The sequence below is a fragment of the Brucella daejeonensis genome (genome assembly GCF_014199265.1).
GTDB lineage: Bacteria > Pseudomonadota > Alphaproteobacteria > Rhizobiales > Rhizobiaceae > Brucella > Brucella daejeonensis.
On the sequence record NZ_JACIJG010000008.1, the window covers coordinates 56903 to 111910 of the forward strand.

The window sequence follows — 55008 nt, forward strand, 5'->3', positions numbered from 1 at the left end:
CTGGTCAGCGCAATCGTGCGGCCAAGATCGGCGGCATACCACAGCACGGAAGCAAGACGGCCGGACCTATCGAGCGCGGCGAAGGCTCCCGCGTCGTCCGGCGCGGCCAGCCCGTCATTCATGAAGACGAGGCGCAGGCGCGTGCCTTGCGGCGCGGCGGCGGCAAGGCGGTCCATGGCGGTTTTGCGATCCACCGGGATCGGGCGCGGTTGCAGCGCCTGAAGGCGTTCGGCGGCGCGCCTGCCGTCATAGGGGCCGATTTCGGCATTGGCCGGTTCGGCGGTCCCCAGCACATAGATTTGCGCGCCGTTGCCTTCGGCGTCGGAGATCAGTTTTTCGGCGGCATCGACACGCTGCTGCCAGTCCTCGGCGGAAGCCCAGCCATTATCGATGACGAGCGCCAGCGGTTCGTTGCCGGTGAGCGCGGTCGGGCGCGGGTTCCATACGGGCGAAGCAAGGGCAAGAATGACGAGGCCGGCGATCAGAAGACGCAGAAGCGTCATCCACCAGGGGCTTTTCGAGGGCACTTCCTCGCGCTTGAACACCTGCGCCAGAATGCGAAGCGGCGGAAAGGTCTCCTCCTGCGGGCGCGGCGGGGTCATACGCAGAAGCCACCAGATGACCGGCAGGGCGATCAGTCCGGCAAGAATGAGCGGAGAACCGAAGGCGAGCGGCAGAAAATTCATGCGCCCGCACTCCCTGTCGCACTTCCGATTGCACTTAATGCGTCGTGAAGTCGTGCCAGCGCTTCCGCCGTCGGCCTGTCGGTCCGGTGGACCGTATAGCTCCAGCCGAGCCGCGTGCAGAAATCGATGAGGGTTTCGCGACGGGCGATGTAAAGGCGGCGATAGTCCTCCGCGTAGGTTTCGGCACGGCCCGCAACGATGGTCGTGCCTGTCTCCGGGTCGCGAAATTCGGTACGGCCGGAATAGGGAAAGGTTTCCTCGGCCGGATCGGCGATCTCGACCAGATGGGCGCGCACGCCACGCTTTGCCAGACGGTCGAGAAGTCCGGTCACGTCCTCGAAAGGATGCAGGAAATCCGAAATCAGCACGACCTCCGAAAAGCGGCGGATCTGGCCGATATCGGGAAGGGCGCTTGCAGGCGCTTCATGCATCAGCGCGCCTGCAAGGCGTTCGGCGCCGTTGCGGGCGGAAAAGGGCTGCATCAGTTCGGGAAAGGCAATGCGTTCGCCCGAACGCGAAAGCAGTTCGGCCAGCGCCAGCGTCAGCACCAGCGCGCGCGCTTCCTTCGATACCGGCGCAAGCCTGGAACGATAGAGCATGGAGGGCGAAAAATCGCTCCATAGCCAGACCGTATGGGCGGATTCCCATTCGCGGTCGCGCACATAGGTATGGTCGTCGCGGGCGGAACGCCGCCAGTCGATGCGGGCAAGCGATTCACCCTCGACATAGGGCCGGAACTGCCAGAAATTCTCGCCGGGGCCGCGCTTGCGCCGCCCGTGCCAGCCGTTCATGACGGTGTTGACGACGCGCCGGGCCTCGACCAGCAGATCGGGGATCGCCGCCGCCCGCGCGCGGGCGCGGGCAAGCGTATCCTTGCGGTCTGCGGTGGAAACTTCTGCGCCGATCACCATCAGACCGCGGCCTTCACCAGACCGGCAATCACGTCGCGCACGTGCATTCCGTCGGCGCGGGCGGCGAAATTGAGCGCCATGCGGTGCTGAAGAACGGGTTCGGCCAGCGCCTTCACGTCATCGACGGACGGGGCGAGACGGCCTTCATAGAGCGCGCGGGCGCGGGCGCACAGCATCAGGGCCTGGCTCGCGCGCGGGCCGGGACCCCAGGCGATGTGCTTTTTCGCATGGTCGTTGTCGGCATCCGGGCGGGCGGAGCGGACGAGCTTGAGGATCGCATCGACCACGCTTTCCGATACCGGCATACGGCGAACCAGCGTCTGCATCTGCCGGAGACGCTCGGCGTCGAGGATCGCATAGGGCTTCGTCTCGGCGACGCCGGTGGTTTCCAGAAGGATGCGGCGCTCGGCGTCCAGTTCGGGGTAGAGAATGTCGACCTGCATCAGGAAGCGGTCGAGCTGCGCTTCGGGCAGGGGATAGGTGCCTTCCTGCTCAAGCGGGTTCTGCGTCGCAAGCACGTGGAAGGGCACTGGCAGGTCGTAGCGCTGGCCCGCGACCGTGACGTGATATTCCTGCATGGCCTGCAAAAGCGCCGACTGGGTGCGTGGGCTGGCGCGGTTGATCTCGTCGGCCATCAGAAGCTGGGCGAAGATCGGCCCTTTCAGGTAACGGAAGGAGCGGCGTCCATCGGAATCCTGCTCCATCACTTCCGAGCCGATGATGTCGGAAGGCATCAGGTCGGGCGTGAACTGGATGCGCTGGCCGGAAAGGCCGAGCACAGTGCCGAGCGTTTCGACCAGCTTGGTCTTGGCGAGACCCGGCACGCCGACCAGCAATGCGTGGCCACCGGCGAGGATCGCGACGAGTGTGCGCTCGATCACGCTTTCCTGACCGAAAATGACGGTGCCGACACTTTCCCTGATGCGCGCGATGTCGGCGAGCGCCCGTTCGGCCTCCGCGACGATCTGCTCGGAACTGGCGGTTTCGGGCGTGATGACGACACTCATGGGAACCTCGCAAAGTAACCGCTCTTGGTAACAGCTCTGGCATAACCGCACTGGCGGAACTGCCTCATAAATCGCTATATAATACTGACAAGCCGTGAAAGGGTGACTATTTCATGGCTTTGGGCAAGGAATAACCGAGTCGGATGATAAAAAGCACCCCTGGCGGCCAACAGACGCCGCAAAGTTCGATGCGAGGCGCGGAAGGAACGGGCGGGCTGGAAGCCCTGATCGCGCGCGCCCATGCGGATGCGAGGAGCGGCCCGGCGACGAAGGAACGCGGCATTCCACCCGTCGAGCGCTGGAACCCGGATTTCTGCGGCGATCTCGACATGGAAATCAGGGCTGACGGGACGTGGTTCTACATGGGCACGCCGATCGGCCGCAAACAGCTCGTGCGGCTGTTCTCGACCGTGCTGCGCAAGGACGATGACGGGCGGACCTATCTCGTGACGCCGGTCGAAAAGGTCGGCATCCGCGTCGAGGACGCGCATTTCATCGCCGTCGAAATGCAGGTTTCCGGCGAAGCGGAAAAGCAAAGCCTGACATTCCGCACCAATGTGGGCGACGTGGTGGAGGCGGATGCGCAGCATCCCTTGCGCTTCGTCATTGAAAAGGCGAGCGGCGGATTGAAGCCCTATCTGCTGGTGCGCGGCCGCCTCGAAGCGCTGGTCGGGCGTTCGGTCATGTACGATCTGGTGGCGCTTGGCGAGGAAATCGAGGTGGATGGCGTGACCATGTTCGCCGTGCGCTCGGGCGGCGCGGTCTTTCCGGTCATGCCCGCGGAGGAACTGGAGGCCGCGCTTCAATGAGCGAACATCTTTCCGGTCTTTTTCCTGCCTTTTCAGCCGGCGATTTTGCCGAGCGGGTTCGGCAATGGCGTCCCGACCACGATGCCGTGACGGGCGATCATTCCCTTAATCCCAACTTCACGCAGTTCATGGTGACGACGAAGATGCGTGACGCGGCGGTGCTTGTGCCGGTGGTGGACCGCGGGCGGGAAGCAACGCTGCTCCTGACGACGCGCACCGATACGTTGCGCAAGCATTCGGGCCAGATCGCCTTTCCGGGCGGGGCCATAGACCCCGAGGACGGAACGGCGGAACGGGCGGCGCTGCGCGAAGCGAATGAGGAAATCGGGCTTGCCGCCGACCGCGCCGAGATCGTCGGCAATCTGCCGCGCTACCTGACGGGCAGCGGCTTTTCGATCACGCCCATTCTGGCGGTGGTCAAGACCCCGTTCGATCTTCATCCCAATCCTCACGAGGTCGCCGATATTTTCGAAGTGCCGCTTTCCTTCCTGATGAACCCGGCCAACCATCGGCGCGAAAGCCGTCTGTTCAACGGCAAGGAACGTTTCTATTACGCCATGCCCTATCACGAGCGATTCATCTGGGGGGCGACCGCCGGTATCATTCGCGGACTTTATGAAAGGCTCTATGGTTGAGCGACAGCATCAATATTTCAGACAGGGCCGACTGGCTTGAGGCAAAGCCGTTGCAGGCGCTTTTCAAGGCGCTGAACCGCGACGGCGGCGAGGCTCGCGTCGTCGGCGGCGCGGTGCGCAACACGCTTTTGGGCAGCAAGGTGAGCGATGTCGATCTCGCAACCACGCACCGGCCCGAGGAAACGGTGCGGCTGGCAAGGGAAGCCGGTTTCAAGCCGGTGCCGACCGGCATGGAGCATGGCACGATCACCGTCGTCGTGCAGGGGCATCCGTTCGAGGTGACGACGCTGCGGCAGGATGTGGAGACGAACGGCCGCCATGCCAGGGTCGCCTTCGGGACTGACTGGAAAGCCGATGCGGAGCGGCGCGATTTCACCATCAATGCGCTCTATGCGACGGCTGACGGCACCGTCATCGACGATGTGGGCGGGCTTGCCGATGTCGAATCGCGGACGCTGCGTTTCATCGGCGATGCCGAACAGCGCATTCGCGAGGATTATCTGCGCATCCTGCGGTTTTTCCGGTTTTTCGCCTGGTACGGTTCGGGCCGGCCGGAAGCCGATGGCCTGCGCGCCAGCGCCCGGCTGAAGGACGGTATTGCGCAGCTTTCGGCCGAACGGGTCTGGGCGGAACTGAAAAAACTGCTTTCCGCCCCCGATCCCTCACGCGCGCTCCTTTGGATGCGGCAGGCGGGCGTGCTGACGCTCATTCTGCCGGAAAGCGAAAAATGGGGCATCGACGCCATTCACGGTCTGGTGCGCACCGAGGGCGATCTCGGCTGGCAGGCCGATCCGCTGCTCAGGCTCGAAAGCATCGTGCCGCCGGATGCCGTGCGGATGGAGCAGATGGGCAAAAGGCTCAGAATGTCCAATGCGGAACGCGCGCGCCTCGAAGCCTGGGGCCGCGCTGACGCGGTGAAGCCGGAGCTTTCCGAACAGGCCCTGAAGAAAATGATCTATCGCGGCAGCAAGCAGGCCGTGACCGACCGTATCCGTCTGGCCTATGCATCGGCACGCGCCGAAGCGGTGGGCAGCGACGACGCGATGATCAGGGCGGGCGGGCTTGCGCGGCTTCTCGATGCCGCCGAACGCTACGACGCTCCCGTCTTTCCGGTCACCGGCGGCGACCTTCTCGCACGCGGGATCGAGAAGGGGCCGGGGCTTGGGAAAAGATTGCGGTCGCTCGAAACTTTCTGGATAGACTCCGGTTTTAGTCTTGACCGTGCCACACTTCTGGACAAGCTTGATCGCGATAATATGAACGGCTGACGGCTTGTTTGCAAATTTCTGCCGTAGTTTCATTGATTTATGGCTGAGAGCTTCTTGGCGCGCGTTTTGAAAGAGCAAGAAGATGTCTAACCCCGATACTTCGATACAAGACAAGACCGGCTCCGAACCGCAGCAGAAATTCGGTACGGCGGGGATTGCGGCGATGGACCGTCCAAGCGCCATCACCCGCTTTTTCATGGGCATAGTCTCCTGGGCCGAGAGGCTCAATCTGAAATATGCCAGGCTCGGCAATCCGTCGGTCTACGATAATGCGACTTTTCCATGGGCTGCCGAGATCGAAAAGGAATGGCCCGCCATCCGCAAGGAGCTGGACACGATCCTGCTGCGCCAGAACGAGCTGCCCTCGTTTCAGGATATTTCGACCGATGTGAAGACGATTTCGACCGACAATCGCTGGAAGACCTTCTTCCTGCTCGGTTTCGGCTTGAAGTCGGAGCAGAATATCAAAGCCTGCCCGGAAACGTGGCGCATCGTCAACAAGATCCCCGGCCTGACGACGGCCATGTTCTCGATCTTCGAGCCGGGCAAGCATCTGCCGCCGCATCGCGGGCCTTATAATGGCGTGCTGCGCCTGCATCTGGGTCTTATCGTGCCGGAGCCGAACGACAAGCTTGCCATCCGCGTGGACAGCCAAGTCTGCCACTGGCACGAAGGCAAGGTGCTGATTTTCGACGATGCTTATGAACACGAGGCATGGAACCATTCCGACCATACGCGCGTGGTGCTGTTCGTCGATTTCGTGAAACCGCTGAAATTCCCGGCGCGCTTCATCAACTGGTGCCTGATGAACCTCGCGATCTTCACGCCTTTCATCAAGGAAGGGCTGGATAACCACAATGAGTGGGAAAAGAAGTTTTATGCGGAGGCTGAAAAGCTGCGTAATCAGCCAAAGATATGACGCGGTTTGACTATCGGCAGGCATGATCTTAAATGAATGAAGGAGGGCCTGTCGCCCTCCTGTTTTTTGGCCTCTGAACGAGGAATTGTTGATGCTGGAGATTGTAGGAAGCCTTTAATCGTTCCGAACGCGGTGATGGGCGCTGAGGGTGCCTGATCCGCTGATGTTCAGGAACGGAAACGGCATTGGCCGTGGGCAGTTGGCTGTCCGCGAAGGCTGGTGCTTGTCTTGGTTTCCATCCAGGCATTAACAACGATGAATATCTCACGCATGGAACAGCGCGTGTTGCACGTGCTGGCGCAGGGCGGTCACATCCGCCATCTGCGCGAAAACGGACGCATCTGCGAAATCGAATGCTACACCCGCGAGGGCCATTTGCTTTCCGATTGCACGATGGCAGTTTTCCAACAATTGCGCCGCAAGCGGCTGATCGAATCCCGTATGGGCAGTCCGTATCGCATCTCGCTGAAAGGGCGCGAAAATGTCCGCGCTCAGGCCAACAACCGGTGAAGGAGGACGTCATGCATATTCGCAGGGAAAGGCCTGAAGACGCCGCCGAAATTCGCCATCTGACCGACGAGGCGTTTCGGAGCGCGCCTTATAGCAACGGGAAGGAAGGCGAAATCGTCGATACGCTTCGCGCCGCAAAGGCACTCACCCTGTCTCTGGTTGCCGAAGACAAGGGCAGGATTCTCGGTCATGTCGCTTTTTCGCCGGTTCTGACCGGCGGCGAGAACAAGGGCTGGTACGGGCTTGGTCCCGTCTCGGTCCGTCCCGAGCGTCAGGGCGAGGGCATTGGCGGCGCGCTGATCCGGGAAGGGCTTGGCATCCTGCGGCGAGAAGGCGCGGGAGGCTGCGTTCTTCTTGGCGAACCCGGCTATTACGGGCGGTTCGGTTTCAGGGCCGATGCGCGGCTGAGATTGCCGGGTGTGCCAGTGGAATATTTCCAGTGTCTGGCTTTCGGGCCGGACATGCCGGAAGGCGAGGTCGCCTATCACTCCGCTTTCTATATATAAATTAAGGAAAAGGGCCGGGAAACCGGCCCCTTTTACTTTATCACGGCCACTTCACCACGGGCGGCATGGACGACAGGATGGAGTTCACATTGCCGCCGGTCTTGAGGCCGAAGATCGTGCCGCGATCGTAAAGCAGGTTGAACTCGACATAACGCCCGCGGCGAATGAGCTGTTCGGTGCGGTCGGCATCGGTCCAGTCCTTGTTGAAGTTCTGGCGCACCAGATGCGGGTAGATGACGGAGAAGCCGCGGCCCACATCGCGGGTGAAGGCGAAGTCGGCATCCCATCCGCCTTTTTCTTTCGGCGAATGCAGCCAGTCATAGAATATGCCGCCGATGCCGCGCGGTTCGTCACGGTGCGGCAGGTAGAAATATTCGTCGCACCATTCCTTCAATCGCGAATAATCGACGATATCGCCATGCTTCTCGCAGATGAAGCGAAAAGCCTTGTGGAAGGCGAGCGTGTCCGGGTCTTCCTGCGTGCGGCGGCGGTCCAGAACCGGGGTGAGGTCGGCGCCGCCGCCGAACCACTGGCGCGTGGTCACGACCATGCGCGTGTTCATGTGGACGGCGGGCACGTTCGGGTTCTGCGGGTGAGCGATGAGCGAAATGCCGCTTGCCCAATAGCGCGGATCTTCCTCTGCACCGGGAATCTGCTTGCGGAATTCCGGCGAGAATTCGCCATAGACCGTCGAGACATGCACGCCGACCTTTTCGAAGACGCGGCCATGCATGATCGACATCACACCGCAGCCGCCCCGGCCTTCGTCCTTCGCCCATGGCGTGCGCTCGAAACGGCCCGGCTCGCGGTCGGAGAGCGGACCCTGCAATTCATCTTCCAGTTGTTCGTAGCTGGCGCAGATACGGTCGCGCAGTTCCTCGAACCAGCGCTGCGCCGCCTGCTTCTTTTCCTCGATATCTGCCGGAATGATTGCCGGGATCTCTTCGCGTTGCATTCTCGTGTCCTTCCGGCGCGGTCAGGCGGGCATCCGCCGGTCTCGCGCGGCCAAGGTTAAATGGATGAACTATTATTGTCTGGCTTATCAAAGTCCTGCATCGGCGCAAAGCGTCAAGCGCGTTGCAGGAGGGCAGTATAGACCCTCTCCCCAAGAAAAGACTCGTCTTTGGGTTGCTGCTCTCCTATCTTTCTCCACAGTAAGTCCTGACCTTGGGGTTTGGAGGCAATCCTATGGCAGCAGTACCGCCCGGTCCACCGCTCGAAGGCCTGCGCAAGCAGCTTGAGAAAAGCCGCGCCCAGAAAAGCACGAAGAAAAGCCGTATGCCGCGCGACGGATTTGTCCGCGAGACGTTCAGCCTGCCCAGGCAGGCTGCGCGCGAAAAGGCGCGCGAATGGTTCGAGACCTTTCCAAAGGCCGCCTATTGGACGGAGATCGAAAGCTGGTGCGAGCGGCCTGACGATGTGATCGAATTCACCATGCGCCGTCTGGCGACGGCGGATTAGTGAATTGGTTTATTCTGACTGCGTAAATCAATGAAACAAGACTCAGATTAGGGCTTGGTAAAAGTGCCCGTCGACGAAATCGACGAGCACTTTTATTTCTGAATCGTTATATCGTTACCCGTTCGAGCCTCCGTTGAGAGCCTTATTTTTCAACGCAAGCGAGGCAACCGAAACAGAGTTCTAGAATTTTATTTTCAGGCCGGCGGATACGGTTGCCGCTTCGAATGAAGCGCCGGCGCTGTTCGGATTGAAGCCGCTGGTGCCATTGGAGCGATTGAAAATCTGGGTGTCGCCTCTCATTTTCAGGTGTTTTTCAAGCCCGGCCGTCACATAAAGACTTGATTGCTCGTTGAACGAATAAGAAGCGCTGGCCTGAATTTCAAAAAAAGGCGCACTTTCAAATGATTCCATGAAACGTAGATCGCGCAGCCAGTGATCGTCGATGTCTTTGCCCGAAACAGTAACGCCGGCACGCCCGAGAGCGCTGAACGACCACCGTTCCAGATTTGTGGTCCATTCGGAGCCAATGAAAAGAGCCGGTAAACGCTGCTCGTAGCTTATTCCCTTTCCATTGGGAAGTGTTCCTTCATCGTCACGAAAATCTCTGACACTGTAGGTGTAACTTCCACCATAGGCCGTCCATTTTACATTCGTATATTTAAAGCCACCATGTATATTCAGCGTATTCCGGGAGTTGATTATGAAATTATGCCCCAGAGCGACGTCAAAACTGACATAGCGGTCCAGATTCGTTTCGCTTAGAGAGTGATGGGTCCAGTCGTCGAAATCATACCCTCTGAAGCCTCGGACGTTGGATAACCAGTCATAGTCGTGCAAATTTCCACTTCCAAGCAAACCGACTTTCAAATTTCCCAGGAAGACAAGATCGGAACCGATATCCGCCGTTAATTTTCCAGTCAGAACTGGCATCTGGGACTTCCAGAAGAGATGGCTGACCCTGTTGTCTCGTCCGTAGACTATTTCACCGGCTTTAACCCAGGAATATCCTATTCCCCCGGAAAATTGGTAGTTTATGCCTTTATAATCTTGTTTTGAAAACTCCGAAGAGTTGGCATTATTACAGCTTGCAGCATACAGAAATAATAAAAATGTTATCTTTTTCATTCTCTACCCCGTTCAATTTAATTGAAATCTGCAACGAGGTATTTTTTATTCGAAATATAATCAATCGCAGGATCGAGCAGGCAATTATAAAATATAAAATTGCCTGCTCAATATCTGAATCAAAAAGCGGCCGGCCGCAGCGAAATGGTGCGTTTCATGGACCGGAACGCGGGCCAATTTCCATTGACGGACCGGCATGGCGACTTTTGGAACAGACACTCAACGCCGTGAATGTTACTTTGCCGCAGTCTGCGGAGCCTTTTCCCAAGCCTGCCAGTTCCTGACGATGCTGTCGGCATAGGCCTTGCCGACGCGATAGGCGTTGGCCGTGGCGAGCGGAAAGCCGCCGGAATTAGCGGCAAGCGATTCGCTGGCGGTCTGGTCCTTGCCCTGCCGGTCGAAATTCGACGCGGTGCGCAAAAGGGCGATGCGGCTGAAATCGAGCTTGCCCGCATCTGCGGCGCGTTTCAACGCCGTCAAAGTGGCGTTGTCTTCCATCTGCGAGGTGCAATAATCGGCCTTGCCCTCGGTCAGAAGTTTCGACCATTCGGCCATCGCTTCGCCGAGTTTCGCGCCATGCCAGTAGGTGTCGCCCGAAGCGGTGTCGCAGATCGTGACCTTCGGCGCGCCGGTCGCGGCTTCCTCGCTATAATGCTTGCGATATTCCTTCGCCGCGTCGCTGTCGAGAAGTTCGACGCCCCTGGTTGTCGCCAGGGCATAGTCGGCGAGCTTGCCGTTCAGTTCGAAGACTTCCGTGCCCGCGGCCCATTTAGGCTTTTCGCCGGGTCTGGCGGTGCCAAGACCGAAAAAGTCCGTCGGCCAGCCTTCCGGCGCTTCGCGGATGTCGATGCGGTGGCTCAGATTGGCGTCGATGGAATATTTCGCCCAGTGGGCCGAGCCGAGCGTGCCGTGTTCGGGATCGACACCGGCGATGCCCGCGATCAGGAAATAGCTGTGCGAGAGGTCGAGCCTGTCGCTCAGCGCCATGGCGGCAACCGAGCTTGCGGCATTGGCGAAACCCATCGCCGTCGTCATGTGGCAGAGTCCCTCGGACGTGCAGTCGATCTCCGGATATTCCGCGTTGAGGCCCGGCAGCCTGATCTTCTGCGTGAATTTTTCGCCTTCAAGCCATGGCTTGGCTTCCTCGCCGAACATGGTGATGACCATCACCTTCGGCGTGATGCGCTGAGGCTCCCTGGCAAGGGCGGGGGCGCTTGCCAGAAGCGAAATGGCGGAAGCGGCGAGCGCGATAGTACGAATGGACAGGTTCATGGACGAAGCGAGCCTTTCAGACCGGACGGGGGAGATGCGGCCTTGCGAAACCGGTCATTTCGCGAGGCTTTTCCTTTGCCGCAGAGCTTCGCCCGCCGTCATGGCAACCGAAATCGCAAGATTTAGCGAGCGCGTGCCCGGCATCATCGGGATGAGGAGGCGCGCATCGGCGGCGTCATGCACATTATCGGGGACGCCGGAGGATTCGCGTCCGAACAGAAGAATGTCGTTTTCCTGAAACGCGTAGTCCGTATAAGGGATCGCCGCCCCGGTCGACAGAAGCACGAGGCGGCGTTTCGCGCCCCTGCGCCAGTCGTCGAAATGGCGCCAGTCGGCATGTCTCGTCAGTGCTGCCTGTTCCAGATAATCCATGCCGGCGCGCTTCAGGGAGCGGTCGGAAATATCGAACCCGGCAGGTTCGATCAGATCGACCGCGAAGCCGAGACAGGCGGCCATGCGCAGGATGGTTCCCGTATTGCCGGGAATATCGGGCTGGTAAAGGGCAACGCGCAGTTCCATATGATGCGGGTAGCGTGAAATGCCGATGGTCGCAAGCGTCGAAAACGACCGCGGGCAGGGCATCAACAATATGAGGGGCGGCGCCAACACGCCACCCGGCGGCATGTGTCAGTTGATTCCTGTTTTGTTCCTGTTTCGCCTTTGCAATTTCCAAAGGCTCGCCTAAAAGGGGCACCATGTTCAAATGGTTTGAAAATCGACTCGAAGCCTATCCCGAAGAACCGCCGCGCGAACCCCCGCGCGAGCTGGTGGCCTTCTGCCTTTATTACACCCGCGGCGCCTGGCCGTGGATCATCGGCATGGCCATTTTCACGACGCTGATCGCCGTCATCGAGGTGTCGCTCTTCGCCTTTCTCGGCAATATCGTGGACTGGCTTTCCAGCCAGTCGCGCGAGACTTTCCTGTCGAATGAGGGCTGGCGGCTGGCGCTGATCGCGGGCGTGGTGCTGATCGGCCTGCCGGGCGTGGTGCTGGTGCATTCGCTGCTCATCCACCAGACGCTGCTCGGCAATTATCCGATGCGCGTGCGCTGGCTGATGCACCGCTACCTGATACGCCAGTCGATGGCCTTCTTTCAGGACGAGTTCGCCGGACGCATCTCGACCAAGCTGATGCAGACCGCGCTCGCCGTGCGCGAGACGGTGATGAAGCTGCTCGACGTGCTCAACTATGTCGTCGTCTATTTCGCGGGTACGCTGTTCATCGCGGCATCCGCCGATCTGCGGCTGATGATCCCGTTTGCAGTGTGGCTCGCCGCCTATATCGTGCTGCTGCGCATTTTCATTCCGCGCCTGCGCATCATTTCGGAAGAGCAGGCCGATGCACGCTCCACCATGACCGGGCGCATCGTGGACAGCTATACCAATATCGCGACCGTGAAACTGTTCTCGCATTCCAGCCGCGAGGAATCCTATGTTCGCGAGAGCCTCGACATCTTCATGGGCACGGTGCATCGCCAGATGCGGCTCGTGACGATGTTCCATCTCGCACTCTATTTGTCGAACTGCCTGCTGCTTTTCGCTGTCGGCGCGATCGGCATCGGCCTGTGGATGAACGAAGCCGTTTCGGTCGGCGCGGTGGCGGTCGGCATCGGCCTGGTGCTGCGTCTCAACGGTATGTCGCAGTGGATCATGTGGGAAATGTCCGCCCTGTTCGAGAATATCGGCACGGTGGAAGACGGGATCACGACGATTGCCCGCTCGCACGAGGTGGTTGACGTTCCGAACGCTCCGGCGCTCCATGTGACGAAGGGCGAGATGACCTTCGACAGGATCGGCTTCCATTACGGCAAGGGCAAGGGTGTGATCGAGGACCTTTCGCTCACGATTCCCGCCGGTCAGAAAGTCGGGCTGGTTGGGCGTTCGGGCGCGGGCAAGTCGACGCTCGTCAATCTGCTTCTGCGCTTCTACGATCTGGAAAAGGGCCGCATCCTGATAGACGGGCAGGATATTTCCGAGGTCGCGCAGGATTCGCTTCGCGCCAATATCGGCATGGTGACGCAGGACACGTCGCTGCTGCACCGCTCTGTGCGTGAAAACATCATGTACGGGCGTCCCGAGGCGACCGAGGAGATGTTGCGCCAGGCGATCCGTCTGGCGCAGGCCGACCAGTTCGTTCCGCTTTTGACCGATCCGAAGGGGCGGCAGGGGCTGGATGCGCATGTCGGCGAACGCGGCGTCAAGCTTTCCGGCGGGCAGCGTCAGCGCATCGCCATCGCGCGCGTGATGCTGAAGGACGCGCCGATCCTCATTCTGGACGAGGCGACTTCGGCGCTCGATTCGGAAGTCGAAGCGGCAATCCAGGGCAGTCTCAACACGCTGATGGAAGGCAAGACGGTCATTGCCATCGCGCACCGCCTCTCCACCATCGCGGCGCTCGACCGCCTCGTGGTGGTGGACAAGGGGCGCATTGTCGAAGACGGCACGCATGAAGAACTTGTCGCGCTCGGCGGCATCTATGCAAGCCTGTGGGCGCGCCAGTCCGGCGGTTTCCTTGGCTTCGACGGGAATGCCGAGGACATGCTGGTCGGATAAGGACAGGATAATCGATGAAAGCGGCTCGGCGCGGGGCCGTGATTCGGCAGAATCGCCGCAAGTGCCCCCGGCGCCGCGCTGGCGCTCTCATCCGAAACCCCGCCGGTTTCCGACCCTGGAAGTCAAGCGGGAACCCTCGGCGTTTTCCCAAGCCTGAACTGTGCGGGGTTTTGTCCGTTCATTGAAATGAGCAGGCAAATCCGCCTGCGACATCGTGCCGTCATAAGGGCTTGGTGTCTGGACAAGGCTTTTTTACATGCATAAACCGTAGAATGAAATGGAGGGAATTTCGTCCTGTGAGCACTTGCGGGACTATTTTTGCGCAGGTGCAAAACGGACGAGGGGAGAGTTCAATTGAACATGCAGGTTGAAAAGGAATTGGCACGTGAGCGCACACGACACGGCTGAGCCGACACGGCGTGATTTTTTGTATATTGCGACGGGGATGGCCGGTGTCGTCGGAGCTGGCGGACTGGCATGGCCGTTTATCGACCAGATGCGTCCGGACGCTTCGACACTCGCGGCTGCTTCCATCGAAGTTGATGTTTCCTCGCTTGGCGAAGGCGCATCGTTAACCGTCAAATGGCGCGGCAAGCCGGTGTTCATCCGCAACCGCTCCGCCAAGGAAGTCGAAGACGCCAAGGCGACCGCTCTCGGCGATCTGAAAGACCCGAACGCGCGCAATGCCAACCTTGCTTCGGACGCCGAGGCGACCGATCTTGCCCGCTCCGCCGGCGAGGGCAAGGAAAACTGGCTGGTCATGGTCGGCGTCTGCACCCATCTGGGCTGCGTGCCGCTCGGTGAAGCCGGTTCGTTCGGTGGCTGGTTCTGCCCATGCCATGGCTCGACCTACGACACGGCCGGTCGTATCCGCAGCGGCCCGGCGCCGGAAAACATGGCGATTCCGCAATATGCGTTCACTTCCGATACGGTCATCAGGATCGGCTAAAACAGGTCTTGGGGAGAGAGAATATGAGTGCTGGACACTCCACATATACGCCGAAGACCGGCATCGAGAAATGGGTGGACGATCGGCTTCCTCTGCCGCGTCTCGTCTATGATTCCTTCGTGGCCTATCCGACGCCGCGTAACCTGAACTATATGTACACCTTTGGTGGCATTCTGAGCTTCATGCTCATTTCGCAGCTCATTACCGGCATCGTGCTGGCAATGCATTATGCCGCGGATACGGGTATCGCGTTCACTTCGGTCGAAAAGATCATGCGCGATGTCAATTCCGGCTGGCTGCTGCGCTACATGCACTCCAACGGTGCCTCCTTCTTCTTCATTGCCGTCTATATGCACATCGCCCGCGGCCTCTATTACGGCTCCTACAAGGCGCCGCGCGAGCTTCTGTGGATTCTCGGCGTGGTGATCTTCCTTCTCATGATGGCGACCGCCTTCATGGGCTATGTGCTGCCATGGGGCCAGATGTCCTTCTGGGGCGCGACCGTGATCACCGGCTTCTTCACGGCTTTCCCGATCATCGGCGAGCCGATCCAGCAGCTCCTGCTCGGCGGTTTCGCGGTCGATAATCCGACCCTCAACCGCTTCTTCTCGCTGCATTATCTGCTGCCGTTCATGATTGCGGGCGTTGTGATCCTGCACGTCTGGGCGCTGCATGTGACGGGCCAGACCAATCCGACCGGCATCGAAGTGAAGTCGAAGACCGACACGCTTCCGTTCACGCCCTATGCGACCATCAAGGACGCTTTCGGCGCGCTCGTCTTCTTCGTGATCTTCGCCTATTTCGTCTTCTACATGCCGAACTTCCTCGGCCACCCGGATAACTATATCCCGGCCGATTCCCTGAAGACGCCCGCTCACATCGTTCCTGAATGGTACTTCCTGCCGTTCTACGCGATGCTGCGCGCCATCACCTTCAACATCGGCCCGATCGACTCGAAGCTCGGCGGCGTTCTGACCATGTTCGGTTCGATTGCCATCCTCTTCCTGGTGCCGTGGCTCGACACGTCGAAGGTTCGTTCGGCTGTCTATCGTCCGTGGTTCAAGCTGTTCTTCTGGCTGTTCGTGATCAACGCCATCTTCCTCGGATGGCTGGGTTCGCGCCCGGCTGAAGGCTCCTACGTCTTCATGGCGCAGATGGGAACGCTCTACTACTTCGCGTTCTTCATCGTCATCATGCCGGTCATCGGCCTGATCGAAGCGCCGAAGCGCCTGCCGAACTCGATTACCGAGGCCGTGCTGGAAAAGAGCGAAGGCAAGGCCGAGATTGCCCCCGTGGAAATCAACGGCTGAACCGGCGAGAGATATGAAGGACGTAACGATGAAAAACATCCTCAAGAACTTCGCTGCCTTCGGTATCGCTCCGCTGGTCGCGCTGGGTATCGCCATGGGCGGCACAATGGGCGGTGCCTCAGCGCAGGAGGGCGAACATGCGGCAGCGGAGCCGACGCATTTTCCGATCCACCATCCCAAGCAGGAATCGTGGAGCTTTGCCGGTCCGTTCGGCACCTATGACAAGGGACAGCTCCAGCGCGGCCTGAAGGTCTACAAGGAAGTCTGCTCGGCTTGTCATTCGATGAACCTCGTGGCCTTCCGTACGCTGGAAGGCCTCGGTTACACGCCGGAACAGGTCAAGGCGCTCGCCGGCGAATATGAAGTGGAAGACGGCCCGAACGCCGACGGTGAGATGTTCACCCGCAAGGCCCTGCCGACGGATCACTTCCCGTCGCCATATCCGAACCCGGCTGCGGCCGCGGCGGCAAATAATGGCGCTGCTCCGCCCGACTTCTCGCTGATCGCCAAGGCGCGTGCGGTGGAGCGTGGGTTCCCGCAGTTCGTTTTCGATATATTCACCCAGTATAACGAAGGCGGACCGGATTATATCCATTCGCTGCTGACCGGCTTCGACGAACAGCCGCCTGCGGGTATGGAGATTGCCGAAGGTACGCATTACAATCCGTACTTCATTTCGGCAAAGGCTCTCGCAATGGCGCCGCCCCTGAGCGACGATCAGGTCACCTATGACGACGGTGCGCCGCAGACGGTGGATCAGTATGCGCGCGACGTTTCGGCTTTCCTGATGTGGGCAGCGGAACCGCACCTCGAAGATCGCAAGAGAACCGGTTTCCGGGTCATCATTTTCCTGATCCTCTTTGCGGGTCTGGTCTATGTCGCCAAGCGTTCGGTCTGGTCCAATGTGAAGCACTGATCGCTGGATCAAGTTTGAAAAAATGGGCGCCTCCGGCGCCCATTTTTTTGCGTGTCGCTTGCACGGGAATCGTCGCAAACGTGCAAAATGAGGTGTTTGCCGCAAAAAAGCCATGAAATTGTCCGTCTTTCGCCACGAGTTTTATGGCAGAAACGGGCAGTTTTCTTTGCAATCGGCGCTTTTCCGGGTGTAAAGGATGCAGGCCGCGCATTTGCCTTAATTGCCCGGAGGGCGTTTCGATCCTGTTCGATCGGACCGCCGCTCCCCCTCTCTATCTCAACGCGCATCCTGCCCGAAAACCGTTTGGCGCTTTTCGGGATGCGCTCAAGACCGGCCCGTCGACGGCAGGCCGCTTCGAAAGGACCGAAAATGGAATCCGGATTTAAAGCCAGTTTGAAGGATGCGATTCGCACCATTCCGGATTACCCGAAACCCGGCGTCCAGTTCCGCGACGTGACCACGCTGATGGGCGACCCGCAGGCATTCCGCCGCGCCGTGGACGAACTGGTCTATCCGTATGCGGGCAACCGGATCGACAAGGTCGCCGGTATCGAGGCGCGCGGCTTCATTCTGGGCGGCGCGATTGCGCACCAGCTTTCGGCGGGTTTCGTGCCTATTCGCAAGAAGGGCAAGCTGCCGCGCGATACGGTGCGCATCGCCTATAGTCTCGAATACGGTATCGACGAGATGGAGATGCACCGCGACGCCATCGAAAAGGGCGAGCGTATCATTCTGGTTGACGATCTGATTGCGACCGGCGGAACCGCGGAAGCCGCCGCCAAGCTCCTGCTCCAGATGGGGGCGGAGATCGTGGCCGCCTGCTTCATCATCGATTTGCCGGATCTGGGCGGCCGCAAGAGGCTGGAGGCGCTTGGCGTGCCAGTGCGCACGCTTGTCTCCTTTGAAGGCGACTGAAGTCTTGAAACTGCCAGTAAAAAGCCCGGAGCATCGGCTCCGGGCTTTTTTTATTCGGATTTCGGCGGCAGTTTCACCATCGCCGCATTGTCGAAGGACAGCACTTCCTCGCCATTCTGGTTATGGGCGGTCGACGTCATGGAGAGCATCGACCAGCCGGGCCGGGAGGCGAGGGGGCGGATCGAGCGGACGACGCGCCGGTAGGTGATGGTGTCGCCTGCAAAGACTGGCTTCGACCATTTGAGGTTTTCGAAGCCGGGCGAGGGGCCGAAAGCCGGGGGCGTCTCGCCGCGCTCCAGCATCTCCTTCGTCGCCCGGACGATGGAGGCGACGTTGAGCTTCATGAAGACTGCGGTGGTATGCCAGCCGGAGGCACAAAGCCCGCCGAAGACGCTCTTCTTTGCTGCTTCGGCATCCAGATGGAACGGCTGCGGATCGTATTTCCTTGCGAATGCGATGATGTCGTCGGCGGTGAAGAGGTGGCTGCCGATGACGAGGTCTTGCCCGAGATTGTCTTCGAGAAAACTCATGCTGCACCTCCCGCCGATACGGACGGATCGCGGCGCAGCATCATGCAGGGGTGCTGCATTTCGCAGACGCTTTCGCCACGCTGATTGAACAGTTCGTGATGGAAGGTGACCAGTCCGATTGCCGGGCGGGATTTCGAAACACGACGGTCCTTGACGGTCGTCACGCCGTTCAGCGTGTCGCCCGCCAGGACAGGCCGTTTCCAGCGCGTGAACTCGACGCCGGGGCCGCCTTGCGAGGTGGAATTGGTGAGATAGGCATCGCAGACCAGCCGCATGATGAGTGACGCCGTGTGCCAGCCGGATGCCGCCAGCCCGCCAAGAACGCTCGCCTTGCCCGCTTCCTCGTCCAGATGAAAGGGCTGCGGATCGAACTGGCTGGCAAATTCGATGATCTCGTCCTTGCTGATCGTGTGAGGACCGAAGGGAAGAGTCTTTCCCGGCTCCATGTCCTCATAGGCATATTTCGGCAGAGGCTCGCTCACCCTCAATCTCCTCCAAATCTGTTTGAAAGCAAATGGGCCACCGTTTTGCGGTGGCCTCATCGTATCAGGTGTTGAAGCGGAACAGCATCACATCGCCGTCCTGGACGACGTATTCCTTGCCTTCGTCCCTGGCCTTGCCGGCCTCTTTCGCACCCACTTCGCCATTATATTTGACGTAATCCTCATAGGCGATGGTCTGGGCGCGGATGAAGCCGCGCTCGAAATCGGTGTGGATCACGCCTGCCGCCGCAGGGGCCTTGGTGCCGCGCTTGATGGTCCAGGCGCGGGTTTCCTTCGGTCCGGCGGTGAAATAGGTGATGAGGTCGAGAAGCGTGTAGCCAGCGCGGATCAGGCGGTCGAGGCCCGGTTCCTCAAGGTCCATGCTTTCCAGATATTCCCTGGCTTCCTCATCGGGAAGCTGGGCGACTTCAGCCTCAATGGCAGCGGAAATGATGACCGTCTGCGCACCCTGTTCCTCGGCCATCTTATCGACAGCGGCACTATATTCGTTGCCCTTGGCGGCATCGCTTTCGGCGACGTTGCACACATAGAGCACGGGCTTCGAGGTCAGAAGGTTGAGGCCCTTCAGCGTCAGCAGATCCTCGGGCGAAATATCCTTCAGCATCAGGCGCACGGGCTGGCCGTTCTGGAGCAGTTCGAGCGCGGCTTCCATCACCGGCAGGACGGTGAGGGCTTCCTTGTCCTTGCCGGTTGCGCGCTTGCGCATCTGCACGATGCGGCGCTCGATGCTTTCGAGGTCGGACAGCATGAGTTCCGTTTCGACCGTCTGGGCGTCCGATACGGGATCGATGCGGCCTTCGACATGGGTGATGTCATCGTCTTCGAAGCAGCGCAGCACATGCACGATGGCATCGACTTCGCGGATATTGGCGAGAAACTGGTTGCCCAGCCCTTCGCCCTTGGATGCGCCGCGCACGAGGCCCGCAATGTCAACGAAGTTGATACGGGTCGGGATAATTTCCTTCGAGCCTGCAACGCGCGCCACGTCCGACTGGCGTGGATCGGGAACCGCCACTTCGCCGGTATTCGGCTCGATGGTGCAAAAAGGATAGTTAGCGGCCTGTGCGGCGGCCGTCTTGGTCAGCGCGTTGAAAAGCGTCGACTTGCCAACATTGGGCAGGCCGACAATGCCGCATTTGAAACCCATGATCTTACCTGTCTCAATAAAATTCTGTTGTTGTGGCTATGCGTCATAGGACCATGAAGCGTCAAGAGGCGCGGGGAGGCCCCTTGCGCCTAATCCTTTTTGCCCAGGAGCTTTTTGAGCATTTCGGCCATTGGACCGCTTTCGGGAACCTTGACCTGCGGCTTGGCCGGACGCGCCTGCCTTATATGGCTTTGTGCCTTGGGCGGCGTCTTCTCTGGCGATGCCGGGCTGTTTTTGCTGCCATTCGGGCGCTGATTGCCATCGCCCATGGCCAGCGCAACGCGGTTCATGAAGCCATTGTCGTCGCCCCTGGCGAGCATTCCGGCATTATCGGCGATTGCGCCCACAAGCATGTCCAGCCATTCGCCATCGACCTTGGCAAAATCGCCGAGCACATGGTTGTGCACGAGTTCCTTCGCGCCCGGATGGCCGATGCCGAGCCGCATGCGGCGATAATTCAGGCCGCCGGGGAAGGACTGCATATGGGCGTCGATGGATTTGATGCCGTTGTGGCCGCCGGAGCCGCCGCCGGTCTTTATGCGCAGCTTGCCGGGGTTGAGGTCCAGTTCGTCATAGATCACGACGAGATCGGCGGGCGTGAGCTTATAAAAGCGCATGGCCTCGCCTATTGCCTGGCCGGAGAGATTCATGAAGGTCTGCGGCTTGACCAGCAGGACCTTTTCGCCGTCGATCACGCCATCGGCGATTTCGGCCTGAAATTTCTTCTGCCAGTTGGAAAAGCGATGGCGGCGGAATATTTCATCCGCCGCCATGAAACCGATATTGTGTCGGTTATGCGCATATTTGGAGCCCGGATTGCCAAGACCTGCGATGAGCAGCATGGTTATTCAGCCCCCATATATGGCAAGGATTATTCGCCGTCCTTGGCTTCTTCTTCGGCGCCTTCAGCGTTCTCTTCCGACTTCAGGCCGGCAGGGGCAGCGATGGTGGCGATGGTGAAGTCGCGATCCTGGATGGCAGGCGTCACGCCCTTCGGCAGCTTGACGGCCGAAATATGGATCGAGTCGCCGACTTCATGGCCGGTCAGATCGATTTCGAGCGCTTCCGGGATTGCATTGGCCGGAACGATCAGTTCAACGTCGTGACGAACGACATTGAGAACGCCGCCGCGCTTGATGCCGGGAGCTGCTTCTTCGTTCTTGAAGTGAACCGGAACGTTGACATGAACGACCGACTTCGCGGAAACGCGTAGGAAATCCACATGCTGCGGGAAGTCGCGGACCGGATCGAGCTGGTAGTCCTTCGGGAGGACCTGAATCTTCTTGCCGTCTACTTCGATCGTGGCAACAGTGGTCTTGAAGCCGCCGCCATGGATCTTGTAGAAAATCTCCTTGTAGGAGACGGCGATTACGAGGGGTTCCTGCTTGTCGCCATAGATGACTGCAGGAATCTGGCCGTTGCGACGCAGTTCGCGGGAGGACCCCTTACCAACCCGGGTACGCAGATCGGCCTTGAGCACGTAAGACTGGCTCATGGCATTTCCTTTCAATGTTACTGGAGAGTTGCTCACACCGCGCTTGAGAGCTATGCGAACAACATGAAACGGCCCGTAATGCCTTCACCGGAGGGGAAGACCGGACTGCTTCATTCCACGTTGCCTCCAAGGGTGTCTACGCGGATGGCGGTGCTATAGAGCAAAGGAGGGGGAAACGCAAGCAACACGGGCGAGTTCTGTGGGCATCGCTCGTTACCGGGTGGCATTGGCGACGGCAAAAATGTTAAGCCGTGCCCGTTCAATCATTTTCCAAAGGGAAGCGAGATGCAGGTCGGTATCGACATGGGTTCTGTTGCCGCAAGCGGTTCCGCCTCGGCGGCAGCTCTTGGGAGCGGCAAGCAGGCCATGCTTGATCTTGAAGAGCTTCTCGCCACGCGTCTGCTCGTGCAGGGCAATTCCGGGTCCGGCAAGTCGCATCTTCTGCGCCGTCTTCTGGAACAGAGCGCGCAATGGGTGCAGCAATGCATCATTGACCCGGAAGGCGATTTCGTCACGCTTGCCGATCTTTACGGCCATGTGGTCGTCGATGCGGTGCGGTCGGAAGCGGAACTCACCCGCATTGCAGGGCGCATTCGCCAGCACCGCGTTTCGGTGGTGCTCAATCTGGAAGGGCTGGATGTCGAACAGCAGATGCGTTCGGCGGCGGCGTTTCTAGGCGGGCTTTTCGATGCGGAGCGCGATTACTGGTATCCGATGCTGGTGGTGGTGGACGAGGCGCAGCTTTTTGCGCCCGCCGCCGCAGGCGAGGTGTCGGACGAGGCGAGAAAACTCTCCTTGGGTGCGATGACCAATCTCATGTGCCGCGGGCGCAAGCGCGGTCTTGCGGGGGTTATCGCGACGCAGCGTCTGGCGAAGCTCGCCAAGAACGTGGCTGCGGAAGCTTCCAATTTCCTGATGGGGCGCACATTTCTCGACATCGACATGGCGCGCGCCGCCGATCTTCTCGGCATGGAGCGCAAGCAGGCCGAAATGTTCCGCGACTTGCAGCGCGGGCATTTCGTGGCGCTGGGACCGGCCTTGTCGCGCCGCCCGCTGCCGATAAAAATCGGCAAGGTCGAAACTTCTGCGCGCTCGTCTTCGCCAAAGCTGATGCCATTGCCCGACGCGCCGGAAGATGCGCGCGATCTGATTTTCACACCGGCACCGGAGGAAATCCGCACAGTCGTGCGCCGGACACCGCCACCACCGCCGCCGCCATCCACAGCGGAAATTCTGGCGCAGGTGGCCAAGCCCAAACCGGAGGTTGAACCGGCGGAAGCGCCGCTGTTTCCCGGCATCGTCGAAGCGGAGCGCGAGGGACTTCTGGAAAAGGTCATGCGCGAGATCGTGGACGACCCGGAAGCGTCGTTCCGCTCGGTCGCGGTGCTCTATCAGGATTTTCTGGTGCGCTGCCGCATTCATCGTGTTCCGGGCGAGCCACTGGCGTTGCCCGCGTTCCGCCGCAGATTGGCGGTGGCGCAGGCAAGCATGGAAAGCGATGCGGCGAACACTGAAATCTGGCAACAGGCGCTTGCGCTTTCGGAAAGCCTCACCGACGATGTGCAGGGCGTCTTCCTGATCGTGGCGCAGGCGGCGGTAACGGGCGCGCCCTGTCCGTCCGATGCGGCTTTGGCGCGCGCCTATGGCACGCATTCGTTCAGCCGCGCGCGGCGTCTCCTGACTTATTTCGAGGAACGCGGGCTTCTGGTGCTGCGCAACGATTTCAAAGGTATGCGCATCGTCAATTTTCCCGATCTGGGTTGCGAAACCGCGCCGGGCGATCCCAATGCACCGGACGATATGGCCGAAGAGGGCGCTGCGGCGGAATAAGAAGTGCTTCTGTGCATTTTGTCATGAACCTGTAATGATCATCGCGGACTTCTTGCGATGGAATCAATCAGGACGGTCATGTGACAGAACCAGCAGAGCAGCCCGGTTTAGGGGAAGTTTTCACCACATTCGGCAAGATCGGGATACTGTCCTTTGGCGGCCCTGCGGCGCAGATCGCCATGTTGCAGCGCGTCATTGTGGACGAAAAGCAATGGATGAATCAGGAACGGCTGATCCATGCGCTCAATTTTTCCATGCTCCTGCCGGGGCCGGAGGCGATGCAGCTTGCGACTTATTGCGGCTGGGCCGTCAAAGGCTGGCGCGGCGCACTTCTGGCAGGGCTTCTGTTTGTGCTGCCGGGTGCCGCCGTCATGCTGGCGCTATCGGCGCTCTATATTGCCTTCGGGCACGTGGATATCGTGGCCGGATTGCTGTTCGGCCTGAAGGCTGCGGTGCTGGCCGTCGTGTTCGAGGCGCTCTATCGCATGGCGAAGCGTACGCTCGGTTCCGGCTTTTCCTATGCGGTGGCGATTGCCGCCTTCATTGCGCTGGCGCTTTTGCAATTGCCATTCCCGCTTGTGGTGGTGCTTGCCGCATTTGCGGGCGGTTTACGTCATCGTCTTCTGGGCGGTGGCGAGACGACAGCCATGGGTGAAGCGGTCCCCGGCGCGTTACGCGATTTCACGCGGCAGACCTTGATATGGGGCGGCCTCTGGCTCGTTCCGCTCGCAGCGCTTTATCTCGGCCTTGGCGGGGGGCATGTCTTCGCGCAGGAGGCCGCGTTCTTCTCGAAACTGGCGGCGGTGACATTTGGCGGGGCTTATGCCGCGCTTTCCTATACGGCGCAGCAGGCGGTTGACCATTTCGGCTGGATGAAGCCGGGCGAAATGCTGACCGGGCTGGGGCTTGCCGAAACCACGCCGGGGCCGCTGATCCTCGTGCTGGTCTTTGTCGGTTTTGTCGGGGCTGCGAACCTGTCCGGCCTGCCGCCGCTTGCTGGCGGGCTGATCGGCGGGGTGATCGCGCTGTGGTTCACTTTCGTGCCGTGTTTCCTATGGATATTGGCGGGCGCGCCCTTCGTGGAGCGGCTGCGGCAGGTGCGCTGGCTTTCGGCCATGCTGGGCGGCATCACCGCCGCCGTCGTCGGCGTCATCGCCAATCTGGCGTTGTGGTTTTCGCTGCATGTGATCTTTTCGCAGGTCGCGGAAAAGAGCGTCGGCCCCTTCACCCTGCCATTGCCGATCTGGAGCACGATAGACAATGCCGCCGTCCTGATCGCAGGTGCGGCGGCATTTCTGCTTGTCGTTCTGAAGCTCAACATGCCGCTCGTGCTGTTGCTGGCGGCATGTTCGGGTATCGTTATGCGACTTTTCTTTTAATCGAAAAGGCTCGAAACCGATTCTTCCGCCGCCGTGCGGGCGATGGCTTCACCGATCAGGTCGGAGATCGAGAGCACGCGGATGTTCGGCGCATCGTTGATGGCAGTCGTCGGCTGGATGGAATCGGTGATGACCAGTTCCTTCAGCTTGGAAGCGGCGATGCGGGCAACCGCGCCGCCGGACAGAACGCCGTGCGTGATATAGGCGGTGACGCTGTTCGCGCCCTTGGCCAGCAAGGCTTCGGCAGCGTTGCACAGCGTGCCGCCGGAATCGACGATGTCGTCGAACAGCAGGCAGTCCTTGCCGGTCACGTCGCCGATGACGTTCATGACTTCCGACTCTCCGGGACGCTCGCGGCGCTTGTCCACGATGGCAAGCTGCGCATCGATGCGCTTTGCCAGCGAACGGGCGCGCACCACGCCGCCGACGTCGGGCGAGACGACCATGCAGTTGCCGGTCGCATAATTGGCCTTCACGTCGCGGGCGATGACCGGAACGGCATAGAGATTGTCGGTCGGAATATCGAAGAAACCCTGAATCTGACCGGCGTGAAGATCGAGTGTCAGGACGCGGTTCGCACCGGCTTCGGTGATGAGATTGGCGACGAGCTTGGCCGAGATCGGCGTGCGCGGGCCGGGCTTGCGGTCCTGACGGGCATAGCCGAAATAGGGCAGGACGGCGGTGATGCGGCGTGCGGAGGACCGGCGGAACGCATCGATCATGATGAGCAGTTCCATCAGGTGATCGTTCGTCGGGTAGGAGGTCGATTGCAGGACGAAAACGTCTTCGCCGCGAACGTTTTCCTGAATTTCCACGAAGATTTCCTGATCGGCGAAGCGGCGGACGCTGGCCTTGCCGAGCGGAATGTTGAGATATTGAGCAACGGATTCGGCAAGAACCCGGTTGGAGTTGCCTGCGAAAAGTTTCATTCTTTTGCCTCTGACGCCGATGCGATCACGGTTTGCAGTCTGGTTCTGTCGCAAAAGTCCGCCGTAGCGGACATAATCTCTTAAAAACTTTAAAGCCGCGCACTTTCTGTCAGCATCAAGTACAGCAGCTTATAAGGTCCTTTCGGATGCGGGGGCTATTGCAAAGACTCACCGCCATTGCAAGGCCCGTGGGAACACAATTGCTGTAAAAAGGCTGAAAACCGGCTTTCCCACAACGGACAGACGATGATTCAGCAAAAGATTTCAGCCCTTTGCCGTCAAAGCACCTGCCTATGCGCGATTTGCCGCAAGCCAGCTCGAATATTCCTGCATGGTCCGGTCTGCGATGGCCTGCATCGCGGAGGCGGGAACGACGCTCCATGAGTCTGCCGCGGCGCCCGGCACTTTCTCCTGCCCCTGGATACGGTGGAGCCGGTTGCCGGAAGCGTCCAGCACGTCCCAGACATAAAGCACCGTGGTCTCGTTCGCTTCCGAAAGGACCGAGAAATACCCCTTCATCACATAGGCGGCGCCGGGATCGCTGTTCCCGGCAAGCGCGATGCCTAGCGCCTTGGCGTCGTCATTCATGCGATGGGTGAGGGGCGTCACGATATTGACGGGCGCGCCGACGATGGGCGCGATATGCAGCTTGCCCGGCTTCAGCGCCGCGCTGCGCGGGGGCGTGGTTTGTGCGGCCGGGGTTTGGGTGGCCAGAGTCTGGGTTGTCGGTGTCTGGGTGGTTGGGGTCTGTGCAGGCGGAGTCTGCGTGCCTGCCGGTTGCACGGGAGCGACATTGGTCGATGCGGCGGGTTGACCCGATCCCTGAACGTTCAGAGCGGACTCGGTGCTGTTGCAGGCGGCAAGCAGGCTTGTAAGCGCTCCGGCAAGCAACAGCTTCGTCGAAAGATGTGCCTTGTTCATGTTCGGCTTCACACTTTTCAGGATACGCTGTGGCAGCTTTATCGCCGATTGCGCCTCATTTGACAATCATATCAAGAGAATGGCGGGATAATGGCTGGGCGGCGCCATTTGTCGTCAGATATGTCCGGCCGAGCGTCATAGCCGTCTGCGTGTCGGAATCCATGATGATCATATGGGCGAAAAGCGTCATGTCGGGCTGGATGGTTTCCGGGTTCCCGGCATAGAACATCTGCGGGTCCATCCATGACGGCGTGAAGCGCGCGCCGACGGAATAGCCGCAGGCATTGAGACGGTGGCGGGTGAGGCCGTGCGCCTCCATCGTCCTGGCATGGGCGTCGAACACGTCGCCAAAGGTGGAGGCGGGCGTCATTGCCGCTTCCACCGCCTCAAGGGCTTCGCGGGCGGCTTCGTAGAGTTCCATGTGATGGCTGGTCGGCTTGCCCACGATGAGGGTGCGCATCATCGGCGCATGGTAATGGCGGAAAACGCCGGACCATTCCAGCGTGAGCTGGTCGTTTCCGTCCAGCTTGCGACGCCCCGACTTATAGCGGCAGAGCAGCGCGTCCGCGCCGGAGCCGATGATATATTCATTGGCCGGATAGTCTCCGTCGCCAGCGAAATTGGCACTCATCATGGCGGCCAGAATATCCGCCTCGTTCGCCCCGGCCCTGGTCAGCTTGACCGCGGCATCGAGCGCATCGTCGCCAAGTTCGGCGGCGCGCCTGGCATAGGCGATTTCCGCGGGGCTTTTGAGAAGGCGCAGCCGGTCCACCATGCCGGAGGCATCGTAAAGCTTGGCGAAGCTCTGCAATTGCTCGTCGAGCCTGCGGGCATTGGCCCCGGTCAGGCCGTGCGTCTGGTATTCGATGCCGATCCGGGCGCCGAGCAGGTCCTGCTCCGTCAGGATATTGCGCAGGTCAGCCGCCGGATTGGCATTATCGCGGTCCGCCCACACGACGATGTTTTCTATATTGGAGGTCTGGCGCGCCTGCCGCAGATCGGCGGAGCGCGTCATCAGCACCATCGAGCCATCGGCCTTCACCACAAGACACTGGAAGAAGCAGAAGCCGAACGTGTCATAGCCCGTCAGCCAGTACATGCTCTCCTGCGCGAACAGGAGAAGCGCATCCAGCTTTTCCTCTTCCATCTTCAGGATCAGGCGGTCGCGGCGTGCGGCGAATTCTTCCGGCTCGAAGTGAAGGGCCATGCGTGTCTCCCTATTCCTTGATGATGGCTATCGCTGCGATCTGGCGTCCATAGTCGGGTTCCCTGCGATGCGTCGTGCGCCGGTAGGAATAGAACCGGTCCTCGTCGGCATAGGTGCACTGGCGCAGCGCTTCGGCCTGAACGCCCGCACCGGCCAGCCGGTCGGTGATGAACGTCCACAGATCGAACAGCTTGTGATCGGGCTTGTCCGACGGGCGGAAATAGGCGGTATAGGCCGGGTCCCTGCCGATGAATTCGGCATGGAATTCCGGGCCGACCTCATAGTTTTCAGGGCCGATTGCGGGTCCCAAAACCGCGACGATATTCTCGCGTCTGGCACCGAGGCCGATCATGGCTTCGACGGTGTTTTCCAGAACGCCGCCAAACGCGCCGCGCCAGCCCGCATGGGCCGAACCGATGACGCCCGCTTCGTGGTCTGCGAAAAGAACCGGGCCGCAATCGGCGGAAAGCGCGCCAAGCGCAATGCCGGGAACATTCGTCACCATGGCGTCGGCCTTCGGGCGCGGGCCTTGCAGGGGTTCGGTGACATGGATGACATCGGGCGAATGGACCTGATGGACGGTCATGAGGCGATCGGGCGCGACGCCGAGGCTTTCCGCGACGCGGCGGCGATTTTCCACCACCTTTTCCGGCACATCGTTCGAGCCGCTGCCGACATTCAATCCGGCATAGATGCCGTCCGACACGCCGCCCTTACGGGTGAAAAAGCCGTGCGCGATCCTTGTCCCGCCTTGTCCGGCGGGCTTGTCCAGAAGGAGCGAACGGATCGGCTGCGGCATGTCTGTCATCTTGCTGGCTTTCGTAAACGGCGGGATGGTGGGGGAGGCGGGGCGGCTTGTCAATCGAAGCTTTCGCCGTCATGGAGCGGCAAAAGGAATGAGTTTTGTGTCGCAATCGCTGATGGCCAGCACCTTGAACAGCGTTCCCATCTGGTCGGGCGCGGCCAGTCGCTCGACATCGGCGCGGATTTTTTCCTGAAATTCCGCATCGCGGCCAGCGCCGAGCCTTCCGGCGCGGTCGAGCAGGCCCATGGCAAGCAGGAAATCGCCCTGCGTCATGGTTCCGGTCTTGCAGCCGCTGGCCTGCGCGGTCTTTTCCAGGGCATCGAAATCGACATGGCTGGTGAGGTCGGCCACGCCCGGATGGGCGAACACGTCGTCGAAGCTGTGTTTCAGCATGGCTTGCAGCGTATCGCCGAAACCGGCTTCGAGATGGCCGTAATCGATATTGATCGCCGCGCCGTGATTGGCCGCGATATGGCTGGCGATTTCCTGCATCAGCGCGGTGCGCGCAGGTGCTGCTTCGAAAATGCTGCCTTCCTGCGCGTTCGTGTGGCCTGCGGGCAGGAGGGTCGGATCGATGCCGCCCGCGCCGCTCACGAAACGGAACGCGTCCTTTTCGTCGAGCGCGACCAGCCGTTCCATGAAACCTCCGCCGGTCTTGACGAATTGCCGGAACGGGATGGCGTCGAACAGTTCATTGGTGACAAGGATCAGCGGACCTGCGGGCGTTTTCGCGGGAATATCGGAAAAGCGTTCGAACCATTCCACGGTCGCGGGTGCATCGGCCAGTTTTTCCTTTTGCCTTTCGACAAGGCGCGGGCTGGTTTCCACCATGGCAATGCTGGCGGCGCCAAGCATCTGCGGGGAAAGCCTGCCGATGGTGCGCAGCATGTCGCTCATCAGCGTGCCGCGACCGGGGCCGATCTCGCAAAGCACGAACGCGTCCGGGCGTCCGAGCGCTTCCCATTCGCTGACGCACCAGATGCCGATCAGTTCGCCGAACATCTGGCTCACTTCCGGCGCGGTGACGAAATCGCCCTCGCGCCCGAAGGGTTCGCGGGTGGTGTAATAGCCCGCCTCGCGGTCGCCGAGGCAGGCTGCCATATAGTCGGCGACGCTGATCGGCCCGGTGGTGGCGATCATGCGTTTCAGCCGGTCTTCGAGTGTCGTCTCAGGCATTCTTTGCCGCGGCCCGGTTCGCCCGCCACATTGCCCAGAGGCCGATCAGCACCATCGGCACCGAAAGCACCATGCCCATGGTGAGCCATCCGCCGAAGAGATAGCCGAGCTGCGCATCCGGCTCGCGGAAGAATTCCACCGCGATGCGGCTGAGGCCGTAGCCGGTGACGAAGGCCCCGGCAATGAAGCCCGGCTTCTTCAGCTTGCGCCCGACCCGGATGAGCAGGAACAGCACGAAGAACAGCACCAGCCCTTCGAGAAAGGCTTCATAGATCTGGCTCGGATGGCGCGGCAGCGGCCCACCATTGGGGAAATAGACGGCCCATGGAACATCCGAGACGCGACCCCACAGTTCGGAATTGATGAAATTGGCAATGCGCACCACGCCAAGCCCGACCGGCACGCCGGCGGCAATCGTATCGAACATGCTCCACACCCGGATGCCGCGCGAGCGGGCGAAAAGGATCATGGCGAGCGTGGTGCCCAGAATGCCGCCATGGAACGACATGCCGCCGTCCCATACCGCCGGAATGGCGAGCGGGTTGGAGAGATAATAGGACAGATTATAGAAGAGCACATAGCCGATGCGCCCGCCGAGCACGACGCCGAGCGCGGCCCATATGACGAAATCGTCCAGCGCTTCGGGCGCCATCGGCGGCTGGTTGTTGGCCCACAGGCGGTGGCTTCGCAGAAGCTTCTTGCCGTACCACCATGCGAACATGATGCCGACGACATAGCCCAGGCCGTACCAGTGTACCGCCAGCGGCCCGACCGAGAAGATCACCGGATCGATGTTGGGAAAGGCGAGCGCCGATGCGGGCAGCAACGTCGAAATCATGAAATCACTCCATTTTGTGACGGAACATGCTGGACGAAGTTTCGGCGGTCAAGCCGTGATGGGATCAGGGTCAGGACTTATTATTTTGATGAAAATGGCACCTGAAATGACAAGAACTGCAAGGAAAGACGCGAAAAACGGGGTGGTTCCCCCGGTTGAGCGGCTTGACGCCGCAGATCACCAGTCATTTCGGTGTCCGAAGGATGTGGTCCATCCGCCCGGCTACAGCGTTGAAAAGTCTCGAAAATGAACCACATTTCCTTCGCCTTTTCTCCTCGTATCCAGACGGATGGCCTCACACCATTTCCACCAAAATAATAAGTCCTGACCCTAATCACGATTGCAGGCTCGCGCTTGCATCGCAATCGCGACGGCCCTATTTCAAATGCAGCTTTTTCAACAGCTTCATGCGGAAACAGGGAAGATTGCCATGACCAGCGGACAAAACCGGGTTCTCGATGAACTCGCCAAGCTTGTGACGGATGCGGCAGGCGCCGCGCAGGGCGTGCGCCGCGAAGTGGAGACAGCGCTGCGCTCGCAGAGCGAACGCGTTCTCAATACGCTCGATGTGGTGCAGCGCGAGGACTTCGAAGCCGTTCGCGAAATGGCCATCAAGGCGCGCGCGGAAAACAGCGCGCTTTTGGCAAGAATCGAGGCTCTGGAAGCGCGTCTTGCCAAATTCGAAGGCGATTCCGGGAGCAAAACGGCAAAATCCGCATCGTCTTCGGCAAAATCCAAAAATAATCCCTGAATATTTATTAACAGGCCGCAGGCGCTAAAAACCCTTGTCTTAGAATCCCTTAAGGCAAGGGGCGCGGCCGGGCCTCCATATATTTCCACATGCTTTCATGTCTCTTTTTTGAAAAGGGGCTGGCGTTCAGATTCAGCATCAATAGACTGAAAACACTACATGATTCGTAATGCGGTCATGTGGGCGGCGGCGAGAGGCCGAGTGTCGGGTTTCGCGTCTTTCAGGCTGCTTTCCAGTATCAGTTGCGTATGTGCGTGTGCCATTGAGGCGCTTGCATACTGTCAAGTATGCCAGTTCCTCAACCGATCAATTCGTGCCTTTTTCCTGCGCGCACCGTTGCGCGCTGGCGGGTACGGGCGGGCAGATTGTTGCGCGCCGGGAATTAGGAAGCATCTGGGGCAGATGTTTCCCAGAACAGGAAACGGACATGGGCCTTCTTGAGCTTGAATTCGCGCGTGAGGCGCATCCTGTGGATGTGATCGAGCAGGTCGCGCATTCAAACGACTGGACGTTCGAGCGCACTGGCGACGATGAAATCGCAATCTCGGTTGCGGGCAACTGGTCTGACTATCATATCTCGTTTTCGTGGATGGAGGATTTCGAGGCCCTGCATCTGGCCTGCGCGTTCGACATCAAGGTGGCCGAACCGCGCGTCAACGAGGTAATGCGGCTGCTCTCGCTGATCAACGAAAAGCTCCTGATGGGGCATTTCGATCTCTGGCAGCAGGAAGGCGCGATCATGTACCGGCAGTCGCTGCTGCTGGCGGGCGGCGCGGAGCCGACCAGCCGCCAGGTGGAAGTGCTGCTGTCGGCGGCTCTCGAGGCCTGCGAGGCCTATTTCCAGGCTTTCCAGTTCGTGGTCTGGTCGGGTGTCAGCGCGCGCGAGGCGCTGGAAAGTGTGGTGTTCGAGACAGTCGGTCGCGCCTGAGAGCCTGTTCCAAAAGTCGTCCTGTGCGGCTGCAAATGGCAATTTGTCTGCGTTCCGGTGCTCATGTACCCAAAAGTACATTGCGCTCCGGTACTCGAAAATCACCATTTTCGCACACACATGCCGCTTTTGAATTCAGGCTCTCATCCGATAGTGAATGAGTGAGGGGGACGAGAAAATGAGCGAAGCCACGACGATAAGCTGGGCGGATTTCGAAAAAGTCGACATCCGCAGCGGGACCATCGTGGAAGCGGTGCCCTTTCCCGAAGCGCGCAAGCCTGCCTACAAGCTGAAAATCGACTTTGGCGAAAAGATCGGCATCAGGAAGTCGTCGGCCCAGATCACCAAACGCTACGCGGCGGAAGAACTCGTTGGCAAGCAGGTGATGGCGGTGGTTAATTTTCCGCCACGCCAGATCGGCCCGTTCATGTCGGAGGTGCTGACGCTCGGTATGCCGGATGAAAATGGCGACGTGGTCCTCGCAGCCATCGACAAGCCTGTCCCGAACGGCGGCAAGCTCTATTAGAGCGTGGTTTTTGGGTAAACAAGCAGCGGTATCCTTTACCCTCGTCCTTCGAGACGGTTCCTTCGCAAGCTCAGGAACCTCCTCAGGATGAGGGGGCGGGCTTAAAGCGTGTCGCATTCAATCATACTCAGGCGACACGCTTTAAGCTTTTGTTTTTACGCATGTCTTTATCCCATCGAAGCGGGACTAGAAATCAGTCCAGTGGACTGATTTCCCCGCGTAGGCGGTCCCCACTTTTGGGAGACATGCTTTAGTGCTTTTCCGAGAGCAAGGCCGTTTCACGCTTTTGCTGGAAAAGCTCCAGTTGCTCGAAAACGGCCAGATATTCCATGAGTGCGAGATCGCGCAGGTTTTTGGCTTCGTCCACGGATAGCCACTTCAGCTCGGTATGCTCGTTGTTGGCGATTTCAGGCTCTCGGTCCCACCTGCTGACGATATAAATGTGATAGGTGACCGCTTGCGAAACGGGGTCGCTTATCTGCATCAGGAACTCGAAGCTTTGGGGCCTTGTGTTCAGTTCTTCTTCCGTTTCACGAACGAGGGCTTCTTCGAGGGTCTCGTTCTCTTCGACGTGACCTCCGGGAAAGCTCCACAAACCGGGATAGGCCTTTTTATGTTGGCTTCGGCGGGCAAGAAGTATTCCCTTCGGCCCTAAAAAAGTGGCGTTGACGATGTTCGCCATGTCGGAATAGGTCCTTTCGTTACGCCGGAATATGGATGATTGCGCGCAGGCCGCCCGTGGGAGAATCCTCCAGTGCGATGTCGCCGCCGTGGCTTCGCGCAATGTCGCGCGCGATGGCAAGGCCAAGCCCGCCCGTGCCGCCGGAGTCCTGCGTCCGCGCCTCATCCAGCCGGACGAAGGGCTTGAACACGTCTTCGCGACGGTCTTCCGGAATGCCCGGACCGTCGTCGTCCACGATCACCTTCAGCCAGCCATCGGCATGGGAAACCGAAAGCTCCACATTCCGCGCATGGCGGAAGGCGTTGGAAACCAGATTGCTGACAAGCCGTGAGAAGGCGTTCGGACGCACATTGATCTCGCTGTCGCCCACGATGCGGTATTTGAAGCCGCGTTCGCGCAGGCGCGCCTCGTTTTCCAGCTTTTCGCAGAGCTTCGTGACATCAACGTTCGCCGTTTCCTCCGAACCTTCGCCGCGCGCAAAGGCCAGATAGCCTTCCAGCATGGTCTGCATGTCGGCAATATCCTGATTGAGCGGTTCGGTGTCGATGGACTGTCCGGCGAGCGCAAGTTGCAGCTTGAAACGGGTCAGGATGGTGCGCAGGTCGTGGCTGACGCCGGATAGCATGGCGGTGCGCTGTTCGATCTGGCGCTCGATGCGCGAGCGCATCTGGATGAAGGCAATGCCCGCGCGCCGCACTTCCTCCGCCCCGCGCGGGTGAAAACCTTCCGGCATGGGGCGCCCCTTGCCGAAACTTTCGGCGGCCTGCGCAAGCTGCTGGATCGGCTTGATCTGGTTGCGCAAGAAGGCGATGGCAATGATGAGCAGGACAAGCGCCGTGCCGACCATCCATGTCAGGAAGATGCCGGTATTGGAGGCATAGGCCTGGCTGCGGCGGGCAAAGACGCGCAGTACCTTGTCCTCCAGCTTGATGCGGATTTCGATCAGGTCGGAATCGCCCACCGTGTCCACCCAGAAGGGGCGGTTGATCTGGCGCGTGATTTCCTCGCTCAGGAAGTAATCGAGGATGGCGAAGAACGGTTTCGGTCCGGGCGGCGGCAGCGGGTCGGGCGGCAGGATGGAAATATTGAGCGCCAGCCGCTGCTGCGCGATGCGGATCAGGTTATCGTAGCCCGGCTCCTGCGGATAGGTCTCCAGAATGTCGATAATGCCCGCAATGTCGCGCACGACAGCGGTGGAAAGGCGCTCCGTCACCATCTGCCAGTGCCGTTCCATGAACACATAGGCGATCACGGATTGCAGCAGGACCATCGGCGCGATGATGATGATCAGCGAACGCGCATAAAGCCCCTTGGGCATCGTGCGGGCCAGCCAGCGGGAGAATTTTCTCAAGGGCGATTTCATCGTGCCAGGCCCACGCCGGTTGCTTCAAAGGAAAGATCGTTGCGACATGCGCATGGCATTTTCCACGTCCGGCCCAGCCGATATACTGTTTGTACATCGCGCTCCGCGTTATGGGAAAACACCATCTCCAATCGCACCGTCCCGGCTCTGTCGGTTGCTATTCGATGCTGAGCTTGTAGCCGATGCCGCGCACGGTCTGGAGCCAGACCGGATTGGCCGGGTCCTGTTCGATCTTGCGGCGCAGACGGTTGATCTGAACGTCGATGGTGCGCTCGCCGACATCGCCGTCCTGACCGGTCAGTTCGTGGCGCGGGATGGTTTCGCCCGCGCGTTCGGCGAAGATGGCCATGATGTCCTGTTCGCGGTCCGTCAGCTTGATGGTTTCCACGCCCTTCTTCAATTCGCGGCGCGGAATGAAGAACGTATAGGGGCCGAAAACGATCTGCTCGATCTTCGGCTGTGCGGCGGGCGCGCCGCGGCGCAGGATGTTGTTGATGCGCAGCGTCAGCTCGCGCGGGTCGAAGGGCTTCGGCAGATAGTCGTCCGCGCCGGCGGCCAGTCCGTCGATGCGGCTGTCGGTTTCCGACAGGGCCGTCAGCATGAGGATCGGCACATTCTTCTGCTCGCGCAGCGACCGGGTCAGAGAAACGCCGGTTTCGCCGGGCATCATGATGTCGAGGACCAGAAGGTCGAAATCGATGCCTTCCAGCTTGCGGCGCGCTTCGGCGGCGCTTCCGGCCACCGTGACGCGAAACCCGCTATTGGTCAGGTATTGCGACAGAAGGCTGCGGATACGCGTGTCGTCATCCACGACAAGGAGATGCGGCGCGTCGTCCGATAGCGTCTTTTCTTCTTCTGCTGCCATGGCGTGTCTTGATCCCATTTCGATAATTTCGCTTCTAAGCCTGTTCCAAAAGTCGCCATGAGCGGCTGCAAATGCCAGTTCGACTCAAGGTCCGACGCTCGAAAATCACCAGTTTCGCGCGCATGTCGCTTTTCTTCAGCTCTCAGGACCACGGGCTTTTGCCCGATATCCCGGCGCGCATATTACCGGCTCGATTGCGGCACGTCCATGTGCTGGTTTAAAGGATGCGTTTTTATGCAAGCACTTACTGCTACAGTGCGTAATGCTTCTGCCGGAAATGGCTCTCAGGCGAGGGGATCGCCCTTGCCTGAAAATTCATCGATCTGCGTCCGGCGCTCGGGATTGACCATATTATAAAGAAAACGTTCGATCACTTCGCGATCCTGCGGCGCGCAGTCTTCCAGCGCCCGCGCAATGCGCCGCGACTGGGGCAGCGCAAGGGCGAGGGTGAGCTGGCGCCCGCTCTTGGTCGGATAGAGCTTGCGGTGGCGGCGGTCATGCAGGCCGGTCGCCTGCACGACATGGCCGGTATCGATCAATTGCTTGAGCACACGCGAAAGGCTCTGCTTGGTGATGCGCAGGACTTCCAGAAGCTCCGCGACCGTCATGCCCGGCTTGCGGTTGATGAAGTAGAGCACACGGTGGTGCGCGCGGCCGAATCCTATCTTTTCAAGGATAAGGTCGGGGTCGGCGGTGAAATCGCGATAGGAAAAAAACAACAGCTCGATGACGTTGAGGTCGGCAGCCTCTCCCGCCGTCAACGGATTGCTTATATAATTCATATCGTTCGTCGAATTCACGTCGGTGCTCCGTTCTGCTGCGCTGAATATGTCAGTATTGTTGACATAATTCAATCGCCCAGATAATTTTCGATAAGCGTAAGCTGGTTTTTTTGGAACAATGTTCGTGCGTGATGCGTGTTGGAGGAGAGATAATTTCGTCGCCTTCATTTCCGCCGCCTTTAAAAAAGCGGGGCGGCAGGATGAAGACGCCGCAGTTTTCCGGCCTTTGGGAGAATTATTTTCCTTCCATGCGTCCGTTGGCGAGGGGCCGCGCAATATGTTCGCGTGGTTCCCGGTACATTTCGTTCAAAAGGCCGGCGATTACGCGAAACAGGTCGCCATCTTGCCAGTTCTGCCGATTTGACCGGCGAAGATGGGCCGCGGAAGAGTTTGCCCGACCTGCAACCGGATCGAGACAGCGCCGCGACAAATATTGAGGAGCAATAAAATGGCTGCGATTCCATTCGATCAACGGGACGGATTTATCTGGCTGGACGGAGAATTCGTCGACTGGAAAGACGCGAAGATTCACGTCCTGACCCATGGGCTGCATTATGCCAGCGCCGTGTTCGAGGGCGAGCGCGCTTATGGCGGCGAGATTTTCAAGCTCGACGAGCATACGAAGCGTCTGCATGAATCCGCGCATATTCTCGGTTTTGAAATTCCCTACAGCGTGGCCGAAATCAACGATGCCTGCCGCGCGCTTCTCAAGAAGCAGGGTTTTGAGGATGCCTATGTCCGCCCGATCGCGTGGCGCGGCTCGGACTCGCTTGGCGTTTCGGCGCAGAACAACCGCATTCATCTTGCCATCGCCATCTGGCAATGGCCGAGCTATTTCTCGCCGGAAGAGAAGATGAAGGGCATCCGGCTCGATATTGCCGAATATCGCCGTCCCGATCCGCGCACCGCGCCATCGCGCTCGAAGGCTTCGGGGCTCTACATGATCTGCACGATCTCCAAACATGCCGCCGAGGCCAAGGGCTATGCGGATGCGCTGATGCTCGACTGGCGCGGCCAGGTGGCCGAAGCAACCGGCGCGAATGTCTTCTTCGTGAAGGACGGCGCGCTGCATACGCCGACGCCGGATTGCTTCCTCGACGGCATCACGCGGCGCACGGTCATCGATCTCGCCAGACGCCGCGGCATTGAAGTCGTCGAACGGGTGATCATGCCTGAGGAACTGGCGGACTTCTCGGAGTGCTTCCTGTGCGGTACGGCCGCGGAAGTGACGCCGGTTTCGGAAGTCGTCCAGTATCGATTCAAGCCCGCCGAAATCACCAACGCCCTGATGAATGACTATTCGGCGGAAGTTCTGGCCAGACGCGCGGCAGCAGAATGATCGGGTTTTAAACAGAAAAAGAGCGGTTTTCGGGCCGCTTTTTTGTCATTTCATCTGTTATTGTTTGACATTGGAGGGTTTCGGTTCAACATTTCTTGGGCCGGAATAGCGCTATTCCGGTACAACACTCAGACGGGGTGACAATTATGGAAGCTTTACTACCTCTCATTCTCCAGCTTGTCGCTGGCGCGGTCGGCGGCAACATTGCCGGCGCTGCAAAGAATATCAGTTTGGGTACTACGGGTAATACGGTGGCTGGCGGCATCGGTGGCGTCATCCTCGGCCAGTTGCTTCCGATGCTGTCCGGTGGCGGTCTCGATTCCGTTCTCAACGGCGTCGTGGGCCAGCTTGCCGGCGGCGGCGTTGGCGGCATCGTCCTCACGGCCATCGTTGGCCTGATCAAAAACGCGATGGCCTCCAAGGCCTGAGTCCACGCGGCACTGACGCAACCGGCAAGACGAACTGCCGGAGAGGGAAAAACGGGCGGCTGATAGCCGTCCGTTTTTGTTTTTAACGCTTCACCAAAGGGGCTGGGGGGATTAATTGTGTCGGAAACCAGCTTTCCGGCTGCGCGTCAAAACAAATAGATAGAGCGCCGCTCCGATCCAATCGGATCGAAACGCGCTCTACCCGAGTGGAGTAAGACCATGGGGCAATTGCAAGCCATCATCGTTCCCGTCACGCCTTTCCAGCAGAATTGCACCATTCTGTTCGACAGCGAGACGAAGAAAGGGGTGGTGATCGACCCGGGCGGCGATCTCGCCCGCATCAGGGAGGCGATTGAATCCCAGGCGATCGACGTCGAGGCGATCTGGATCACCCATGGGCATATCGACCACGCGGCTGCCGCGCTCGACCTCAAGGAAGCGCTGGGCGTGGAGATTATCGGTCCGCACAGGGACGACAAATTCCTGCTCGACAATCTTGAGGCAACGGGGCTGAAATACGGCATTACCGAAGGCGTGCGCAATGTGACGCCGGATCGCTGGCTCGACGAGGGCGACAAGGTTTCGGTGGCGGGGCATGAGTTCGATGTCTTCCACACGCCCGGTCATGCACCGGGGCATGTCGTCTTCTTCAATCCTGAAGCGCGGTTCGCAATCGTTGGCGATGTGCTTTTCAACGGCTCGGTCGGGCGCACGGACCTGCCCGGCAGCGATCATGCCGCGCTGATGAACTCTATCAAGGAAAAGCTGCTGCCGCTTGGCGACGATATCGGCTTCATCTGCGGCCACGGGCCGGGCGGGCGTTTCGGCGAAGAGCGCCGCTCCAACCCGTTTCTGACCTGACCCTCGAACAAAAAACGCCTGTAGAGCGGTTCCTGTTTTGGCGGAACCGCTCTATCTGTTCGTTTCCATGACATTTCCGGCAAAAGCGTGAAGCGGTTTTGCCGGAAATGCCTTATCAGTTGGCGGAGCAGAAGTGATCGCGTCCGTCATAGCCGCGATAGGTGCCGGTGTTCGGGTTGAACGACCGGTAGCGGTCCGCGCAATACTGATACCAGCCGCGCGTCCATGGCTCATAGCTGGAGCGATAGTAGGTAACCCTACGGGCCGGCGCTGCCGGGTAATAGGCGGGCGGCGGCGGAGGCGGCGCATAGACCGGTGCGGGCTGCACATAGGTTGGCTGCGGCTGGCTCAGCGCGCTGCCGATGAGGGCGCCTGCGGCCAGACCGATCACGCCCGCCGCGACGGCATCGCCATGATTGCGATGGCGCTCGCGGTAATAGGGACGGTCCCAGCCGCCGCGGTGCCAGCCGTGCCGGCCCCAGGAATCCGCCGATGCCGAGGCAAGCGGTGCGGCGATGGCCGCAAGGGATGCAATGCCCAGAATGGCTGTTTTCGCAAATCGGTTCATTTTTCGCTCCTTCAGAAGCCCGACGATAATCCACTGATTAACGTTTTCGACATGAATGGAGGCTGAATGATGGACGGAGCGGGGCAGGCATCGTTTTCCCCGGTAAATTAGCTGCACCGACTGTAATATTTCGCGCCTCAACCCGGTCCCGGCAGGGCCTGCCGCGTAACGGGAGAAAGGCGCGCAAGGGCAATAAAAAACCCCGGCAAAAGCCGGGGCAAAGGTAGGTTATTTTTGTAAACGATCAGCCGGTAACGGTGATGTTTACGGCCTTGGGGCCCTTGCCGCGACGATCCGGCTCCGTCTCATAGGAAACCTTCTGATTGTCAGCGAGGCCCGTAAGGCCCGATGCCTGTACAGCAGAGATATGTACGAAAATGTCCGCGCCACCGTCGTCAGGCTTGATGAAACCGAAGCCTTTTTCGGTATTGAAGAATTTGACCAGTCCGGTCTGTGCCATGGGATCCGTTCCTTTTCCTTGGCGCCACCGCTCCTTCAGGGGGCGGTGGAATTACAACTTCTGCCAAGCGCACCACACACCCGGCAGAGGGTCATGCAGGCAGTTCTCGACATTGGGAAGGAACCGATCATTGCCAAAGGTGCACCTCCGGCCCGGAACTTATAGCGGCCCCGGCACGCCGTTCTTCCAGTCTTCCATTTGTTCGCTGAATGCCCGAACACGGGGAGACTGATCGAAGATGCGGTATTTGGCAAGCAAATTCTTTTGGCAGGCAGATGATTAGTAATCTTTATATCTTAATCGCGCCGATTCTTTAAGAGCTTGTTCCAAAAGTCGTCATGAGCGGCTGTAAATGGCAATTTTTTGCGCTCCGGTGCTCATGTACCTTTTGTACTACTCAAGCTCCGGTACTCGAAAATCACCATTTTCGCACGCACATGCCGCTTTTTGATTCAGGCTCTAACGATTTCGGGAGACTATGCAGGCGCCGCCGGCCGCGCGCAGCTTCGCGCAGATGCCGTTTGCTTCGGCGCGGCTGTTCGCGCCGATCCGCACTGCGTAGATTCCGCGCCTGCCGATCGGTGTGCGTATGCGGCTGATGACCGGGGCGTGGCCTGCAAGCACCGTGCCGAACTGCCTGCGCAGGCGGTTCCACTGGTTGACGGCGGCGCTGCGGCGAAAATTGCCCGCAACCTGTATCCCCCACGGCTTGGGCTTTACGCGGGACATGGGAATGGTTGCGCTGCGCACGATGGGCAGTCTGCGGCAGGCCGCACCAAAATCGAGCTTGGGGTCGAGGGGACGATTCGCTACTTCTTTTCCGGCAGCGAAATCGTCGGCGGGCGCGCCGGTGATATCGAGCACATAGTCCTCGGTTTCGAGCGGCAGGAAGCCGCCGGACCGCATCCAGCCGGAGACGCGCCCCGCCCCGGCATTATAGGCGGCGGCTGCTAGTCCCCAATTGCCGAATGCCTGTTTCAGATCGCGCAGGAAACTCGCCGAAGCCGGGATGGCCTGTTCGATGTCGAAGGGATCGGATAGCCCGCGCTCCTTTGCCGTATAGGGCATGAACTGGGCAATGCCCTCTGCCCCGACAGGGCTGACGGCATTATGGTCGAAGCGGCTTTCCTTCCAGATTAGACGTGCGAAAAAGTCCCTGGGAATACCGTGGGTCTCGGCATTGTCGCCGATCAGCTCGCATATGCGGTTGATGGTGGGGGCTTTTGCGGCGGGCGGCAGGGGCGGGCCATAGACGGGCGGGTTCGGCCCGACTGCGGCCCATGCCATCTGGGGACCGGACGACAGCAAAAGAAGCTGCGAAACGATCAAGATTGCCATGCCTGTCCCGTAACGCTTCATGCCACCTGTTCCGCCCACCCGTGCCGTCGCCAAGGTAACCTAACTTTGGGCATTGTCGATACGATGCTTGTGATTTTGCGCCTGGTAATCAGAATAAAACATAGCCCGGGCCGATTGAAACAAGGTTCTATAAGGTTATGCTTAAGAGCCTGTTCCAAAAGTCGTCATGAGCGGCTGCAAATGGTAATTTTCTGCGCTCCGGTGCTCATGTACCCAAAAGTACACTCCGCTCCTGTACTCGAAAATCACCATTTTCGCACGCACATGCCGCTTTTTGTTTCAGGCCCTAAGACATAATAGGAAGGAGCGCCGACCCGATCGAACCAGATCGAAGCGCGCGCTGACAGGACCTGCCCTTACTATCCGCATTTCTATCGGAAACCGGGTTCATCATGGAGAGGAAAATGCCGTTACATTCATTGATAAGATGGAGTGTCGTCGCGGGTGCCCTGGTGCTGGCGGGCTGCGTCGCGGAGGGCGGGTCGGGCTATCGCCCGCCGGTAAAGCCGGGACCGTCGCAACCGCAAATGTGTCCGATGATCTACGCGCCGGTCTGCGCCGAGCGCGGCGGTTCGCGCAAGACTTTCGGCAATTCCTGCCAGGCGAGAGCGGACGGCTACCGGGTCGTTTCAAACGGCCAGTGCGGATCGCGACCCGGCTCCGGCTGGGGCGGACCGGGTGTCGGGCCGGTGCGCCCGCCGCATCAGGGCAACAAGCCGGGCAGGCCGGGAGCGGGCGCCTGCACCCGCGAATATATGCCGGTCTGCGCACGGCGTGGAAACGACCGGCGCACCTTCGCCAATCGTTGCGAAGCGGAGCGCGCGGGTTACCGAATCACCAATGGCGGTCAGTGCCGCTGAACCGCATTCTGGTGATTTGAGCTTTTTGGGATGAATCTATAGGAATAGATTTGGACATTTCGCCTCAAGGGCAGCCATGCAAATTTGCAAGAGGCGAGATGTTGGATAAGTATTGCAGCGAATTATGCAAAGTGCATGGTGATCTATGATCTTTTTTGGGGGGGGCAAAGTGGGAGCAAAATCAATAAAGTATGCTGATAGTGTGCTCAGCGAAAATGATGAAATAGAGGCGCGGAGCAGTGAGGAGGTAGCGCCTGCGGAATTACGTTTCACTCAAGAGTTGGTTTTCGGTATTGTTGCCCCGATTGGCTCTGGAGCTACGACGGTCGCGAAAATTCTCAAGCAAAAGATCGAAGAGAATTTTGGCTATAAAGCCGATGTTATTAAAATAAGCGAAATTATCAATGAGCGTGCAGAAAGTGTTGGTGAGAACTCTGTAGCTGCTAAAGCTCTTGATCGTGTTGAACGCCTTCAAAGTATGGGAAATAAACTTCGCGAAAAACATTCTAATGATGTTTTATCTATTCTCAGTATTGACAAAATAAATCGATCTCGTACGAATTCGGAAAATGGCGAAGACCGGCGCTTTTGTACGATTATAGATTCATTAAAGAATCCAGAAGAGGTAGCTATTCTCAGGAAGGTATACGGTGATTTATTTTGGCTCGTCGGGGTCTTTTCTCCCGAGCACAAAAGGATAGCACGACTAGAGAAACAAATATCAAGCTCCTCTTATTTGGCTAAAATTAAAGATGCTGACTATGACGAAGGTTCCAATTCGGGTCAATCTGTTCGAAAGACAATGAATTATGCGGATGTTTTCTTTCGGAATGACGACGATAATTTGGATCGAATTGAAGGGTCCGCAGATCGTTTTTTGAACTTGGTGTTTGGTATCGGGGTGCAAACTCCAACCCGCGAAGAATATGCTATGCAGGCTGCGTCCGGAGTTTCCTTAAACTCGGCGTGCCTCTCAAGGCAAGTGGGTGCAGTTATTGTTTCAGAAGCAGGGGAAATCATTGGCCAGGGAGCTAATGATGTGCCTAAGTTTGGTGGCGGAGCCTATAGAGTTGATGATGGAAGCGGCGATCATCGTTGCCACAAATGGCAAGCATGCCAGTGCTGGAACGATCATTATAAAGAGAAATTGTTCGATCAAATAGAAACGAAGCTTGCCCCTGATGGGAATGGTCGAATTAAGGACGATTTAAAGAAGACTGACGTTAAGAACCTGATCGAATTTTCAAGAGCGGTTCATGCTGAGATGGAGGCAATCATTTCGGTAGCAAGGCAGGGAAAAGGTGGCATCATTGGTTCCAAGCTTTTCACGACAACCTTTCCTTGTCACAGTTGCGCTCGTCATATTGTCGCTTCCGGGATACAGTCTGTAGTCTATATAGAGCCCTATCCCAAGAGTTTGGCTCTTACCTTACATTCTGACTCTATCACCACTAACCCGCAAGAAAGCGGAAAGGTTTCCTTCCTACAATATGAGGGAATTTCACCGTCAAGTTTCTCGCGGGTTTATGGATCAAAGCTTGAACGCAAAGAATCAGGTAAGATGAAGAAGAATGCCCCTAAAGAGGCACGTCCTTTAGCGTCACCGCCGTTAGATTCGCTGGTATCACGTGAACAGCTTGTTCTGCTGTCGGTCTTAGAGAAGGAGGGAATGTAGTGGCTCGAAGCGAAAGGCAGATGAGTTTTTTGCTGCCCATAGGAGGGGCTGTACATTCGGCTAACTCACCGAAGGGGCCTAATCAAAATTCAAAAATGAATGATGAAGCAGCACAAAAACGGTATGAGCAGATTAAAAAATCCCTTCAAAATAAGGGTTTGTTGAAATCCCAGTGAGAGATTGCAACAATCTTTCGGGCATTGAACTTTAGCGCCCCGGTCGGCCCGTCTTGCCGGGGCGGCGCTTTTTGCGGGCGGTGTCCGCCGGGTCCTCGTAGGAGCCGATACCGGCGCGTTCGCGGCGGATCGGCGCTTCGCCGCCCGCCGGAATTTCGGTGCGCTTCACCGTCATCTCGTCCAGCGTATTCTTGCGGAACTTCGTCTCCGGCGCCGCAGGCAGGGGGCCTTCATGGCGCGGCTTCGCCATGTCGGTGCCCGGTCCCATATTGTCGAGCGTCGGCTTCTGGAACAGCGACGACCTGCCGCCCGCGTCATCGACGGTGCGGTGCGCCTTGCGCCCGGCATTGTGGCGGCCCTTGGTGCGCCCAGTGACGGGGCTTTCCAGTTCCACTTCGCGCGCCAGCGGATCGTCGGCAATGGCCAGTTCCGTCTCGCGCAGCCGCTTGATCTCGTCGCGCAGGCGCGCCGCCTTTTCGAAGTCGAGATCGGCGGCGGCGTCGCGCATCTGCTTTTCCAGATATTCCAGATGGGCGGTGAGATTGTTGCCCATCATCGCGCCCTCTTCGGCAAAGCCGGAAATATCGGCGCGAACATGGTCGCGTTCGTAGACCGAATCCAGAATGTCCGAAATATTCTTCTTCACCGAGGCCGGCGTGATGCCGTGCTCTTCATTATAGGCTTCCTGCTTCTCGCGGCGGCGACTGGTTTCGTCCATCGCGCGCTGCATCGAGCCGGTGATGTTGTCGGCGTAGAGAATGACCTTGCCGTCGACGTTACGCGCCGCACGGCCAATCGTCTGGATGAGTGAGGTTTCGGAACGCAGGAAACCTTCCTTGTCGGCGTCGAGGATGGCGACGAAACCGCATTCGGGAATGTCGAGACCCTCGCGCAGCAGGTTGATGCCAACCAGCACGTCGAAAGCGCCAAGCCGCAAGTCGCGGATGATCTCGATGCGCTCCAGCGTGTCGATGTCGGAATGCATGTAGCGCACACGCACGCCTTGCTCGTGCAGATATTCGGTGAGGTCTTCGGCCATGCGCTTGGTCAGCACCGTGACCAGCGTGCGGTAGCCCTTCGTGGCCGTGTCGCGGATTTCGCCCAGCACGTCGTCGACCTGACTTTTGGCGGGACGGATTTCCACCGGCGGGTCGATCAGGCCGGTCGGGCGAATGACCTGTTCGGCAAAGACACCGCCCGCTTCTTCCATTTCCCAGCCGCCGGGCGTCGCCGAAACCGCGATGGTCTGCGGACGCATGGCGTCCCATTCCTCGAAGCGCAGCGGGCGGTTATCCATGCAGGACGGCAGGCGGAAGCCATATTCGGCCAGCGTGGCCTTGCGGCGGAAGTCGCCGCGATACATGCCGCCGATCTGTGGTACGGTGACATGGCTTTCATCGATGAAGACGAGGGCATTGTCGGGGATATATTCGAAAAGCGTTGGCGGCGGCTCGCCGGGATTGCGCCCGGTCAGATAGCGCGAATAGTTTTCGATGCCAGCGCAGGAGCCGGTGGCCTCCAGCATTTCGAGGTCGAAGGTCGTGCGCTGGTCGAGGCGCTGCGCTTCCAGCAACCGTCCGGCACGGGTCAGTTCGTCAAGGCGGTGCTTCAGCTCTTCCTTGATCGACTTGATCGCCTGATTGAGCGTCGGGCGCGGCGTGACATAGTGCGAATTGGCGTAGATCTTGACCGATTTCAGGTCGCCGGTTTTCTGGCCGGTGAGCGGGTCGAATTCGGTGATGGTTTCGATCTCGTCGCCAAACAGCGAAATGCGCCAGGCCCGGTCCTCAAGGTGAGCCGGGAACAATTCGATCGTATCGCCGCGCACGCGGAACGAGCCGCGCACGAAATTGATGTCCTGCCGCTTGTATTGCTGCGCCACCAGATCGGCCAGAAGCTGGCGCTGGTCGAGCCGGTCGCCGATCTTCATCTCGAAGGTCATGGCGGTATAGGTCTCGACCGAGCCGATACCGTAGATGCACGACACGGAAGCGACGATGATCACATCGTCGCGTTCGAGCAGCGCGCGGGTGGCCGAGTGGCGCATCCGGTCGATCTGTTCGTTGATCGAGGATTCCTTCTCGATATAGGTGTCCGAGCGCGGCACATAGGCTTCGGGCTGGTAGTAGTCATAGTAGGAGACGAAATACTCGACCGCATTGTTCGGAAAGAAGCTCTTGAACTCGCCATAGAGCTGCGCCGCAAGCGTCTTGTTCGGCGCGAGGATGAGCGCCGGGCGCTGCGTCTGCTCGATCACCTTGGCCATGGTGAAGGTCTTGCCCGAACCCGTCACGCCGAGAAGAACCTGCGTGCGGTCCTGATTTTCCAGCCCTTCCGCCAGATCGCGAATGGCCGTCGGCTGGTCACCGGACGGCTCGAAACTAGTTTCCATCTCGATGGCGATGCCGCCTTCGGATTTTTCGGGCCGGACCGGGCGATGAGGCGTCCAGAGTTCGCCGTTCTTGAACAGCGGATTGCCGGAAGCGATCAGGTCCGAGAGGGCCTGAACCGTCGCCGTCGCACCGGAGGGGTTGAGCCCGGCGGCGTCTTCGAGGCTGATGTCGAGGCCAGCAACCGGGTTAAGCCCGGCCGCCGCGCGTTCCTTCGCCGAAGCCGCGCCGCCCATGGAGGTGCCGCGTCCTGTGCGCGACGCTTCCTTGCTGCGCTCGGGTATCTTCTTTGGTGTCTTGGGGGCCGTTCGGGAAGCCTTGGCGCGGGGCTTTGCCGCCTCGTCACCGATTTCCTTCGCCCAGTCGGCGATCGAGCCGGAAAGCGGCGTGCCGGAAAATTCAGCCTGTGGCGCTTCACCGAAGCCGCCAGCCCTGTCGTGCGAATCCCGGGAGTGTTTGTCTTTTGAGGAAGCCATGGTCCCAATATGGAATTTCGGCGGGCAAATGAAAAGAGCGCGCCGTGGAAATCCGGCGCGCTGTCGTGTCTCTGTGATGTTCCTCCTGACAGGAGGCTGTCAGGAGGGTGGCGCGTCAGCGGCGCTCGCGCACAAGCCTGTGGTCGCGACGGAAGTTGTTTGGACGATGGAAATCCGGGTGGTCGTTCCAGCGCGGGCCCGGTCCCCGGCGATAGGATCGGCAATTGCGACCGATGCAGCCATTGTTGATGACGGTCGGACCACGGCCCCAGCCACCCCGATCGTAGCGGTCGTAATAACGGGGTCCGCTATTGGCGACGGCCGCACCGATGGCCATGCCCGCGATCAGCGGTATGCCGACAGAGGCGGCGGTGGAGCCGAAATTGTCGTCGTTCGTGTACGCGCCGCCGGTTGTCTGGATCGCGATATAGCGCGAGGAAGCCCAGCCGGACAATCCGCCATAGCTGACCTGACACCAACCGTAGCCATCCGAGCAGCCGGCGACTGAAACGCCGACGCCATTGGGAATGCTGCCCAGGCTTCCATATTGGGTTCCCGGCCCGGAACGCAGGTTTACCGTCGTTGTTACGATGGCATTTGCCGCTTCGGCATTCGTTGCAAATAGAATTGCTAATGTAGCAACTGCTGATTTAATTATATTCCGCATTATGTTGACCCCAGTTACATCGACCTCGATGCATGAATATCATGGGTTTGTCCGTATTTCTTCAAATTTATTTGCGCGATGTTGTTATGATTAATAGGTCTCAAGCAAAGTTTCGTAAATGACTAGCGATCCAGGATCGAAGGACAAGCTCTTTTCATCGCCGCGAGCCTGTTACATACTCCGAAGCGACTCTCTCGTGTCTGTTCCGGTGCCTGCCGGTTTTGAAGTCAGACACTCAAACGTTGAAGGAACCCATGTCGATGAGTAGCGATGGTACGCCGAAGGGTATGCTGACATTGCGCGTGCCGGCCATGCCGAAGGACGCGAATGCGGCATTCGATATTTTCGGCGGCTGGGTTATGGCGCAGATGGACTCCGCTTCCGGCATTCGCGCCGCGGAGCGCGCCAGGGGCCGCGTGGTTACGGCGGCGGTCCGGGAAATGTCTTTTGCCAAGCCAGTGAAGATCGGCGATGCGCTTTGCGTCTATACGGAGATCACGCGTGTGGGCCGCAGCTCCATCACCTTGCGCGTCGAGGCGTGGGCGCAGCGCTATCTGACCCAGCAGATGGACCTCGTTACCCATGGCGAATTCGTCATGGTGGCGCTGGATGACGAGGGCAAGCCGACGCCGGTGCCGGAAGAGTGAAAACCGCTTTCAGGCCCGGCTCCCGCCGGGCTTATTTGCAGGCGCGGTAGCCGCTGCGTCTTTGCATCAGGTCGAAATGGAAGTGGTCGGCATGTTCGCGGTTATAGCCGGGGCCGAGCACCGTCGTGAAATAGCCGCAGGCGTCGGATCGCACCGTGTTCAGCAGGCCCTTTTCGCGAAAGGCGAAGAAGCCGGGCCTGCGAACCGTTATATCCTTGCCGTTGTTGAGAACGATACGGGTGACGTCGATGGCGTTGCCGCGTGAATGTTCCGACATTTTCGCGCCGCGACGATTGTTCATCGTGCGGCAGGAATAGCCGCCCGCATTGTAGATCGTGTTCACGCCGGAGAGATAGCGCAGGCGCGCGGCGGGCTGGAGATCGCCCTTGATCCAGCGGGCGAAGGTTTCCGTCACCTGACAGTTGAGCGTTGCCGCCGGTTTGAAGGCGATGGAGCCGCTGTTGAAGCCGGATACCTCGATCGGATTTTCGATGTGGCAGGAGCTGCTGCGATAGATCGCCGGTTTTTCCGTGAAGACGACGCCGAGCCGCTTGAGGCGGGTTCGGCAGGCGGCTTCCGAATTGGACATGGCGTAGATGTTTTCAGCCGCGGTCACGGGGTTCTGGACCGGGGCCGCGAAACCGTAATCCTCCGAATATCGAGGCTGGCTGCGCGGCAGGGATTGCGCGACGTGGTTTTCCTCCTCCTCGGCAAGACCGACGATGCGGTCTTCCTCCGGCGCGGCCGGGGCGCTTGCAACCTGCGCGACGGGCGCGCTCGGAACCATGATGTCCGAACTGCCGACATCGGCCTGCGGGCGCGGCGCGCGCTCGCCGGAGCAGCCGGACAGAAGCGCCAGCAACAACAGGGACGGCGCGAGGCGCGACAGGCGCCGAGGGTGTTTTCCGGCGCGGGCGGGGCGATTTTTGGAACAGGCTTTGAAACTCATGCCCATGCCTCTTCTTCAGGGGGGCCAGACCGGCGGAATTGACGGTTTTCCGGCATATTAGCGGCCAAGCGTAAAGGAAGAGTCAGTGGCCCGGTTAAGGACTGTGGCACAATGGAGGCGGCGGTGAGAGCCTGAATCAAAGGGCGCGGATGCGGACTGATGCGAAGGCCCAATTACAGAATTGGCAAAATCCCGCCTTTGTTCTATGTCGCTTGCAGCGGCTGAGGGCCAGGCCGCCGACAGCGCCATCCTCCCGGTCCCCAAAGTCGCTTCCATGTCAGCACTGATTTCACCAAGCGTCCTGCCGATCCTGCTTCTCATCGGCTCCAACGTCTTCATGACCTTTGCCTGGTACGGGCATCTGAAATTCACCAACACGCCGCTGGTGATGATTATTTTCATCAGTTGGGGCATTGCGCTGATCGAATATTGCATGGCCGTCCCGGCCAATCGCATCGGACACGCGGTCTATTCGGCGGCGCAGCTCAAGACCATGCAGGAAGTCGTCACGCTGGTGATCTTCAGCCTGTTCTCGGTGTTCTATCTCAAGGAAGCCTTCACCTGGCATCACCTGCTGGGCTTTGCCCTGATCGCAGGAGGCGCGGCACTGATCTTCAAGGGCTGAAAGCCTACTCCATCGCCTCAGCCACCCGCTCCATTCCGGGCCTGGGCTTCCAGAACATGGGAACCAGCTCGACCGCAAGCATGGCGGTGAAAAGCAGGCTGCAACCGACAAATCCGGTGAAGGTGAGGCGGTCGCCAAGGAAGATCGCGCCGAAAAGCGCGGCAAAAAGCGCTTCCGAAGACAGGAAGATCGCGGCCTGCGCCGAGGTGGTGTAACGCTGCCCGATGGCCTGTAGCGTGAAGGCGATGCCGGACGAAAAGACGCCTGTGAACAGGATTTCCTTCCAGGTGAGCGTGATGGCGCTCCAGTTGAAATCCTCGACCATGGAAGCGATGAGGAGACCGGCGGCGGCGCTTGTGGCGAACTGGACGCAGCTCAGCGTGACGGGACGTCCGGCGCGGTTGGCCCGGCCGATCAGGACGACCTGCAAGGCCCAGAAGACCGCGCCGCCGATGACGAGCCAGTCGCCCTGCCTGAGCGCGGTCAGGGCGCCGCCCGAAAGCAGGAATATCCCCGCCAGACATGCCGCCGCGCTTGGCCACACCACCGGATGCGGCCAGTTGCGGAACAGGACGATGCCGATGACCGGCACCATCACCACGTAAAGCCCCGTCAGAAAACCTGCATTGGTGACGGATGTGGTGATGAGGCCGATCTGCTGGAGCGCCAGCCCGGTAAACAGCGCGAGACCGATCACCATGAAATAGAGATAATCCGACCGGCGGAGGCGGCTGGAGGCCTGACGCCCTTCGGCAACGGCCCAGGGCAGGACCGTAAGGGAGGCGATGGCGGAACGGACGCCAATGAACAGAAACGGGCCGATGCTGGCCATGGCGGTGGACTGCGCCACGAAGCCCATGCCCCAGATGACGCCCGCCAGAAGGAGCAGTAGGTTGGCCTGTACGCGGGTCATCATTGCCTCGTTTTGCAGTGCGTCTTTGCGGGAAATGCCTGAAAATCTATAGTCAATATTGCCGGAAAGCGGCAAGAGGCCATTCCATCGTGCGACGTTGAGAGCCAGGGCCAATCGCCGTTCAGGGTCTGGAGCGTGCCGCGCCCGAACTCCAATTCTCAACAGGCCTTAATTTTTCCGAGTGAAATACGTTACGGAAATGCTATAGTTCCATGAAGGGTTATTCGAACGGTTCCGAGGCGGATGCTTCGGTGACCGTTTTCTTTTTGTGTCTCGAGGGCCGTGTCGCCTTCGAAAAGCGCCTCGCACAATCCAAGCATCGCGCGAGGTGAGGCGGGCAAACCAAACTGCCGGCGCGGCTGGCCTCCGGGTGAGGCGAGCGCCGGGCGAAGGAAAGGACTGGGTATGGAAAAGTTCCCTATGACCCCTGGCGGTTTCGAAAAGCTCAAGGAAGAGCTGCGCTGGCGTCAGCAGTCGGAGCGTCCTCGGATCATCGAGGCAATCGCTGAGGCGCGCGCGCATGGCGATCTGTCGGAAAATGCCGAATATCACGCCGCGAAAGAAGCCCAGAGCCTCAATGAAGGCCGTATCAACGAACTGGAAGATCTGGTCGCGCGCGCCGAGGTGATCGACGTTTCGAAGCTGACCGGCGACAGGATCAAGTTCGGCGCGACGGTCACGATGATCGACGAAGATACGGAAGAAGAGAAAATCTACCAGATCGTCGGCGACCAGGAAGCCGATGTGAAACAAGGCCGCATTTCCATTTCGTCCCCGATCGCCCGCGCGCTGATCGGCAAGGGCGAAGGCGACACGATCGAAGTCAATGCGCCCGGCGGTTCGCGCTCCTATGAAATCGTCGCACTGAAATTCGTCTGATTTCCGTGACATCCTCCAGACAGGTTCCGGTTCAGGACGTCGAAGTGGTGGCGCCCAATTTCAAGCGCCGCCTTTCAGGCGTTACATCGACGATCGTTCAACTGATCCCGCTGCAACGCGCGAAGGGACTGAACATCGCCACGGTGGGGCCGGGCCTGCCCGACACGCTTCCGCATCTCGGATGGGGTGCGCTGCTGTCTTTCTGGTCGAAGCCGAAGACAAAACCGTTCCGCATCTGGCACGCCCGGCGCAATATCGAAATGCTTGCCGGTATTTTCCTGCGCGACGTCATGCGGATGAAACTGCGGCTGATCTTCACGTCGGCCGCGCAGCGTCATCACAAGCCTTTCACCAAATGGCTGATCCGCCGCATGAATGCGGTGATCGCCACGAGCGGGCGCTCGGGAAGTTTTCTCGAAGTGCCGCATCAGGTGATCATGCATGGCGTGGACCTGCAGAGGTTTCATCCGCCTGTCGCGGAAGAGGACGGTTATGCCGCTTCCGGCCTGCCGGGGCAGTATGCCGTCGGCTGTTTCGGCCGGGTACGCGATTCCAAGGGCACGGACCTTTTCGTCGATGCGATGATCGCGCTCCTGCCGGAATATCCGGAATGGACCGCCATCGTCGCGGGGCGCACGACCGCAGAGCACCAGTCTTTCGAAGACGGGCTGAAGACCCGGATCGCCGCCGCCGGCTTGCAGGACCGCATTCTCATTCTCGGAGAGGTGCCGGACATCCGCGTCTGGTATCGCCGCCTGACGCTTTATGTTGCGCCGTCGCGCAACGAGGGCTTCGGACTAACGCCGCTCGAAGCCATGGCGTCGCGCACGGCGGTCGTCGCCAGCGATGCGGGCGCTTATGCCGAGATGATCGTGGACGGCACGGGGCGGTCGGTCCCGGCCGGAGACGGCGAAGCGCTGCGCAAAGCCATCGAACCCTATCTGGCGGACCCGGCCTTTGCCGGGCGCGAGGGTGAAAACGCGCTCGCTCATGTTCGCGCCGCTTTTCCGCTCGAAAAGGAGGCGGATGCGATCAGCGGCGTCTACGAGCGGGTTTTTGCGGGCAGGTAATTTTCAGAGGATCATCAGCGGTTCGTCCTTGACCGGACGGATGGTGAGCGCGGTACGGACCGAATCCACGTTCGGGGCGGCCGTCAGTTCCTCGATCACGAAGGTCTGGAACGTGTTGAGGTCGCGCGCGACGCAATGGAGCAGGAAGTCGGATTCGCCCGAAACCATCCAGGCGCGGCGTACCAGCGGCCATTGCTTGGTCTTTTCGGCAAAAGCCTTCAGATCGGCGTCCGCCTGACGGTGCAGGCCGACCGAGCAGAATGCCACCAGGTCCTGCCCCAGCGCATTGCCGTTGAGAATGGCGCGATAGCCGCGAATAACGCCGTTTTCCTCAAGTTTGCGCACCCGGCGCAGGCACGGCGGGGCCGATATGCCGACGCGCTCGGCCAGTTCGACATTGGTGATGCGCCCGTTGTTCTGGAGTTCCCGAAGGATTTTCCAATCGATTTCATCCAGGTCAGCCTTGATCGGCATGTATAACTCCGCGCGCAAGGAAATTTCATTCAGGGGTAATTATAGAACATTCGTCGCCGTCGTGGCGCAATCTATTCGTGCTCATATCAAATGAAGCAGGCGAATGTAAACCGTCTGATGCCGCGCCGGAGCACCCAAAACGCCCGTGTGAACAGAATATGCACCGTAACGGGCCTCGCGCGTCCGGCCAGCTTCGAGGAAGGCTTTGGGCGCGAGATCGGGTCGCGCGCAACGCCCTTGCAACATCCGGGGGCACAAGCTGTGGCTAAAGCGCCGCCGATACCTGACAAACCTTGCAAACATTCGGGGGCAGACCTACCTTGGCCAGAGTATCCGTGGCATTGGTGAAACAGAGCGCGCAGGCGATTCTTTCGAGCCAGAATTCCGCGGCTTTGAATCGATTAAAGGACCGGAGAGAAACTTCATGTCACAGCGTCACGCGCCAGTCATCGTCATCGGCTCTGGTCCTGCTGGTTATACGGCGGCGATTTACGCCGCCCGCGCCATGCTGAAACCGCTGGTCATTGCCGGTCTGCAACAGGGCGGCCAGCTGATGATCACCACGGATGTCGAAAACTATCCGGGCTATGCCGATCCGGTGCAGGGGCCGTGGATGATGGAACAGATGGCGGCGCAGGCGCAGAATGTCGGCGCCGAGATCGTGCATGACATCATCACCGGGGTTGAAACGACTTCGCGCCCGTTTCGCCTGACGGGTGATTCGGGAACCGTCTATACCTGCGATGCACTGATCATCGCCACCGGCGCGCAGGCCAAGTGGCTCGGTCTCGACAGCGAGCAGACCTTCATGGGCGGCGGCGTTTCGGCCTGCGCAACCTGCGACGGTTTCTTCTATCGCGGCAAGGACGTGGTTGTGGTCGGCGGCGGCAATACGGCCGTGGAAGAAGCGCTTTACCTCTCGCATATCGCAAAGAGCGTGACGATCGTGCACCGCCGCGACGCTTTCCGCGCGGAAAAGATCATGCAGGACCGTCTTCTTTCCCGGCAGAATGTCTCCGTGGTCTGGGACAGCGTCATCGATGAAATTCTCGGCACCGAGGCAAAGCCGCCGATGGGGGCGACCGTAACCGGCGTGCGCCTGAAAAATGTCGTGACCGGCGAAACGCAGGAACTCGACACGCATGGCGTTTTCGTCGCCATCGGTCACGCACCGGCGGTCTCCCTGTTCGAGGGCAAACTCAAGCAGAAGCCGAATGGCTATCTCTGGACCGCGCCCGATTCGACGGCGACCGACGTTCCGGGCATCTTTGCCGCAGGCGACGTTACGGACGATATCTACCGGCAGGCCGTGACTGCCGCCGGTCTGGGTTGCATGGCGGCTCTTGAGGCCGAACGCTGGCTTGCCGCACAGGAACCGCTGCACGAAGCTGCGGAGTAACGAGAGGGGAAAACCGTGGTCGCACCGCTCGACTGGGATAAACTGCGCATATTTCATGCCGCGGCTGAAGCAGGTTCGTTTACCCACGCAGCCCAGACACTGCATCTGTCGCAATCGGCCATTTCGCGTCAGGTGAGCGCGCTGGAACAGGATGTTGGTGTGCCGCTGTTTCATCGTCATGCCCGCGGACTGATCCTGACGGAACAGGGCGAGACCCTGTACCGCACCGCGCACGATGTGCTGATGAAGCTCGAAAGTGTCCGGTCGAAGCTTGCCGAGAGCAAGGAAAAGCCGACGGGGCGCCTTCGCGTGACGACGACGGTCGGCCTCGGTTCCGGCTGGCTGGTCGAGCGTATTCAGGAATTCGTCGAGCTTTATCCCGACA

General features: G+C 59.6%; 59 protein-coding genes (2 of these 59 only partly in view). 29 read left to right on the forward strand and 30 right to left on the reverse strand.

All coding sequences use genetic code 11. The features are described 5' to 3' along the window. The 3 genes in view from FHS76_RS11850 to FHS76_RS11860 are tightly spaced (each overlapping or abutting the next) and all read right to left on the reverse strand, a layout consistent with a single transcriptional unit that may run on beyond the window. Positions 1 to 686, reverse strand: partial view of a DUF4159 domain-containing protein gene (locus FHS76_RS11850; RefSeq protein ID WP_183652546.1) — the 5' portion only. 2176 nt of this gene lie to the left of the window's left edge; only the first 686 of its 2862 coding nucleotides appear in the window; the start codon lies at positions 684 to 686; its stop codon lies beyond the left edge, outside the window. Next, on the reverse strand, positions 683 to 1597 hold the full coding sequence (locus FHS76_RS11855; protein WP_183652549.1) for a DUF58 domain-containing protein: 915 nt from the start codon (positions 1595 to 1597) through the stop codon (positions 683 to 685). Before FHS76_RS11855 ends, FHS76_RS11850 begins: the two co-directional genes overlap by 4 nt. Continuing rightward, a complete protein-coding gene (locus FHS76_RS11860; RefSeq protein ID WP_183652552.1) occupies positions 1597 to 2604 on the reverse strand; it encodes an AAA family ATPase in 1008 nt (335 codons plus the stop codon). Before FHS76_RS11860 ends, FHS76_RS11855 begins: the two co-directional genes overlap by 1 nt. A gap of 143 nt (positions 2605 to 2747) precedes the next feature. Here FHS76_RS11860 and FHS76_RS11865 point away from each other — a divergent pair, with 143 nt between their 5' ends. From FHS76_RS11865 to FHS76_RS11890, 6 genes are all read left to right on the forward strand, one after another. After that, positions 2748 to 3413, forward strand: coding sequence for a DUF1285 domain-containing protein (locus FHS76_RS11865; protein ID WP_183652555.1), 666 nt, complete (start codon positions 2748 to 2750; stop codon positions 3411 to 3413). Continuing rightward, positions 3410 to 4048: a CoA pyrophosphatase gene (locus FHS76_RS11870; protein WP_183652558.1), complete on the forward strand. Its 639-nt coding sequence runs from the start codon at positions 3410 to 3412 to the stop codon at positions 4046 to 4048. Before FHS76_RS11865 ends, FHS76_RS11870 begins: the two co-directional genes overlap by 4 nt. Then, positions 4045 to 5316, forward strand: a complete 1272-nt coding sequence (locus FHS76_RS11875) for a CCA tRNA nucleotidyltransferase (RefSeq protein WP_183652561.1) — start codon at positions 4045 to 4047, stop codon at positions 5314 to 5316. The genes FHS76_RS11870 and FHS76_RS11875 overlap by 4 nt, the downstream gene beginning before the upstream one ends. An 82-nt stretch (positions 5317 to 5398) precedes the next feature. Continuing rightward, the gene (locus FHS76_RS11880; protein WP_183652564.1) at positions 5399 to 6235 is read left to right on the forward strand and encodes an aspartyl/asparaginyl beta-hydroxylase domain-containing protein; all 837 of its coding nucleotides are present in this window, start codon (positions 5399 to 5401) and stop codon (positions 6233 to 6235) included. A gap of 255 nt (positions 6236 to 6490) precedes the next feature. Then, positions 6491 to 6745, forward strand: a complete 255-nt coding sequence (locus FHS76_RS11885; protein ID WP_183652566.1) for a YjhX family toxin — start codon at positions 6491 to 6493, stop codon at positions 6743 to 6745. 11 nt (positions 6746 to 6756) lie between these two features. After that, the gene (locus FHS76_RS11890) at positions 6757 to 7251 is read left to right on the forward strand and encodes a GNAT family N-acetyltransferase (RefSeq protein ID WP_183652569.1); all 495 of its coding nucleotides are present in this window, start codon (positions 6757 to 6759) and stop codon (positions 7249 to 7251) included. A 40-nt stretch (positions 7252 to 7291) separates the two neighbouring features. Here FHS76_RS11890 and hemF read toward each other — a convergent pair whose 3' ends face one another. After that, positions 7292 to 8206: an oxygen-dependent coproporphyrinogen oxidase gene (hemF, locus tag FHS76_RS11895; RefSeq protein WP_183652572.1), complete on the reverse strand. Its 915-nt coding sequence runs from the start codon at positions 8204 to 8206 to the stop codon at positions 7292 to 7294. A gap of 233 nt (positions 8207 to 8439) precedes the next feature. Here hemF and FHS76_RS11900 point away from each other — a divergent pair, with 233 nt between their 5' ends. After that, positions 8440 to 8712, forward strand: coding sequence for a hypothetical protein (locus tag FHS76_RS11900; protein ID WP_183652575.1), 273 nt, complete (start codon positions 8440 to 8442; stop codon positions 8710 to 8712). Positions 8713 to 8892: 180 nt separating this feature from the next. Here the strand turns inward: FHS76_RS11900 and FHS76_RS11905 are convergent, their stop codons facing one another. The 3 genes from FHS76_RS11905 to FHS76_RS11915 form a co-directional block, all read right to left on the reverse strand. Further along, a complete protein-coding gene (locus FHS76_RS11905) occupies positions 8893 to 9837 on the reverse strand; it encodes an omptin family outer membrane protease (protein WP_183652577.1) in 945 nt (314 codons plus the stop codon). Positions 9838 to 10071: 234 nt separating this feature from the next. Continuing rightward, the gene (locus FHS76_RS11910) at positions 10072 to 11109 is read right to left on the reverse strand and encodes a purine-nucleoside phosphorylase (protein ID WP_183652579.1); all 1038 of its coding nucleotides are present in this window, start codon (positions 11107 to 11109) and stop codon (positions 10072 to 10074) included. A gap of 54 nt (positions 11110 to 11163) precedes the next feature. Then, positions 11164 to 11628, reverse strand: a complete 465-nt coding sequence (locus FHS76_RS11915; RefSeq protein WP_183652983.1) for a tRNA (cytidine(34)-2'-O)-methyltransferase — start codon at positions 11626 to 11628, stop codon at positions 11164 to 11166. Positions 11629 to 11804: 176 nt separating this feature from the next. Here FHS76_RS11915 and FHS76_RS11920 point away from each other — a divergent pair, with 176 nt between their 5' ends. The 5 genes from FHS76_RS11920 (at position 11805) to FHS76_RS11940 (ending at position 17751) form a co-directional block, all read left to right on the forward strand. Further along, positions 11805 to 13661: an ABC transporter ATP-binding protein gene (locus FHS76_RS11920; protein WP_183652581.1), complete on the forward strand. Its 1857-nt coding sequence runs from the start codon at positions 11805 to 11807 to the stop codon at positions 13659 to 13661. A 385-nt stretch (positions 13662 to 14046) separates the two neighbouring features. Next, positions 14047 to 14610: a ubiquinol-cytochrome c reductase iron-sulfur subunit gene (gene petA / locus FHS76_RS11925; RefSeq protein WP_183652583.1), complete on the forward strand. Its 564-nt coding sequence runs from the start codon at positions 14047 to 14049 to the stop codon at positions 14608 to 14610. A gap of 23 nt (positions 14611 to 14633) precedes the next feature. Beyond that, positions 14634 to 15920, forward strand: a complete 1287-nt coding sequence (locus tag FHS76_RS11930) for a cytochrome b (RefSeq protein ID WP_183652584.1) — start codon at positions 14634 to 14636, stop codon at positions 15918 to 15920. Between the two features lie 28 nt (positions 15921 to 15948). Further along, positions 15949 to 16836, forward strand: coding sequence for a cytochrome c1 (locus FHS76_RS11935; protein ID WP_235992648.1), 888 nt, complete (start codon positions 15949 to 15951; stop codon positions 16834 to 16836). 369 nt (positions 16837 to 17205) lie between these two features. Further along, positions 17206 to 17751: an adenine phosphoribosyltransferase gene (locus FHS76_RS11940; protein WP_183652587.1), complete on the forward strand. Its 546-nt coding sequence runs from the start codon at positions 17206 to 17208 to the stop codon at positions 17749 to 17751. A gap of 50 nt (positions 17752 to 17801) precedes the next feature. Here the strand turns inward: FHS76_RS11940 and FHS76_RS11945 are convergent, their stop codons facing one another. From FHS76_RS11945 to FHS76_RS11965, 5 genes are all read right to left on the reverse strand, one after another. Continuing rightward, positions 17802 to 18281, reverse strand: a complete 480-nt coding sequence (locus FHS76_RS11945; RefSeq protein ID WP_183652589.1) for a MaoC family dehydratase — start codon at positions 18279 to 18281, stop codon at positions 17802 to 17804. Next, positions 18278 to 18763 (reverse strand): MaoC family dehydratase, encoded by a 486-nt coding sequence (locus tag FHS76_RS11950; RefSeq protein ID WP_183652591.1) that lies wholly within the window; start codon positions 18761 to 18763, stop codon positions 18278 to 18280. The genes FHS76_RS11945 and FHS76_RS11950 overlap by 4 nt, the downstream gene beginning before the upstream one ends. Positions 18764 to 18827: 64 nt before the next feature. After that, complete coding sequence (ychF, locus tag FHS76_RS11955; protein ID WP_183652594.1) at positions 18828 to 19931, reverse strand: redox-regulated ATPase YchF; 1104 nt, start codon at positions 19929 to 19931, stop codon at positions 18828 to 18830. A gap of 89 nt (positions 19932 to 20020) precedes the next feature. Next, positions 20021 to 20773 (reverse strand): aminoacyl-tRNA hydrolase, encoded by a 753-nt coding sequence (pth, locus tag FHS76_RS11960; RefSeq protein WP_183652597.1) that lies wholly within the window; start codon positions 20771 to 20773, stop codon positions 20021 to 20023. A 29-nt stretch (positions 20774 to 20802) separates the two neighbouring features. Continuing rightward, the gene (locus FHS76_RS11965) at positions 20803 to 21426 is read right to left on the reverse strand and encodes a 50S ribosomal protein L25/general stress protein Ctc (RefSeq protein WP_183652600.1); all 624 of its coding nucleotides are present in this window, start codon (positions 21424 to 21426) and stop codon (positions 20803 to 20805) included. Positions 21427 to 21711: 285 nt separating this feature from the next. Here FHS76_RS11965 and FHS76_RS11970 point away from each other — a divergent pair, with 285 nt between their 5' ends. Then, complete coding sequence (locus tag FHS76_RS11970; RefSeq protein WP_183652603.1) at positions 21712 to 23256, forward strand: ATP-binding protein; 1545 nt, start codon at positions 21712 to 21714, stop codon at positions 23254 to 23256. A gap of 80 nt (positions 23257 to 23336) precedes the next feature. Beyond that, positions 23337 to 24635: a chromate efflux transporter gene (gene chrA, locus FHS76_RS11975; protein ID WP_183652606.1), complete on the forward strand. Its 1299-nt coding sequence runs from the start codon at positions 23337 to 23339 to the stop codon at positions 24633 to 24635. Here chrA and FHS76_RS11980 read toward each other — a convergent pair. From FHS76_RS11980 to lgt, 6 genes are all read right to left on the reverse strand, one after another. Further along, positions 24632 to 25564, reverse strand: coding sequence for a ribose-phosphate pyrophosphokinase (locus FHS76_RS11980; protein WP_183652609.1), 933 nt, complete (start codon positions 25562 to 25564; stop codon positions 24632 to 24634). The two genes, chrA and FHS76_RS11980, sit on opposite strands and share 4 nt — an antisense overlap. A 291-nt stretch (positions 25565 to 25855) precedes the next feature. Then, positions 25856 to 26485: a hypothetical protein gene (locus FHS76_RS11985; protein WP_183652612.1), complete on the reverse strand. Its 630-nt coding sequence runs from the start codon at positions 26483 to 26485 to the stop codon at positions 25856 to 25858. A gap of 55 nt (positions 26486 to 26540) precedes the next feature. Further along, positions 26541 to 27692 carry a M24 family metallopeptidase gene (locus FHS76_RS11990; protein ID WP_183652615.1) on the reverse strand — a complete coding sequence of 384 codons (1152 nt, stop codon included), beginning with the start codon at positions 27690 to 27692 and terminating at the stop codon, positions 26541 to 26543. 10 nt (positions 27693 to 27702) lie between these two features. Further along, positions 27703 to 28500, reverse strand: coding sequence for a peptidoglycan editing factor PgeF (pgeF, locus tag FHS76_RS11995; protein WP_183652618.1), 798 nt, complete (start codon positions 28498 to 28500; stop codon positions 27703 to 27705). 69 nt (positions 28501 to 28569) lie between these two features. Then, entirely contained in the window at positions 28570 to 29673 is a 1104-nt protein-coding gene (locus FHS76_RS12000) for a class I SAM-dependent methyltransferase (protein WP_183652622.1), read from the reverse strand. Then, positions 29666 to 30511, reverse strand: coding sequence for a prolipoprotein diacylglyceryl transferase (lgt, locus tag FHS76_RS12005; protein WP_183652625.1), 846 nt, complete (start codon positions 30509 to 30511; stop codon positions 29666 to 29668). The genes FHS76_RS12000 and lgt overlap by 8 nt, the downstream gene beginning before the upstream one ends. Before the next feature lie 430 nt (positions 30512 to 30941). On the opposite strand from lgt, the gene FHS76_RS12010 reads away from it, so the two are divergent. The 3 genes from FHS76_RS12010 (at position 30942) to FHS76_RS12020 (ending at position 32716) form a co-directional block, all read left to right on the forward strand. Next, positions 30942 to 31262, forward strand: a complete 321-nt coding sequence (locus FHS76_RS12010) for an accessory factor UbiK family protein (protein ID WP_183652628.1) — start codon at positions 30942 to 30944, stop codon at positions 31260 to 31262. A 427-nt stretch (positions 31263 to 31689) separates the two neighbouring features. Next, a complete protein-coding gene (locus FHS76_RS12015; RefSeq protein WP_183652631.1) occupies positions 31690 to 32190 on the forward strand; it encodes a type III secretion system chaperone family protein in 501 nt (166 codons plus the stop codon). A 178-nt stretch (positions 32191 to 32368) separates the two neighbouring features. Continuing rightward, on the forward strand, positions 32369 to 32716 hold the full coding sequence (locus tag FHS76_RS12020; protein ID WP_183652634.1) for a tRNA-binding protein: 348 nt from the start codon (positions 32369 to 32371) through the stop codon (positions 32714 to 32716). Positions 32717 to 32966: 250 nt separating this feature from the next. On the opposite strand, the gene FHS76_RS12025 is transcribed toward FHS76_RS12020, so the two are convergent. The 4 genes from FHS76_RS12025 to FHS76_RS12040 form a co-directional block, all read right to left on the reverse strand. Continuing rightward, positions 32967 to 33398 carry an NUDIX domain-containing protein gene (locus FHS76_RS12025; RefSeq protein WP_183652636.1) on the reverse strand — a complete coding sequence of 144 codons (432 nt, stop codon included), beginning with the start codon at positions 33396 to 33398 and terminating at the stop codon, positions 32967 to 32969. A 19-nt stretch (positions 33399 to 33417) separates the two neighbouring features. Then, positions 33418 to 34761, reverse strand: a complete 1344-nt coding sequence (locus FHS76_RS12030) for an ATP-binding protein (protein WP_183652639.1) — start codon at positions 34759 to 34761, stop codon at positions 33418 to 33420. A 157-nt stretch (positions 34762 to 34918) separates the two neighbouring features. Then, on the reverse strand, positions 34919 to 35626 hold the full coding sequence (locus FHS76_RS12035; RefSeq protein WP_183652642.1) for a response regulator: 708 nt from the start codon (positions 35624 to 35626) through the stop codon (positions 34919 to 34921). Positions 35627 to 35910: 284 nt separating this feature from the next. Next, the gene (locus FHS76_RS12040; RefSeq protein ID WP_183652645.1) at positions 35911 to 36426 is read right to left on the reverse strand and encodes a MarR family winged helix-turn-helix transcriptional regulator; all 516 of its coding nucleotides are present in this window, start codon (positions 36424 to 36426) and stop codon (positions 35911 to 35913) included. Between the two features lie 100 nt (positions 36427 to 36526). Between FHS76_RS12040 and FHS76_RS12045 the strand changes: the two genes are divergently transcribed. The 4 genes from FHS76_RS12045 (at position 36527) to FHS76_RS12060 (ending at position 39036) form a co-directional block, all read left to right on the forward strand. After that, positions 36527 to 36772, forward strand: coding sequence for a hypothetical protein (locus FHS76_RS12045; RefSeq protein WP_183652648.1), 246 nt, complete (start codon positions 36527 to 36529; stop codon positions 36770 to 36772). An 84-nt stretch (positions 36773 to 36856) separates the two neighbouring features. Continuing rightward, a complete protein-coding gene (locus tag FHS76_RS12050) occupies positions 36857 to 37747 on the forward strand; it encodes a branched-chain amino acid aminotransferase (RefSeq protein WP_183652651.1) in 891 nt (296 codons plus the stop codon). Between the two features lie 146 nt (positions 37748 to 37893). Beyond that, positions 37894 to 38175, forward strand: coding sequence for a hypothetical protein (locus FHS76_RS12055; protein WP_183652654.1), 282 nt, complete (start codon positions 37894 to 37896; stop codon positions 38173 to 38175). A 219-nt stretch (positions 38176 to 38394) separates the two neighbouring features. After that, positions 38395 to 39036, forward strand: coding sequence for an MBL fold metallo-hydrolase (locus FHS76_RS12060; protein ID WP_183652657.1), 642 nt, complete (start codon positions 38395 to 38397; stop codon positions 39034 to 39036). Positions 39037 to 39151: 115 nt separating this feature from the next. Here the strand turns inward: FHS76_RS12060 and FHS76_RS12065 are convergent, their stop codons facing one another. The 3 genes from FHS76_RS12065 to FHS76_RS12075 form a co-directional block, all read right to left on the reverse strand. Beyond that, on the reverse strand, positions 39152 to 39604 hold the full coding sequence (locus FHS76_RS12065; protein WP_183652660.1) for a BA14K family protein: 453 nt from the start codon (positions 39602 to 39604) through the stop codon (positions 39152 to 39154). Positions 39605 to 39848: 244 nt separating this feature from the next. Beyond that, a complete protein-coding gene (locus tag FHS76_RS12070) occupies positions 39849 to 40064 on the reverse strand; it encodes a cold-shock protein (RefSeq protein WP_010659637.1) in 216 nt (71 codons plus the stop codon). A 459-nt stretch (positions 40065 to 40523) separates the two neighbouring features. Beyond that, a complete protein-coding gene (locus tag FHS76_RS12075; RefSeq protein WP_407924992.1) occupies positions 40524 to 41402 on the reverse strand; it encodes an SPOR domain-containing protein in 879 nt (292 codons plus the stop codon). A 425-nt stretch (positions 41403 to 41827) separates the two neighbouring features. Here FHS76_RS12075 and FHS76_RS12080 point away from each other — a divergent pair, with 425 nt between their 5' ends. Together FHS76_RS12080 and FHS76_RS22725 are read left to right on the forward strand one after the other, a co-directional pair. Beyond that, positions 41828 to 42283: a Kazal-type serine protease inhibitor family protein gene (locus FHS76_RS12080; RefSeq protein ID WP_183652664.1), complete on the forward strand. Its 456-nt coding sequence runs from the start codon at positions 41828 to 41830 to the stop codon at positions 42281 to 42283. A 169-nt stretch (positions 42284 to 42452) separates the two neighbouring features. Next, positions 42453 to 43958 carry an anti-phage dCTP deaminase gene (locus FHS76_RS22725; protein ID WP_183652667.1) on the forward strand — a complete coding sequence of 502 codons (1506 nt, stop codon included), beginning with the start codon at positions 42453 to 42455 and terminating at the stop codon, positions 43956 to 43958. 207 nt (positions 43959 to 44165) lie between these two features. Here FHS76_RS22725 and uvrB read toward each other — a convergent pair whose 3' ends face one another. Beyond that, complete coding sequence (uvrB, locus tag FHS76_RS12090) at positions 44166 to 47000, reverse strand: excinuclease ABC subunit UvrB (protein WP_183652670.1); 2835 nt, start codon at positions 46998 to 47000, stop codon at positions 44166 to 44168. 115 nt (positions 47001 to 47115) lie between these two features. Further along, positions 47116 to 47667: an SH3 domain-containing protein gene (locus tag FHS76_RS12095; protein ID WP_183652673.1), complete on the reverse strand. Its 552-nt coding sequence runs from the start codon at positions 47665 to 47667 to the stop codon at positions 47116 to 47118. A 260-nt stretch (positions 47668 to 47927) separates the two neighbouring features. Between FHS76_RS12095 and FHS76_RS12100 the strand changes: the two genes are divergently transcribed. Beyond that, entirely contained in the window at positions 47928 to 48314 is a 387-nt protein-coding gene (locus tag FHS76_RS12100) for an acyl-CoA thioesterase (protein ID WP_183652986.1), read from the forward strand. A 31-nt stretch (positions 48315 to 48345) separates the two neighbouring features. On the opposite strand, the gene FHS76_RS12105 is transcribed toward FHS76_RS12100, so the two are convergent. Beyond that, positions 48346 to 49263: an extensin-like domain-containing protein gene (locus tag FHS76_RS12105; RefSeq protein ID WP_183652675.1), complete on the reverse strand. Its 918-nt coding sequence runs from the start codon at positions 49261 to 49263 to the stop codon at positions 48346 to 48348. A gap of 274 nt (positions 49264 to 49537) precedes the next feature. Between FHS76_RS12105 and FHS76_RS12110 the strand changes: the two genes are divergently transcribed. Beyond that, positions 49538 to 49888 (forward strand): DMT family protein, encoded by a 351-nt coding sequence (locus tag FHS76_RS12110; protein WP_183652678.1) that lies wholly within the window; start codon positions 49538 to 49540, stop codon positions 49886 to 49888. Between the two features lie 4 nt (positions 49889 to 49892). Here FHS76_RS12110 and FHS76_RS12115 read toward each other — a convergent pair whose 3' ends face one another. Next, complete coding sequence (locus FHS76_RS12115) at positions 49893 to 50801, reverse strand: DMT family transporter (protein ID WP_183652681.1); 909 nt, start codon at positions 50799 to 50801, stop codon at positions 49893 to 49895. Between the two features lie 405 nt (positions 50802 to 51206). On the opposite strand from FHS76_RS12115, the gene greA reads away from it, so the two are divergent. Both greA and FHS76_RS12125 read left to right on the forward strand, forming a co-directional pair. Then, positions 51207 to 51680, forward strand: coding sequence for a transcription elongation factor GreA (gene greA / locus FHS76_RS12120; protein WP_183652684.1), 474 nt, complete (start codon positions 51207 to 51209; stop codon positions 51678 to 51680). 5 nt (positions 51681 to 51685) lie between these two features. Next, positions 51686 to 52750: a glycosyltransferase family 4 protein gene (locus FHS76_RS12125; protein ID WP_183652687.1), complete on the forward strand. Its 1065-nt coding sequence runs from the start codon at positions 51686 to 51688 to the stop codon at positions 52748 to 52750. Between the two features lie 3 nt (positions 52751 to 52753). On the opposite strand, the gene FHS76_RS12130 is transcribed toward FHS76_RS12125, so the two are convergent. Continuing rightward, a complete protein-coding gene (locus FHS76_RS12130) occupies positions 52754 to 53224 on the reverse strand; it encodes an Lrp/AsnC family transcriptional regulator (RefSeq protein WP_183652690.1) in 471 nt (156 codons plus the stop codon). Positions 53225 to 53648: 424 nt separating this feature from the next. Between FHS76_RS12130 and trxB the strand changes: the two genes are divergently transcribed. Both trxB and FHS76_RS12140 read left to right on the forward strand, forming a co-directional pair. After that, positions 53649 to 54623, forward strand: a complete 975-nt coding sequence (gene trxB, locus FHS76_RS12135) for a thioredoxin-disulfide reductase (RefSeq protein WP_183652693.1) — start codon at positions 53649 to 53651, stop codon at positions 54621 to 54623. Positions 54624 to 54638: 15 nt separating this feature from the next. After that, positions 54639 to 55008 carry the 5' portion of a LysR family transcriptional regulator gene (locus FHS76_RS12140; protein ID WP_183652696.1) on the forward strand. 536 nt of this gene lie beyond the right edge of the window, so 370 of the gene's 906 nt are visible here — the first part of the coding sequence; its start codon is at positions 54639 to 54641; the stop codon falls past the right edge of the window.

Bases quoted from the DNA above. Each gene is read 5' to 3' on its own strand.
- FHS76_RS11910 (WP_183652579.1), bottom strand. From the start codon at position 11,109: ATGAACCTGTCCATTCGTACTATCGCGCTCGCCGCTTCCGCCATTTCG.
- FHS76_RS11970 (WP_183652603.1), top strand. From the start codon at position 21,712: ATGCAGGTCGGTATCGACATGGGTTCTGTTGCCGCAAGCGGTTCCGCC.
- FHS76_RS12115 (WP_183652681.1), bottom strand. From the start codon at position 50,801: ATGACCCGCGTACAGGCCAACCTACTGCTCCTTCTGGCGGGCGTCATC.
- FHS76_RS12010 (WP_183652628.1), top strand. From the start codon at position 30,942: ATGACCAGCGGACAAAACCGGGTTCTCGATGAACTCGCCAAGCTTGTG.
- FHS76_RS11890 (WP_183652569.1), top strand. From the start codon at position 6,757: ATGCATATTCGCAGGGAAAGGCCTGAAGACGCCGCCGAAATTCGCCAT.
- FHS76_RS12050 (WP_183652651.1), top strand. From the start codon at position 36,857: ATGGCTGCGATTCCATTCGATCAACGGGACGGATTTATCTGGCTGGAC.
- FHS76_RS12025 (WP_183652636.1), bottom strand. From the start codon at position 33,398: ATGGCGAACATCGTCAACGCCACTTTTTTAGGGCCGAAGGGAATACTT.
- FHS76_RS12100 (WP_183652986.1), top strand. From the start codon at position 47,928: ATGAGTAGCGATGGTACGCCGAAGGGTATGCTGACATTGCGCGTGCCG.
- FHS76_RS11945 (WP_183652589.1), bottom strand. From the start codon at position 18,281: ATGAGTTTTCTCGAAGACAATCTCGGGCAAGACCTCGTCATCGGCAGC.
- FHS76_RS11930 (WP_183652584.1), top strand. From the start codon at position 14,634: ATGAGTGCTGGACACTCCACATATACGCCGAAGACCGGCATCGAGAAA.
- FHS76_RS11900 (WP_183652575.1), top strand. From the start codon at position 8,440: ATGGCAGCAGTACCGCCCGGTCCACCGCTCGAAGGCCTGCGCAAGCAG.
- pth (WP_183652597.1), bottom strand. From the start codon at position 20,773: ATGCTGCTCATCGCAGGTCTTGGCAATCCGGGCTCCAAATATGCGCAT.
- FHS76_RS12110 (WP_183652678.1), top strand. From the start codon at position 49,538: ATGTCAGCACTGATTTCACCAAGCGTCCTGCCGATCCTGCTTCTCATC.
- uvrB (WP_183652670.1), bottom strand. From the start codon at position 47,000: ATGGCTTCCTCAAAAGACAAACACTCCCGGGATTCGCACGACAGGGCT.
- FHS76_RS12070 (WP_010659637.1), bottom strand. From the start codon at position 40,064: ATGGCACAGACCGGACTGGTCAAATTCTTCAATACCGAAAAAGGCTTC.
- trxB (WP_183652693.1), top strand. From the start codon at position 53,649: ATGTCACAGCGTCACGCGCCAGTCATCGTCATCGGCTCTGGTCCTGCT.
- FHS76_RS12080 (WP_183652664.1), top strand. From the start codon at position 41,828: ATGCCGTTACATTCATTGATAAGATGGAGTGTCGTCGCGGGTGCCCTG.
- FHS76_RS11880 (WP_183652564.1), top strand. From the start codon at position 5,399: ATGTCTAACCCCGATACTTCGATACAAGACAAGACCGGCTCCGAACCG.
- greA (WP_183652684.1), top strand. From the start codon at position 51,207: ATGGAAAAGTTCCCTATGACCCCTGGCGGTTTCGAAAAGCTCAAGGAA.
- FHS76_RS11855 (WP_183652549.1), bottom strand. From the start codon at position 1,597: ATGGTGATCGGCGCAGAAGTTTCCACCGCAGACCGCAAGGATACGCTT.
- pgeF (WP_183652618.1), bottom strand. From the start codon at position 28,500: ATGACAGACATGCCGCAGCCGATCCGTTCGCTCCTTCTGGACAAGCCC.
- FHS76_RS11940 (WP_183652587.1), top strand. From the start codon at position 17,206: ATGGAATCCGGATTTAAAGCCAGTTTGAAGGATGCGATTCGCACCATT.
- FHS76_RS11935 (WP_235992648.1), top strand. From the start codon at position 15,949: ATGAAAAACATCCTCAAGAACTTCGCTGCCTTCGGTATCGCTCCGCTG.
- FHS76_RS11865 (WP_183652555.1), top strand. From the start codon at position 2,748: ATGATAAAAAGCACCCCTGGCGGCCAACAGACGCCGCAAAGTTCGATG.
- FHS76_RS12015 (WP_183652631.1), top strand. From the start codon at position 31,690: ATGGGCCTTCTTGAGCTTGAATTCGCGCGTGAGGCGCATCCTGTGGAT.
- FHS76_RS11920 (WP_183652581.1), top strand. From the start codon at position 11,805: ATGTTCAAATGGTTTGAAAATCGACTCGAAGCCTATCCCGAAGAACCG.
- FHS76_RS11990 (WP_183652615.1), bottom strand. From the start codon at position 27,692: ATGGCCCTTCACTTCGAGCCGGAAGAATTCGCCGCACGCCGCGACCGC.
- FHS76_RS12130 (WP_183652690.1), bottom strand. From the start codon at position 53,224: ATGCCGATCAAGGCTGACCTGGATGAAATCGATTGGAAAATCCTTCGG.
- FHS76_RS12065 (WP_183652660.1), bottom strand. From the start codon at position 39,604: ATGAACCGATTTGCGAAAACAGCCATTCTGGGCATTGCATCCCTTGCG.
- lgt (WP_183652625.1), bottom strand. From the start codon at position 30,511: ATGATTTCGACGTTGCTGCCCGCATCGGCGCTCGCCTTTCCCAACATC.
- FHS76_RS12105 (WP_183652675.1), bottom strand. From the start codon at position 49,263: ATGAGTTTCAAAGCCTGTTCCAAAAATCGCCCCGCCCGCGCCGGAAAA.
- FHS76_RS11915 (WP_183652983.1), bottom strand. From the start codon at position 11,628: ATGGAACTGCGCGTTGCCCTTTACCAGCCCGATATTCCCGGCAATACG.
- ychF (WP_183652594.1), bottom strand. From the start codon at position 19,931: ATGGGTTTCAAATGCGGCATTGTCGGCCTGCCCAATGTTGGCAAGTCG.
- FHS76_RS11870 (WP_183652558.1), top strand. From the start codon at position 3,410: ATGAGCGAACATCTTTCCGGTCTTTTTCCTGCCTTTTCAGCCGGCGAT.
- FHS76_RS12055 (WP_183652654.1), top strand. From the start codon at position 37,894: ATGGAAGCTTTACTACCTCTCATTCTCCAGCTTGTCGCTGGCGCGGTC.
- FHS76_RS11980 (WP_183652609.1), bottom strand. From the start codon at position 25,564: ATGAAACTTTTCGCAGGCAACTCCAACCGGGTTCTTGCCGAATCCGTT.
- FHS76_RS11985 (WP_183652612.1), bottom strand. From the start codon at position 26,485: ATGAACAAGGCACATCTTTCGACGAAGCTGTTGCTTGCCGGAGCGCTT.
- FHS76_RS11905 (WP_183652577.1), bottom strand. From the start codon at position 9,837: ATGAAAAAGATAACATTTTTATTATTTCTGTATGCTGCAAGCTGTAAT.
- FHS76_RS12035 (WP_183652642.1), bottom strand. From the start codon at position 35,626: ATGGCAGCAGAAGAAGAAAAGACGCTATCGGACGACGCGCCGCATCTC.
- FHS76_RS11965 (WP_183652600.1), bottom strand. From the start codon at position 21,426: ATGAGCCAGTCTTACGTGCTCAAGGCCGATCTGCGTACCCGGGTTGGT.
- FHS76_RS12075 (WP_407924992.1), bottom strand. From the start codon at position 41,402: ATGGCAATCTTGATCGTTTCGCAGCTTCTTTTGCTGTCGTCCGGTCCC.
- hemF (WP_183652572.1), bottom strand. From the start codon at position 8,206: ATGCAACGCGAAGAGATCCCGGCAATCATTCCGGCAGATATCGAGGAA.
- FHS76_RS11860 (WP_183652552.1), bottom strand. From the start codon at position 2,604: ATGAGTGTCGTCATCACGCCCGAAACCGCCAGTTCCGAGCAGATCGTC.
- FHS76_RS12095 (WP_183652673.1), bottom strand. From the start codon at position 47,667: ATGCGGAATATAATTAAATCAGCAGTTGCTACATTAGCAATTCTATTT.
- FHS76_RS12000 (WP_183652622.1), bottom strand. From the start codon at position 29,673: ATGCCTGAGACGACACTCGAAGACCGGCTGAAACGCATGATCGCCACC.
- FHS76_RS12045 (WP_183652648.1), top strand. From the start codon at position 36,527: ATGTTCGTGCGTGATGCGTGTTGGAGGAGAGATAATTTCGTCGCCTTC.
- FHS76_RS12060 (WP_183652657.1), top strand. From the start codon at position 38,395: ATGGGGCAATTGCAAGCCATCATCGTTCCCGTCACGCCTTTCCAGCAG.
- FHS76_RS12020 (WP_183652634.1), top strand. From the start codon at position 32,369: ATGAGCGAAGCCACGACGATAAGCTGGGCGGATTTCGAAAAAGTCGAC.
- FHS76_RS11885 (WP_183652566.1), top strand. From the start codon at position 6,491: ATGAATATCTCACGCATGGAACAGCGCGTGTTGCACGTGCTGGCGCAG.
- FHS76_RS12030 (WP_183652639.1), bottom strand. From the start codon at position 34,761: ATGAAATCGCCCTTGAGAAAATTCTCCCGCTGGCTGGCCCGCACGATG.